Genomic DNA, 54,863 nt, shown 5'->3' with positions numbered 1-54,863 from the left:
TGCCGTTCGCGTCCGGGACCGATTCTTCGCCCAGGTCTTGATGCATCAGACCGGCTTTGCTGCCCTTCGGGAATGGGCAGAACACAGTGTTCTCGCCCCACACCACCAGGTAGATGGAACAGTTGTTGGTGCCGGTACCGCCGGCGTCCAGGATGTTAGCGCCGTTTACCGCGCCCAGCGAGCTGTAACGGGTCTGCAAGCCCAGGAACTGGCGGGGGTCGGTTGCTGGGTTGCCATAGAACAGCGCGCCGGCCATGGTCTGGTTCATCGCCTCGATGAACGCCTGGTCCTCGGACAGGCGGAAGTCGGCGGTGTTGCCGTTCAGCTTGGCCAGCTCGACGTCAATATGGCTGCGGGCTTCCAGGATGCCGCACGACTCGTCCACCTGGGCAGTGACCGACTTGGAGGTCGGCACGCCCTGGTTGATCATGCGGTAGTAGACGACGGGCAGGCCGGTGCGGATGGTCAAACGGTGGCCGGTTGGCAGGTTTCCTTCGAGGAAGACGGCGTCCTCCAAAATTTCATTGGTCTGCGAAAGCAGTTCGGCCACCTTCGGCACTTGGCCGTTCGGGTCGAGGCGCTTAGCCCAGTCTGCCAGCGTCAACGCGCCAGTTGCGAGTAAAGCCATGATGGTTATCCTTTAGCTTGATTTGGGTAGAGTGTTGCGGCCGTGTTGCCCATGGAAGGGGAACCCCCGCCGGTGACGAAACTGGAGCCGCTGATTTTTTGCCCGGCCTTGTAGAGCATGCGGATCACCTCGGGGTGGTTGCCGAGACCGGAATCGTTGAGCAGTTGCGTCAGCGCCGGCGTGCCGAAGGCGTCCAACGCTTTCTTGGCGACTGACAGGTTCTCGGCAAATTTCTCGCCGCCGAATTCCTTGTCCGTCTTCGCGCTGTCGGCCCATTGCGTTTTCGCCTGTTCGATGCGGGCCAGTTGCGCCTTGGCGATCTGCGGCCCCATCTTGTCGAGGACGTTCTGCGCTGCATCCTGCGACAGGCCGAGTTCCTTGGCGACGCCTTCGAATTCACCCAGCACGGCCGGATCAAACTCGGCGCCATCAACGGCCTTGAATTCGTATTTCTCTGGCGCGGTGGGCTTGTCGGCGGCCTTCGGGGCTGCGTCTTCGGCCGGCTTGTCTGCGGGCGCGTCGGTTGGCGCGTCGGCAGGGGCGTGCTGCTCAGGTGCTGCAACTGCCGGCGGCGTAGCGGCAACGGTAGCCGCAGCGTCGGTAGTTGGTGTGTTCCCGGCGGTCAGCAATTCGGTTGTCATGTTTTTGCTTCCTGTAAGAGTTCGGCGTAGCGGTCGGTGCAATGCTCAGTGACCAGCGCAAACAGCGCGTTTCCCATGTTGCGGTTCCCTTCGTTGAAGGCCATTTGCAACGCGTTGGTGTGAAACGACAGGCGGAACACACCCGACTGCGACAGCAGCCGGTGCACGACGCGCCGGCCGCGCTTGCTAGCCATCAGCCACTTCATGTCCTCCACCTCGACGGCCAGCGCCAGCCGGTTACGCGCTTGCGATTCGTCGCGGGTACGGTCGTGCGCCTGGGTATCTGTGGGGTCGGTATTGCTCATAAGCCACGACTTTAGGGGCGAGGGTGAAAGTCACGCGCACCCTCGAACTCAACCGCCGTATAGCAGCGTGGCCGCGCTCGGGCCGTCATCAGCGCTGGCCACCTCCAGATCGGTGATCTGGAACGACAGGCACACGTCAACGCCGCCCTTGCCTTCCACTTCCGCCTCTTGCGCCACGCGGGTAACGACAGCCTGCGCGTGCAGCATCACTTTGGCGCCGGCTGCTGGGGGATTGGCGCGCAGCCCCAGCGCGTCCACTTGCGCCTCGGTCAGGCTTATTGACAGGCCGTAGCCGTACTGGTTCGGGCTATACGGCTCGCAGTTATTGCCGTCGGTTTTCATGTTGGTCATGGCCATGGCATTAATCCGCGTTAATGATGAAAAAATCGACCGAGGTGTTTACGGTGGTCGCGTTGTACACGTTTATGGTGAAACTACCCGCAGCCGGGATTACGTTTTTCAGGTAGCACGAAGGATCACTACTCGAAATAACCGCAAATACATGGGCCGCCGCAGTGCAATACGAATTTGTTACCGTGACAGTCGTGGCCCCCGCCGCGATATTTACACGCCCTGCGGCCTTATTGATGGTCACCGCCCCCACGGTGGCGGTATTCGTGTAGTCCACATACAGCTTCGTGAAGCCGACGTTGGCGTCGCCCAGGCCGCACGAGCCGTTCGTATACGGCCGCAAGTTGGCGCCCACGAATCCGGCGCGGCGGTTTGCGATGGCGCCGAACCCGCCGGTGCCGAACCAGATAGCATTGCTCGACCCGGTGCTGTCCGTGGCAATAACCATATCACCCGTTTTGCCTGCGCCGCTGGGCGCCGACCCGAACAGGTACGCCTCGTTGGGGCCGGTGATCGCATACGCCGCCTGGGCAAACGCGCTGGACGTGATACCGATGTCCACGAACCCGGTGAGGTCGCTGGCGGTGACGTTGTCGGGGTAGCAGATGTGGTCGGCGCTGGCGTTGGCCGTAGCCGACTTGTTTTGGGTACTTACCTGCGTGTAGTCGTTGACCGAGTGGGTCGTCTGTACGATAGGATTGGTCAGCGTGGCCGGCGCGCCGCCAAGGGTAACTGTCAATGCGCCCGCGATATTCGTGGCGCCCGCGGTGATTTGCATGGTCCCCTGCAATCCGGCGCTGTTCATCACCGCAAACGGCAACGCGTATTCGCGGCCGTCGCGGCCCAAGAGTCCCACCAGCGCGCCGGTGACGGGGTCGACAAGTGCGGGGATGACGGCGAGTGCGTATTTGCTCATTACATTTTCCTTATTGCGAGAACATGGACATAACGTCCGACGCGGCATTTCCGCCGGATGTCGGGGTGGCGCCGAGTTTTTGCGCCGTGTCGGCCGCGACGTTGTTTTGCTGCTGCTGCGCGGCCTGCGCCTGCGCCTGCGCGCGCCGCTGACGGATTGCCTGCACCTGGTCGTCGGGTACGATCAGGTCGGGCGAGACGCCCAGCATGTCGCTGTACTGGTCGGCCCATTTGTCGGCGTTGAATTTGTCGAGCACCTCGGGCTTGAACTGGGCGATGGAACCCAGGTTGCCGACGAAGCGGTCGACGCCGTTGGTGGCGATCGCGCGCTGCGCCTGCGCCAGCATGCTCACCAGTTGCACGCTCAGTTCCTGGCCCTGCAACTGGGGCGGTGGTGGCGGCACAATGCGCGATTCCAGCATGCGCTCGAACGTAATTTCGATCAGCGGGTCAAGCAGTTCATCCTGCAAGCGCTCCAGCACCGGCCCGAGCATCAGCATCTTTTCCTCATGGCGCTCGGCTACTTCGGTGGCCGTCATGCGCCCGTCGGTGCCGCTGGAAATCATCAGGAACAGATCGGCGTAGAAGCTGCCGCGCACGCGCTGGCGCACGTCCTGGATATCGTCAAGCAGGTAGGACAGGTTCAGGTTCACTTCGAAGGCCGACTTGATGCCTTGGCCCCCGCCGGCGTCGACGAAGGTGATACCGCCCGGCATGGTCTCCACGTCGCGGTTCTTCATGCTTGTCGGCACCTGCAGGGGCGGCTTGGTCATGTAGTCGATGCCTTGGGCCTTGCGCAACTGCTCGTGCTGCAACTGCTTGATGTCGCCCAGCGCCTCCATGCCCGGGCTGTTGCCGTAGATGTCGCCGCCCTCAACGTCCCATCGGGGGCACATGGCCGGGAAGCGCTTGAACCCGCTCTCGCGTAGCAGCTTGTCGTCGTTCCCGCCGATCTCGAAGTACACATCCTTCCACGCCATGTTTAGCGCGTCGAGCATACTGGCGTCGCGGTCGGCGCGTGGCTCGATGCAATGCGCGATCGTGATCCACTGGTCCAGCGCACCCCGGTCGTAGAGGTTCTGCACCGACGGACTGCACTTGTTGCGGCCGAACTCCTTCACCATCTGGCTCACCGTGAGCTGGAACTCGCGGTACATCGTGCAAACCTTGCCCTGGAAATCCGTGGCAATGCAGAATTCGCCGGTCGTCAGCGGGTGGCTGTGGATGATGTTGTCGAACGACGGCATGACGATATTGGCTGCCGTGCCGAACACCCCCAGCTCCTTGTAGACCTGGTGCAGCGCGCGGTAGGTGTTCGAGCGCTGGAACACGGTCAGCATGGTGTTGGTGCAGTCGTTCAGCCATTCCTTGACGGCAGGGTGTTTGTTCAACTCTTCGTCGGCGGTGGCCAGGCGGAACCACGGCCGGGCCGGCGAGGTCAATCCACCCATCAGCCCGGCGGCCAACGAGCCGAGCGCGCGCGTGCCGGTGTTGTCGTAGATGTTGTTGTGGCGCCGCCCGCCCTGGTTGCGGTCGGTGACGAAATACCGGCCCTGGCGCGGCGATAGGTAGTTCGACAGCTCTTGCCAATGCGCCATCCAACTGGCCCGCTCGGTTTTGAGCTGGCCCAACCGGTTGAACATCAATTGCCGTTGCGATAACTCGGCCATTTACCCGCCTAAAAGTGTGTTTTTGCCGAGTTGCAGCAGCGACGGGTCGACGCCGCTGGCGCCGGTGAGAAAGGTTTGTGCCGCCCCGGGCGCACCGCCGGCCTGGCCGGCGCCGGCTTGCGCGCCTTGCACGCTTGCCACCTGGGGTGCCTGCGACGCTTGCGGTTTGTTCGCCAGCGCGGTTTCGGACGCGTCCTTTTGCGCTTGCAGCGCTTTGCTGGCGCTGGATGATTGCTTGTTCGCGCTGTACGCGGCGGCGCCGCCGGCGATCAGCGCCGACCCGATCATTGCCAATCCCATGCTTAAAGCTCCTTCGTGTAGATAATTTCCTGAACCCGGCAACCGATGCGCGGCAGAATTTTGGACAGGTTGGTGTCCTCCTTGGCGTGCCACAACATGAGGCGGGCGCCGCGCGCTTTGCATGCGCGCTCGGTCTCGCGGATCAGCTTCAGCCCGAGCGGCGTGTCGCGGTATTTGGAGGCGACGAACAGCACATCGTTGTGCGCGCACATCAAGTCAGCGTAGTGAAGGTGGGGGGTGATGATGTTGACCGAGTAGCCGACCATGGCGTCACCGTCGTAGGCCACCAAGCCGACCAACACGCCCGCGGCTTCCAGGGCCTGGTACTGCGCCAGGTCCGGCTTGAGCACCATCAGGTGCTTATTGCGGGCGGACTCGTGCCAATGCTCGCCCAGCAGCGTGGCGGCTTGCTCGATCTTGTCGGCAATGGTGGTTTCGATGATGTGCATGGGCCGAATCGTAGGAGGGGGCCGCTACATCACGCGCACCCTAGTCTAGCGCGTAGGGGTCGTAATCGCGGTTCCGTTCGCGCTGGGCGCTGCGCAGCATGGCGCGTTTCGGCGTGTCGATCAGCGCCAGGCAGTAGGCGCTGGCCCAGTCCGGGCTGCGGCCGATGCGGTCAATGATCGCTTCACGGCCCTCCACCTGGACGGTGGCGCCGGACAGCTTCCACGTTGGCGCGCACAGATCGGCCAGCAACTGGCGGTCTGGTGGCAGCGCGATGCCGGTGTTGTTTGCCGGGTCCAGCGCCTCGCGCATCATCCACCACAGCTCCGAGCGCTGGTTGAAGAAGCGCAGCCGGCCCGACCTGTCGGTGGCCAGCGACTTCTCGCTGACGTTGACGCCCATCACCTGCTGGTTGTTCGAGTTGAGGAAATCGTAGGGCGACGCGCCCACGCCGATGACGTCGATGTGGATCGGTGCGTTGTCGCGCATCGCGGCCATGGTCAGGCCGGCCACGGTCGGGCCGTCCGGGGTCTGCGCCCCGGTGTAGGTCAGCGCCGTGTCGAACCACATGCCGTGGCGCCGCGCGATGATCGTGTTGTCGCGCCCGCCCCGCGCCACGTCCACACCCAGGCTGTCCATCGGCGCCAGCTTGGCCGGCCGGACCCAGCGCGCTTGCGCCGCCTCGACCCATGCTGTGGGGATGACCTGGAACGCGCTGTCTTCGGTGCCGGCCATGAAATCGCCGCGCAGCATTTGCGAGCGCAGCGGCTCGGGCAGGGATTGCAAGGTGGTCATGTAGCCTGTCCCGTAGAGGTGGGGGTTGTCCGTGATGCGCGAGGGGATGAACGTGCGCGACTTCGGGATGATGATCTCGTCGGGCGGGTAGTCGGACGCCGTGAACTCGTATTGGGGCGCGCCAGCGGCAAGCACGAATGGGCGCTGGTCGGCCACTTCCACGTCCTTGCCGCCGATGCCGGCGAAGTAGCGCAGCTCGCCTGGCTCGGCCGGGCGCGGATACTTCGGGTCGAGCCAAGGCGCGAAAAATTCGATGATCCAACGGCCTTCCGCGCTGGTCGGCGGGTTGAACGCGAGCAGCGCCTGGCAGTGCTGGCGTGGGTCCACGGACCGGAGCCAGCCGAGCAGGAACCGCACCTGCGATTCAAGGAAATTGCTGGCCTCGTCGAACACGAGCAGATCGTGCGGCCGGCCCTGGTATTTCGTCTCGTCGCCCAGGTGGGGCGTGCTGCCGAACTCGATTTGCAGCGGCAGGCCGTCGTGCTTGCGTGTGGTGCGCCAGATGCCCTTGGTTGAGTTGAACCCGTCATCCGATCCGATCAGCTCCACGAAACGGTCGGTGATGCCGGTCAGTTGGGTACCCTCGCGGCGCAGGATCATCACCTTGCGGTGCTGGGTCAGCGTCTTGCCGCAGGCCAGATCGGTCTTGCCGCCGCCGGCGGCGCCGCCGTAGCCGATGATGTCGGCCAGGCTGGTGTAGGCCGTGGTTTGCGGGCCTGGTAGCGGTTCCCAGATCGGGGCGCGCCGCTTGCGCTCGCGCAGCAGCAACAGCAGCCGTTCCTTGTCGGCGCGGGTGGGCATGGTCAAAAGCTAATAGCGGGCCGTGGTGGCGTTTTCACACCAGGTCGCTACCGTCGGGTGGAATTTCCGATTGGAGGGTGCCAGTAGTCGCTACGGCCCCCAGTTGGGCCAGTTCTTCGTCGATCTCTTCATCGGATAACTTGCGCAGCTCGAGCGAGCCGGACAGCTCCAGCTTGTTGCGCTCGCTGTAGTCGTCGGGGAACCGGGCCGACATGGACCGGGACCACAGCTGCGGGTTCAGCTTGACGCCTTCCGGGGATTGCCACATGCCGGCCTGCCCTTGGTCTTCCCACCAGGCCAGCGCCAAGTCTCTTGCGCACGCAATCGCGTCCCGAAACTCAGGGCGCTCGGTGCACCAAACGTCCAAGGTGTTGCGCGCAACGCCGATTGCAGCTGCAATCTGCGCTTTGCTTTTTCCCTCGGCGCCCATCGCCAGTGCGATGTCGCAATGCTCAGGTCTGTATTTTGTTGGTCGGCTCATGCACCGCATATTGCCGCCACGTCACCCGGTCACGCGCACTTCACCGCCGGTGGTCCGCACCAGCGGCGAAAAACGATTAGCGGGCCTTGGCGGCGTTCTAACCCTCGCTAAGCTACCCACCGTCGGAATTTCATTTTAAAGGGCGCCACCGCCCGCTAAAGCCATTTGCTGCGCCCTTCCACCACCAATCCCAGCGCCAGAACGCACTTCATCGCCGGCGGCCCGCGCAGATGTCGCGCACAGTGCGCTTGGCCACCTCGAACGTGTCCGCCAGCTTTTGCCACGTTGCACCCTCGTCGCGCATCTGGCGCAGTTGCTCAACCTCGTGGTCCGTGAGAACCGCGAACTGGTGATTTTCACCCAGTCGTCTTCCTTTTGCTATTTTTTGCATGTAGCCCTCTATTTGCTATTTATTACCTGTTGCGCCGCTCTGGGTTTGCCACTCATACCACTCCACCCACTCCCCCTAAAGGGGGAAGTGGTAAAAGTGGTAAAGGGTTGGTCGGTCCACAAAAGCCACAAGTGGGACGAAAGTGGTAAAAGTGGGATGCGACATGTTTGTTTTTGCAAGTTGCAAATAATTGCAATGTGCGCTGTAATTGGTGTTTATCTAACTGGCCGCCAATATGCGCATCTCTTTCTTCACAACCGCAGCACTCGTCATGGGGCTTTCGGGCTGCCAGGCGATGGTCTACGGCACCGCAACAGACTTCGAGAAGCTGTCGCTCGGCATGGACAAGGCACAGGTTATTCAGGCTCTTGGTTCCCCCGTTTCGGTGGCTGCCGACGGCGACAAAGGCGAGGAATACCTTGTCTACAAGCGCATGAAGCATGCCATCTCGGAGTGGCCCCGCACCTACCTGGTGACGCTGAAGGGAGGCATGGTGGTGCGCTACGGGGAACAGTACGAAGAGCAGAACGTCAACCGCTACTGACGGCCCCCGGGTGCGGCGGGTCATACCAGCCGCACCGTACCGTTGGTGAACACCAGGCGGCCGCTCTCGCGTAGTTTCTCCAGCGCGCGGGCCGCCATTTCGCGGCGGCGGTCGCGCTTGCCCGGATCTAGGATCATCTGGTTGACGCAGGCTTCGATCAGCACTTTGGCGGGAGTGTCCCCGCCGTCCAGGTCGGCCATATCCATCACGACCCGCAGCACCAGCTTTTCAACCGTGCCCGTCGGCTCCTTCTTGCGGTCGGCCTTTGGCACAGCTGTGGTGTGTTCTAGCACGCAACTGGTGATGTCTTCGCCGTCCTCGTCCTCGCCGATCGTCACGGTGTTCAGCTTGAAACCGAACTCGGCCCCTTCCTCGCCGTCCTTCATCTTGGTGACGGTGGCCGCGCGGTGGTCTTGTGCTCGCTCGACGGTGATCTCAACATCGGCCGCCGCGCGCAGGCCCGACCAGCCACGGGCGCCGCGCGCCGAGTCCTTGCCGACGTGGTGCACTAGCAACACGATGGCGCCGGTCAGCTTGTGGATGAGCTGGCAATGTTTGATCACCTTGCCGCCGTCGACACCGCCATTCTCGTCACCGCCCGGCATCACCTGGGCGTAGGTGTCGACCACTACCACGTCCAGCTTGCCGAAGGCGCGCAGGGCCGCGACGACGTCCTTGATATCCTCGGCTATCAGGAAGTTCGGCGCGTCCGGGATCACCCCCACGTCAAACGTGGCGCGGTCAATTCCATAGTGCTCGGTGTATGCCTCGACGCGGTTGCGGAAGCCCCCGGCGCCCTCGGCGCAGATATAGGCCACGCGGCCCTTGGCCACCTTGCGGCCGCGCCACTCGCCACCTTGGGCGATCGAACCGACCAGGTCCAGCGTCAGGAACGTCTTGCCGGAGCCGGACGCGCCGACCAGCAGCGCCAGCCCAGCGCGCGGCAGTACGCCCTTGATGATCCAGGATGCCGGCCGGCGCTGCAAGAACTCGTCGGCACGCTGCACCTTGAACCGCGCCTCTTTCACCGGGGCCAGGTTGCCGGCGCCCGGCGCCTCAACCGCCAGCACGTCGAAGTCGTCGGTGGACAGGGTGCGCAGCTCGGCGGCCCGGGCCTTGCCCTTGCAGCAGTGCTCACGCCAGACGTAGAGCAGGGCGCGGTCGTGATCCTGGCGCCGGTGGTCGAGCGCGATTTCCATCACATGTTCGTTGGTGGCCAGGATGGTGAACGCCTCGTCGTCGGCCAGGCCGGCGTTGTACAGCGCCACCGCCGCGGCGAACACGGCGCGCGAGCGGTCGCCGCTGTGCAGTCCCTCGGCCAGGAAGTCGCGCACTTGGTGCGGCACGTCCAGGTCGGCCACGCCGGGCAGCAGCAGGTCGTCGACCAGCTCGGGCATGTTCAAATCGATCACGTCGGCCTTACGCCGCTCCTTGGCGTAGCGCGTCTCCAGCGCCCTAAGCACGCCGTCGCGCGGCGCGCGCACGTCAACGGGCGAGCCGGGCAGGTGTTCGCCTGTAACCGTCAAGAAGCGTGCCTCGTTGCCGCCGTAGATTTCGATACCGACGTCGTGGTTCACCCAGTCCGTGGGATGATCGCCCGACGACAGCACGCGCAGCCCGGTGCCGGACGGGCTGATCTCGGTGTAGCTGTCGAGCTTGGCGATCACTTCGGCGGCCCAAGGCGCGATCTCGCCGCCATCGGTGACGCAGTGATCCAGGTCGACGCCAACGACGCCATGCGCGCCGGTCATCACGTAGCCGACGCCGGCCAGCATCTGCGGGTGCTTGCGGAAAGCTGTCAGCGCGGTGTCGTAGCTGAACCACTGGTCCGGCTTGGCGGTGGACAGGCCGTATTCGGGCCGGTCGGCGCGCATCGGGATTTTGTCGAACTTGTGCTTCTTCTTGTTCCATACCGCGCGCCACGGCGCCCAGCGCTTTTGATCCTTCAACACCTGGGGGATGCCGGCGCCGTCGAACGGGCGCAGAGCGGGGGAATGTTCAGCCATCATATTTTCCTTGTGTTTTTCTTTTAGATCAGGTCGGCGTAGCAGGGGCTGGTAACCCCCGCCGCCCTCGCAACCTCACGCTCGTGCGTGAAGTTGGCGCGAATCAGCGCTTCCGACAGCGGAGGGCAAACGGAATTTCCGCACATGCGCACCTGGGCCGACTTGGTCAGCGGCACGCGCGGCAGTGACAGTGGGTCCATCGTGGTCTGCTGGCCATCGACGAACAGCAGCGCCGGGTCCGGGATTTCGTTGATGATGTAGTCGCCCGGGAAGCCCTGGGCGCGGTACAGCTCGGCCGGCGCCAGCATGCGCAGGCCGATGTCCACGATCTGGTAGTCCTGGCCATGGATGGTGACCAGGCCGAAGCGATCGCGGCTGGTCACGGTGGCCAGCGGCCCGCCGATGCGAGGATCTTGATCGCTTCCGTAGTAGCTGAGCAGGAACGCGCGCACCTCTCCATGGTGCTGACCCTGCGCGCTGATCGTGCGCAGCGGCTCGTCCGCCGGCATCACGCGCTGGTTGCTCGCGTTGGCGTGCTCGTTTAGGAACGCGGTGACCAGCGCCGAGTTGCCGCCAGACGCGGTCACGGTTGGCAGTGGCGCTTCGATATCCCTGTGTCCTTTGCCCCATCGCTTGACGCCGGTCGGCGACACTTCGCCGTGGGCCGCATCAACCAGGGTGGCGATGGCCAGCGCCTTCTCGCCGCGGTGGGCGCCGGTGATGGTCCGGAATGGCTCGTTGATCGACTCGCTGCGGTCGCCGCCCTGATGCGTGACTGGGACGATACTAGGCACGCAAACATAGCCATCATTCCGCGTCACCAGCGTGTTCATCGGCGATGTCGTCGCGCGCGGCTCGCCAGCGCGGGCCGGGCCGCCGGCGCCGACGATGAATGGCGCGGCGGAATCGACCACGTAGCGCATGATGCCCTTGGCGATGCGGCGCATCGTGGCGTCTGCCAGTGGGCGCTTGCGCTCGAAGATTGACGGGCACGGAATCGAAAAATCAATGCACTCGGCGGCCGTCCGGTGCGGCAGCAGTTTGCCGGCCAGGACGCCCACGGACGTCGGCGCGCCGTGGGTTGCTGCCGGCCAGCAGATCGGCAAACCGTCGCGGCGCGCCACGAGAAAGAAGCGCTTGCGGATCGTCGGCGTGGCGTGGTCGCTGGCGCGCATTTCCTTGTAGTCGACGGTATAGCCGTGCGCGCGCAACTGGCGAATGAAGCTGTCGAAGGTCTTGCCCTTCTTGACCGGGTCCGGCTTGGCCGTGCCGTCGGCCGCGATCAGCAGCGGTCCCCACGTTTTGAACTCCTCCACGTTTTCGAGCATGATCACGCGCGGCTTGCACTTCGCCGCCCAGCGCAGCGTGACCCAGGCCAGGCCGCGAATCTTCTTCTCGACCGGCTTGCCGCCCTTGGCCTTGCTGAAATGCTTGCAGTCCGGCGACAGCCAGACCAGGCCCACCGGCTGGTTGTTCGTGACCTTGATCGGGTCGACGTCCCACACGCTTTCGCACAGGTGCTTCGTGTGCGGGTGGTTGATGGCGTGCATCGCCAGCGCTTCGGGGTCGTGGTTGATGGCGATGTCGACTGGACGGCCGAAAGCGCGCTCCAGGCCCGTCGACGTGCCGCCGCCACCGGCGAAGTTGTCGATGATAAGCTCGTTGCCCAGGTCGAGCTGCAGGGTGAAGACGCCGGCGGCCTTCACGAAGCCACCCGTACTTGGATCTCGCGTACGGCCAGTGGGTCGTAGCGAGTGACGGCTATGCCCTGGGACGAGCGCGTCAGGTGCCAGCCACCGCACACCGGGCAGATGTAGACGTACAGCGCGCCCAGGTTCCCGCGCGACAGTACCCGCTGCGCGGCGGCCCGCGCCGTCAGTTCGTCGGGGTGCCGGTGTTTGCCGGCACAGCACGCCTTATGGCCTTTCAGCGGCGGGGCGCTCACGGTGCGACATCCTGCGAGCCAAGCTTAGAAAAATGATCCGCCAACGCTTGAATCTTTGCGATGCCAGGGTCGGGGATGTAGCCGCTAGCGATTTTGCGCAGCGTCGAGATAGGCACGCCGGACGCTGCTGAAACGGCGGGCCAGCGGCCCCGCGTGGCGGCCAAATGGCGCTTTACGTACGAAAAAAGAGGCTCGGTGCTTGAGTTCATGGGAAGTTCCTTTATGGTCATTTTCAGAGTATAGCCATATAAGGTCTGTATGACAATCCGCAAATGGTCTTTAGATAGACCGCAAAAGACTTTTCAAATAATCCATAATTGGATAATGATGAAGCCAAGCACAAAAGAAATAGTCGGGCGGCAGCTCGACGCCCTGATGCGGGCAAGTCCCGCGCTAGGGACGCAGGAAAAACTGGCCAAGAGGACCGGCATAGGGCAGACCACGATTGGGCGAATCCGGCGAGGCGAGGTCAACGCGACGGCCGACAACCTGCGCGCGATCGCCGAGGCCTTCCACGTCTCCGTGGGCTACCTGTACGGGGAAGAGGAATCCCGAACACGCCGCGCGGCGGATGCCGAAGATTTCACGGCTCTGCGCAAGAGCGGCGCAGAACAGGCGAACACGGTGTCTGTCCCGACCAGAGGGAAATTGCCTCTCATATCCTGGGTGCAGGCCGGCGCCTGGGGCGACATCGTCAACAACTTTGCCCCGGGTGACGCGGAGGAGTGGATACCGTGTCCGTTCAACCACGGCCCCGGCGCTTTTATCCTGCGTGTTGTTGGTCACAGCATGTATAACCCCGGCGGGGACAAGAGCTATGCACCAGGCGAGTACATCGCGGTAGACCCCAGCGCCGAGCCTCTGAACAAGCGCATGGTCGTCGCACGCCTCGACCACGAAGAGAAAGCCACCTTCAAGCAGTTGGTCGTCGACCATGAAGGGACGATGATGTTGCAAGCGCTGAACCCAGGCTACGTGCCGCGCATCATGACAATGCCGCCCGGCTCGGTCATCGCCGGTGTCGTCATAGGGAAGTGGGTGCCCGAGTGAAAATCGAGAATGAAAAATACGAGAATCAGATCATCCAGATCGACGGGGTGAGCTACGTGAACTGCGTGTTCGCGCATTGCACCCTTGAATATTCCGGCGGCGCCCTGCCGTCCTTTGTGGAATGCACTCTGGTGGCTTCCAACTTCGCCTTTACAGATCAAGCGGCCAACACCGTGCAGCTACTCCAGTCCTTATATCACGGGGGGTTCAAGCCGGTTGTCGAAGCGACGTTCGTTAACATTAGGCGCAATCCGAAATCCGCCAAAGGGGAAGCATGAGCACACTCAGGATTGTAACCAGCGCCCTCGACGTGGACAGAGGAACTAGCACCCCGGTTGCGGACAGGGGAGAACCGCCGTATGATGGGGGTATGGAAGCACGCGTAGCCAAGCTGGAAGCAGACCTCACCGCCATCAAGATCGATGTTGCAGTGATCAAGGCCAATGGCGCGACGAAGTCGGACATCGCCGAGCTAAAGGGCGCAACCAAGGCTGACATATCGGATGCGAAGGCGTCGATAATCATGTGGGTGGTCGGCGCGATCTTCCTGGCACAGCTGCTGCCCGGACTCCTCAAGAAATTCGGCATGTAGCCGCGCACTACCCAACACAGCCCGCCACTGAGCGGGCTTTTTAACGCCCGCACAAACCCGCCCCGAGCGGGTATTTTTTCGCCTACCTGAAAAATAAGCCGTAAATGGCTTGACGTATTATCCATATATGGACTAAAGTGATAGCCATATTAGGTCTGAACAGCCTGATAGCAGCTCCCTTAGCCCACCTGGAGAAATACAAAATGTCACTTGAAAACGCAATCCTCGAACACGCTGCGGCGATCCGCGAACTGGCCGCTGCGATGCTGGGCCGTCCGGCCGCCGCACCGATCGGTAACGTCGGCGTGCAGGCAACCACCCCCGAGCGCACCGCCAAGGCTGACGATGTCGAACTCGAAGCCGCCGTCGACAAGGTCGTCGTTGACGCAAAAAAACAGAGCGACGCGAAGCCCGCCGCAGCCCCGGCGGAAGGTGCCACCAGCAAGGGCGAAGCCGAAGAACAGCCGGCGATCACCTACGAAGACGTGAAGAAATACATCATCGCATTGTCCAGAAAATCCCGCGAATCCGCCACCGGCATGCTGGCCAAGTTCGGCGCCGCCAAGGGTCCAGAACTCAAGCCGGAGCAGTTCGCCGAGTTCGTTACCGCAGCGCAATCTGAGCTGGGGGCCTGATCATGCAAATCACCAAAGAGATTCTTAAGGAATGGGACGATTGCAGCGCCGTCTACGCCTGGTTCATCGAGAAATTCCCCCAGGGCGCCGACGTGCGGGTGGTCGGCACCGCGCTGCGTGACGATAAGCGCTACGACGACGCCCGCTGGCTCACCAGCCACGTGTTCGATTCTTTCATCAAGGCGCCTGAACAGATCGCTGCCTACGTTGATGCCGACGTGGCCGGCACCCTGAAAGAGGTGGAGGGTTCCCCTAATTCATCGTCCGGCTATTCCAGCACGGCGGCATCGTCCGGCGATTCCAGCACGGCGGCATCGTCCGGCGATTCCAGCAAGGCGGCATCGTCCGGCGATTCCAGCAAGGCGGCATCGTCCGGCTATTCCAGCAAGGCGGCATCGTCCGGCAATTCCAGCACGGCGGCATCGTCCGGCGATTCCAGCACGGCGGCATCGTCCGGCAATTACAGCACGGCGGCATCGTCCGGCGATTCCAGCACGGCGGAAGCGAAGGGTGAAAAGACCATCGCTATGGTGGCGGGCTGCAACGGCCGCGCCCGGGCCGGTGAGAAAGGCGCGTTTGCCCTTGCCTGGCTGGACGGCGAGCAAATGCGCATCGCCGTCGGCGTGGTGGGCGAGAACGATATCAAAGCCGACATCTGGTATCGCGTCGATGCCGGCCATCTGGTGGAGGCCTGATCATGGCGGAGCATGCAAAACTATCACCATCCAGCGCGCACCGCTGGATGGTCTGCGCCGGCTCGGTAGCGCAGGAAGCCAACCTGCCAGATACGTCCAGCGCGTTTGCCGCCGAGGGCACCCTCGCCCACGCATTTGCCGCCATGCTGCTGGAAACAGGCAATAACCCCGACCATTTCGCATTCGGCTATGTGTTCGAATACCTGGACCACGGCGTCGACAAGTCCGCGCACGTCGACGACGACATGCGCGCGCACGTAAAGACCTACATCGACGCGATCCGCCAGTACGCCCAAGGCGGCGATCTGCTAGTCGAGCAGCGATTGCCGTTTTTCAGCGACGAGATCGACACCCCTGGGGAAACGTTCGTGGAGCCGCAGTTCGGCACCAGCGATGCGGTGATTCTACTAGGCGACGAAATTCAGGTGCATGACCTGAAGTACGGCCGGGGCGTCAAGGTTGATGCCGACAACAACAAGCAGATGATGTTGTACGCCCTTGGCGCACTGCGCGCCTTCGACATGCTGGGCGAGTTCAAGCGCGTGCGCCTGGTGATCCACCAGCCCCGCCTCGGCCATCTGTCGGAGTGGGATTGCCCGGTCGAGGATCTGTTGGCCTTCGAGCAGGAAGCACTGGCCGCTGCACGGCGCGCGTTGGCCATCGTCGACAACTGCGGCGGCACGACTTTCCTCACGCCGGGCGAAGAACAATGCCGGTTCTGTAAGGCGAAGGCAACCTGTCCCGCGCTGCGCACCAAGGTGCTGGCCACCGTGGCCGAAGGCTTCGATGCGCTGGACCCGGACACCGGTGAGATTGCCGCGCTGGACTTGAAGAAAGGCGAGATCGCGGTGTCCGAAGTGGACATCGAAAAGATCGTCGCGTTGGCCTACGGCGTTAAGCCGGCAGCCGTCACTGGGCCGGGCGGGGTGTTCGTTGTGAAGAAGCCGAGCCTGGCCCCGCAGCTGGCCGGCGCCGAGCCGCGCGTCGCATCGAGCGACGACGAGGACCTGGCGACGCTGGCCGACTCGGTCGACCTGATCGAGTCGTGGTGCAAGGCCGTGCGCGCCGAGATCGAACGCCGCCTGTTGGCCGGCGCCTTCACCGACCCGCGATACAAGCTGGTGCAAGGCCGCGCCGGCGCCCGCGCCTGGACGGACGACGCGGCGGCGGAAGCCTTGTTCAAGTCGTTCCGCTGCAAGCAGGAAGAAATGTACGACTTCAGCCTGATCAGCCCGACGTCGGCCGAGAAACTGCTCAAGGACGCTTCGCCGAAACGTTGGGCGAAGACCCAGGCGCTGATCGGACAGTCCAGCGGCAAGCCGTCCGTGGCGCCGGTGAGCGACAAGCGCCCGGCACTGGTCATCAAGCCGACGGCGGACGAGTTCGACGTGGTGGCCGAGTCGGAAGCGGCCCCCGCTGTTTTGAAGCCTGAAATTGCGTGGCCGTTTCCCACAAAAACCGAAACCGTGGACGACTTGGTATGACCGCGCCCGGAACCAGCGTGTTGCCACACGACGCAAGGGAGGCGCTGCAGCGGGCGGCAGCGACGCCCGCGATAGGAAACGCCCGCACCATCGCAATCGAAAAGGCCATGCGCGACGCACGGCTGAAGCACCCCCAATTTTTTAAACAGGAACCCCAATCATGAAAATCAAACTCTCCAACGTTCGCCTGGCGTTCCCTGCTCTGTTCGAAGCGCAAACCGTCAACGGTGAAGGTAAACCCGCGTTTTCGGCATCCTTCCTGATCGACCCAAAAGACCCCCAGGTGAAGGCTATCAACGCCGCCATCGAGCAGGTGGCCAAGGACAAGTGGGGCGCCAAGGCCGACGTGATCCTGAAAGCGGCGCGCGCCGGCGACAAGGTGGCGCTGCACGACGGCGACCTGAAAGCGCAGTACGGCGGCTTCGAAGGAATGCTCTACGTTTCGTCGCGTTCGGCCACCCGCCCGCTGGTAATCGACCGCGACAAAACACCGCTGCTCGAAGCTGACGGCAAGCCGTACGCCGGCTGCTACGTCAACGCCAGCATCGAACTGTGGGCGCAGGACAACAACTACGGCAAGCGCATCAACGCGAGCCTGGGCGGCGTCCAGTTCTTCAAGGACGGTGATGCGTTCGCCGGCGGCGGCGCGGCCAGCGAAGACGAGTTCGACGACGTCACCAGCGGCGCCGACGCGGAAAGCCTGGTGTAACCGTGGCGCTGATCGTTATCACCATCCAGGACACCTCCGGCGGCGCCGTTGTCAGCCTGGCCGCTGAGCCCGTGTTTGACGTGTCGGCCACGCAGGAAACCGAAGCGCAGCAGCTGGCCGTGGCCATGTTGAACGCGCTGCCGGTGAATGCCCCTTGCGCGGGTATCAGCCAAGCCGAGTAAGCCCGTCACCCCGCCTGCGGGCGGGGCTTTCACTAAAAAGGAGAACACCTTGCAAACGATTGAAGCCCTGCAAGCCGAGCTAGCGCACTGGAAATCAAACCACGCGAACCTAGCGCAGCGCTGCCAGTACCTAGCACAGCGCCTGGATTTGCCGGTCGACCGCATTCCGGCATATCTGGCGCACGTCGAGGAAATAAAAACGTTGGCCCTGGCGCTGCGGTTCAGCGACGCACTGCGCGCCAAGCTTCAAGCCGAGAACGCCGCGCTGCGCGCCGAGCCGTCGCCTTTGTTCACCCCGAAATCGCTATGGGAAGCGAACATCGCGTACGAGCGCCAGGCATTCGCACAGGGCTTGCACCTGGCCGCGCGGGGCGCTATTCCTATATTCACGGAGATCGGAAAACAGGCATGAGTTATTTCGACGACAACGAAGACCGGATTGTGTACGGCATCCGCCGCAAGCCGGCGCAGTGGCAGGCCGTCTGCAAGCGATGCGGTACGGGCGGGTTGAAGTGGCGCGATGACCGCTTTTACGAGGACGAGCGCGCCGAGCACAACCGGCTGAAGGAGCACCACTGCGCCGGCGCCCTTGACGACTTCGACGAGGTTCCAACGTGATGGCCGTCATGCGGAATACCCCGGCGACCGAGAACGAAATCGCGCGCTTGAAAATGTTACAGGCGTCGGGGAAATCCCCCGGCAATCCGAAATGGTACAAGCCGAACACGATCAGCAAGCCCGTGCACACGCTGTTGCCATGCCAGGGCGGCCCTTACGACGGCGAGGCGCTGGACGTGTCGCTGAACGGCGCCGGCAAGGGCGGCGGCATGACGCTGGTGTTTGCGCACAGCGACACCTTCGGGCGGTACGTGCTGGGCGTCTCGTGCCTGAACTGGGAGCGGGTATGACCTGCCTCTACCTCGATGACGAAACATACTGCGAGACGCCGATCACCGCCGGCACGCACCGCTACGCCGAGGGCGCCGAGGTGATGCTGCGTGCCTGGGCCATCGACGACGGGCCAGTGTCGGTCTGGGACGTGACGACGGGCGACGCTGCGCCGCGCGCGCTAGTCGCCGCGATCAACGATCCCGACGTCGAGGTGTGGGCGCACAATTCGCACTTCGACCGCACGGTCGAGCGCCACGCCGGCTACACGATCGAGCTACCGCGCTGGCGCGACACCATGGTCCAGGCGCTGGCTCACGGCCTGCCCGGTGCGCTGGGCCAGCTGTGCGACATCTTGGGCGTACCGACCGACAAGGCGAAGGACAAGGCCGGCAAGGCGCTGATCCAGCTCTTTTGCAAGCCGCGCCCGGCAACCGCGAAAATACGACGGGCCACCCGCGAGACGCACCCGGCAGACTGGCAACGCTTTATCGAATATGCGGCGTTGGATATCGACGCCATGCGCGAGGTGCGACGTCGGTTGCCAACGTGGAACTACCAGGGCGCCGAGCTGGCGTTGTGGCACCTGGATCAGCGCATCAACGACCGGGGCGTCGCCATCGACCTGGAGCTGGCCGAGTGCGCCGTGCGCGCCGTCGACGGCGCCCAGGTCGATCTGGCCGCGCGCACGGTAGAAGCGACCAACGGCGAGGTGCAAACGGCCACCCAGCGCGACGCCATGCTGCTGCATGTCCTGCAAGAGTACGGCGTCGATTTGCCAAACCTGCAAATGGCCACCCTGGAGCGGCGCATCGCCGACCCCGATCTGCCGGGCGGCCTGCGCGAGCTGCTGCAGATCCGCCTGCAAGCATCGACCACCAGCACCAGCAAGTACAAGACGCTGATGAAGGGCACCAGCAGCGACGGCCGGTTGCGCGGGCTGTTGCAGTTCTGCGGCGCGAGCCGCACCGGGCGCTGGGCCGGCCGCCTGTTCCAGCCGCAGAACCTGCCGCGCCCGACGCTCAAGCAAGAGCAGATCGATCAAGGCATCGACGCGCTAAAAGCCGGCTGCGCCGACCTGCTTTTCCCGAACGTCATGCAGTTGACCAGCTCAAGCATCCGCGGCTGCATCGTGGCACCCGCCGACAAGAAGCTGGTGGTGGCCGACCTGTCGAACATCGAAGGCCGAGTGCAGGCGTGGCTGGCGACCGAGCGCTGGAAGCTGAAAGCGTTCCGCGACTTCGACGCCGGTACCGGCCCCGATCTGTACAAGCTAGCCTATGGTAAGTCGTTCGGCATCAAGCCCGAGGATGTCACCAAGGACCAGCGCCAGGTCGGCAAGGTGCAAGAGCTGGCGCTGGGCTACGAAGGCGGTGTCGGGGCGTTCGTCACGTTCGCGGCCGCCTACGGCATCGACCTTGAGCAGCTCGCCATGCAGGCCGCCGGCGCGATCCCGGGCAACGTGTGGGGGCAAGCCCACATCATGCTCGAATGGCACCGTAAGAAGGGCCGCGATCCGGCCGCCGGCTTTGGCCTGTCCGAACGCGCCTGGCTAACCTGCGAGTCGTTCAAGCTGGCCTGGCGGGACGCCCACCAGAACATCGCCGCGCTGTGGAAGGAACTCGACGAGACGGTGCGCACGGCGGTCGACTGCCCAGGGCGCACATTCCCATGCCAGATGCTCAAGATCCGCCGCGACGGAAACTGGCTACGCATCGGCCTGCCGTCCGGCCGCGCCATCTGCTACCCGTCGCCGCAGATCGAAGACGGCAAGATCACCTACGTGGGCGTGAACCAGTACTCGCGCAAATGGTGCCGCCTGCAAACCTACGGGGGCAAGATTTTCGAGAACATTTGTCAAGCCGTGGCCCGCGACGTAATGGCCGTGAACATGCAACCGATCGAGGACGCCGGCTACGCCATTGTGCTGTCCGTACACGACGAGCTACTTACCGAAGTGCCGGACAGCGCGGACTTTAACGCCGAGCACCTGAGCAACCTGCTGGCGACCAACCCGCCTTGGGCGCCTGACATGCCGCTGGCCGCCGCCGGCTTTGAAACCACGAGATATAAAAAGGACTGATCATGATTTTTAAATTGAAAAACTATATGCGCCGGCGCCAGATGGCCAACCTGCAACGCGAACTGGAACGCGTGCGCATGATGCGCATGTTCCTGACGCAAAAAGAATTCAACCTGCGCGGGCGGATGGCCGTGTTGGAGGCCGCGTGATGTTCTGGATAATTCTCGGGGGTATAGCAGTAACCGGCCTGGCGGTCTACCTGATCGCCGAATTGAAAAACGACATGGAGGGGTGCTAGATGAGAGAGTCGACCATCGAAAAGCGCCTCGTCGCGCGCGTCAAGCAGATGGGTGGCGAAGTGCGCAAGGTGTCCTGGATCGGCCGGCGCGGCGCGCCGGATCGACTGGTGATGCTGCCGGCTCGCCGGCTGACCGACGCGCTGGACTGCGCCTGGTGCAACCCGGCCGGCGTCGCCATCTGGATAGAGCTGAAGGCGACCGGCAAGACGGCCGAGCCGCACCAGGCCCGTGAGCACGCCCGCATGCGCGCGATGGGCCAGCGCGTCGAGGTGGTCGACTCATTTGAACGAGTAGACGAGGTGCTGTCATGAGCGCCGCGACGATCGTGCTGCTGGTGCTGGCCTGGCTGATCGTGCTCACCGCGGCGCTGTGCTTCTTCGGCGGCGGCCAATCGTGTGGGGGTGACTGCGACCAAGGCCGCCGCCGCTGCGACTGCCGCACCAAGGGGCCGGACAATGGCTAGAGACTTCACCGCGCGCCCTTATGGCGGCCTGATCACCGACCACATCCTGGACGTGCCGCGCTGCGCCGTCTGGGCCGGCATGGGCTTGGGCAAGACCGTATCCACCCTGAACGCGCTGAACACACTGCAGCTGATCGACGACGCCCCGGTGCTGGTGCTGGCCCCGTTGCGGGTGGCGCGCAGTACCTGGCCAGACGAGGCGCGCAAGTGGGCGCACCTGCGCCATCTGTCCGTCATGCCGATTGTCGGCGGCGAGGCCGAGAGGCGCATGGCGCTGCGCCACGACGCCAACATCTACACCACGAACTACGAAAACCTGCCCTGGTTGGTTGAGCACTTCGGCGAGCGCTGGCCATTCCGCACCGTGGTGTCGGACGAGAGCACCAAACTGAAAGGGTTTCGGCTGCGACAGGGCACCCAACGCGCCAAGGCCCTGGGCCGGGTGGCGCACACCAAGATCGACCGCTTCATCGAGCTGACCGGCACGCCGTCGCCGAATGGGTTGATGGATTTGTGGGGGCAAGCGTGGTTCCTCGACGCCGGCGCCCGGCTGGGCCGCACGTTCGACGGTTTCAAGACGCGCTGGTTCCGCCCGTCGCATGACGGCTACGGCAGCCTGCCGATGGATCACGCCCAGCGCGAGATACAGGACAAGCTGCGCGATCTGTGCATCACCATTGACGCTAAGGACTGGTTCGACCTGCGCGAGCCGATTGTGAACAACCTCTATGTCGATCTACCGATCAAGGCTCGCCAGTTGTACCAGGACATGGAAAAGCAAATGTTCATGCAGCTGGAAGAACACGAAGTAGAGGCGTTCGGCGCCGCGGCGCGCACGGTGAAGTGCCTGCAGATCGCCAACGGCGCGGCCTACGTCGGCGAGAACTCGGCGGAGTGGAAGGAGATCCACGACGCCAAACTGCAGGCGCTCGAGGACATCGCCGAGGAAGCCGGCGGCATGCCGATCCTGGTGGCCTACAACTTCAAGTCCGATCTGGCGCGGCTGCGCGCGGCATTCCCGAAGGGCAGGCATCTGGACGCCAACCCGCAGACCATCGTGGACTGGAACGCAGGGTGTATCCCGATGCTGTTCGCGCACCCGGCCAGCGCCGGCCACGGTTTGAACTTGCAGGACGGCGGCAACATTCTGGTGTTCTTCGCCCATGACTGGAACCTGGAGAACAGGCTGCAGATCATCGAGCGCATCGGGCCGACCCGCCAGATGCAAGCAGGCCACGACCGCCCGATGTTTATTCACAACATCATTGCCCGCGACACTGTGGACGAGATGGTCATCGAGCGCGTCGAGACGAAGCGCGAGGTGCAAGACATTTTGCTGTCGGCTATGAAATTGAAAGGCTACAAATGAGCAGCCCAAGCGTGTTCCTGTCCGCCGAAGACGTTGCCACCTTGACCGGGCGCAAGGTACGAGCGAAGCAGATCGAGACGTTGCGCAGCATGGGCGTACCCTTCTACGTCAATGCCGTGGGGTGCCCAGTAGTACCCGCCGCCGCCGTGGAAGGCCGCAAGGCGCCGGCCCCGAAGCCTAAATCTAACTGGCGCACTAGCTGATCATGGGCCGCAAACCGAGCGCGAACGCCAACCTACCGCCGCTGATGCGCAAGCGCGCGCAGCGCAGCGGCAAGGTGTTCTACTACCTGGACACCCGGGGCCGGCCGCGTCGTGAAATTCCCTTGGGCGACGACTACATTCTGGCGCTGCGCAAGTACGCGGAGCTTCACGAGACGGCAGCCCCGGTGACGACGGCCTCGTTCGACGCGCTGGTCAGCCGCTACCTAAAAGAAATGGAAGACGGCACGCTGAAGCTTTCCCGAAACACAACCAAGACCCACACGTCGGATATGAAGCACTTGGTTGCCTTCTTCAATTGCGCGCCGCTGGAAGATATCCGGCCGATGGACATTAAGAAGTTCCTCGATAAGCACAAGGGCATCCCGACCACTGCGAACCGCTGCAAGCGCCTGTTTTCCACCCTTTGGAACCACGCGCGCGGCTGGGGGTACACCGATCTGGAAAATCCTTGCACCGGCATCCGGGGCCATTCACTTGAAAAACGCACGGTGTATGTCACCGACCAGGTGTTTGCCGCCGTGTACGCGCACGCGAGCGAGCCGCTGCGCGATGCGCTGGACATGGCCTATCTCACCGGCCAACGGCCAGGCGACGCGGTCAAAATGCGGGTGGACGATATCGAGGACGGCCGGCTGCGGATCACCCAGGGGAAGACGGGCAAGCGCCTTCGGGTGTCGATCACCGGCGAGCTGGCCGAGCTGTTGGCCCGGATCGCCGCGCGCAAGGCACAGCACACGACGCTAAGCGGGAGTCTGTTGGTCGGCAGCACCGGCAAGCCGTTGACCCTCCCGGCGCTGCGCTACCAGTTCGACCAAGCCCGCGCGAAGGCGGCAGCCGGCAACCCTGATCTGGACGAAGCGATCAAAGCCATGTGGTTCTACGACTTGCGCGCGAAGGCGGCGGATGACACGAGCGACGAGCGCGGGGAGCAGGCCGCTAGTGATTTGCTGGGGCATGACAACGTGAAAACAACGCAGCGTCATTACTTGCGGCGAGGTAAAATAGTCGTGCCAACCAAGTGATTTGCGGAGCGCCGCCATACTTTGCGGAGCAAGCTGATTGCGCTGATGGTAGTTTATCTTGTAGAATCAATACCTTGCGGGTGTAGCTCAATGGTAGAGCAGAAGCTTCCCAAGCTTACGACGAGGGTTCGATTCCCTTCACCCGCTCCATAGCGAGATTGCGTTCACAATTAGGCAATTCGTGCTCCACAAACTGCGAGCCGCTCCACAAAAACCTGCTAAATCATCGCCATGGGGCGTGGCCGCGAATCCTGACGTGGACTTGACGGCGCGTCTAAAAAAACGCTGCGCCTCCGAAAAATTTGCGCTATACTGACGCAAATGGATTGGGCGTACCCGGTCGGCGTCTAGCCTCGATGAACTCATCGGGGCTTTTCGCTTTCTACGGCCGGATAAATTTTTAGGCCCCAATTCTCGAATCCTTTCCCGACGTTCGCTCTGCCACCACTGCAGTAAAACTTAGAGCGCAGGACATCGAAGGCCCGGTTGTATTGGCCTCTCTGGACCAAGCTCAAGCCTACAGGCCGGGCAACTAGGTCTGCAAGCTGCAGCCCGGTCGAGTTCACTTTTTTGTCGCCGAAGATGATATCGAACGGCAACCTCTGTCCTAGCTTATTCGCACCATCGCACATGCGCCGGAACTCCAATTCAAGCTCATTGTCTTCTTTGTTCCCGCGGCGTTCAACAATGACATGAGTCGTGAGTTCTTCCTGACCTTTTTCGACGAGAAACTCGTAGAGAGTCTCCAGGCAGAACCCTAGCGCTATATGGTAAGGGTTCGAAGGGTTGACTTGTCTGGACTTGAGTTGTGCCTTGTCGATGATGCAGCTTATCAGTACGAAGTTGCTCGACTCGATGATGTCGGTCAGGTCAGACAAGAACTGCCCCTTCAGCTTGTGGTTCCTAAAACGTTTGAAGTCGCCCTTTGCCTTCCGAATCTCATGTTCGTGCAAGACGACTAGGTCATGTCCGAAATATTTAAACTTTAGATCTTCGATATCGGCGACAACTTTCTTCGTGTAGTGACGCTTGTAAAACACGCAGAATGCCAATACGAACACCGGGTACGCGGCATCAAGACTTTGCAGGCCGTGGTCCCCACTTTCGTCTACATACACGACAAACTTGCTGTATTTGCTTTCCGGCGCGCTTGCATCAGCGCTAGTTGCTGGCAATGGCTCTGCACTTGCCGAGGGCAAATCGGCAATTTCCTCGGCGCTGATTTCCGGACATGGGTTGTTCGCGATAAGTTCAGCCGGCTCGAATAGTGGGATTTGCTTCTGCATGATGCGGGGCGCCCGGCAAAGGGCCTTATTGACTGGAAGGGACGATTCTAGCCTGATTTATGGTCAACGCTACAATTCGCGAATCGATAAAATATGACTATTTCGTTGGATCTACAATCTTGCCTCGACGAAGATAGTGCCGCTGTGTGGTCTTCACACTGTCGTGCCCCAGTAGATCGCTTGCCGCCTGGTCGCCGCGTTCGTCACTCGTATCATCTGCTGCCTTCGCCCGAAGATCGTAGAACCAGAAGGCGCGGATTGCTTCCGCCAATTTCGGCATCTCCTTCGCGGCCTTTGTACGTGCATCGCGGGTGAAAACTTCTTTCCAAGTACGGCGAACAAGGCTTTGAAAAGTGCCTCAAGCGGTTCCGACGACGAAAATCGGAAGGTGCAGTTCAAAAAGTTGGTAATCGCCGCGTTGGATGCGAATTAGATACGCAAAGGTAGACAAGCAAAGGGAAGGGTACGTCACCGCCAGAGGGGAGGGCGAGGAAGACCTCGCCGGTCTCTGGATCGGCCACTGTCCATAACTTTCCCCCCGTATTACCAGACGGGGGGCTCGGCGCTCCAGCCTCCGGCGCGCCCGCTGGCGCGGTCGCACCGCATGCTTGCGCACCGAGTGCGTCGTCGGGAACGGGTTGAATTGTGCAAGGGGTATCCATAGCCCCTATGGTAGGGGTATTGGAAATCCCTTGTCAAGGGTATTTAATACCCCTTACCGAGATCCGTCGGGACTTGTTAGCTCGCGCCGATCCTCGATAGGCACATCGCCGCTGACTGCTTTCCAAAAATTGCCAAGGTCCTTAGCAACGCTGTAGCCCAGCGACCGCAAGGCGATAGGGCCTTCTTCGACGAAGAATTCGCGGATCGAAATGCCGAGGATTTCTTCATACTTTCGCACTGTACGCTTGTTGTGGATTAGAACCAACACTTTCCAACCCACGTAGTCGCCGAACATCAACATACCCATTGCTTTTTCTAACTCGTCGGCGCTTCCTGAGAATCTGTTTAACGCATCGTTTACAACAGCCGCGAGCTCAGCAACACGTTCGGGCGGGTGAACTTGGTGAACGGGCGGAGTAGGGTATTTATCTTTTCGTGCCATCGGGCTCTCCTCAATGGGTAGAGGATAGTCGAATAAGGGGTGACCAACAACCCTTTTTGTTGAAGGAGGCGGCCAGGTTACCCACCGCGTCGCACGCTCTTGCCCTGTTCATGCAATCCACCCAAGTTAGGGATTTTCCAACCTTTTAACATGGTTTTTGGATCATGTGCTTGTGCGGCTTCGGCCTGGTTTTGCGTGTTTTGGATAGATTTTCCCGATGGATGTGTGTCCGTTTCGCAATCAGGCGCAGCACCTCGCGCAGTAACTTCGCCACCTTTTTTCCGAGCAGAAGGGCCGGCAACAATGGTTTGAGGGCGGTATGCGCATAGGCGTGGTTGATGCGCTCGGCTGCGCGCAGGTCGGCGCTGTCGTGGGCTGTCAAGGCCGCCAGGGTTTGCAAGTTATCGCACATGATTTTGGCGGCGACGTCCTGCACCACGGCTTGCTGGGACAGGCCAGACACATGCTCCAAATTGAGNCGATGCTTGAGCCGCTTGAAGGCTTCCTCGATACGCCAGCGCTTGTGGTAGAGGTCGCCGAAGCCGTCGGCGGGAAAGCGCGCGCTGTCGAACAAATTGGTCATCAACACCCGCACCTTGCCGTTCGGCGCGACATGGCGGACGAGGCGCACCTGCTGGGGTTCTCGGGGGCATTCATAATCGTCGGCGTCGCGCCGGTCGGGCGCGCGCAGCATGACGAGCTGCTCGCTCAGACCGGAGCGCAGGAAGTCGCGCACGCAGGGAAAGCCGCCGTTGCCGGCCTTCTCGACGCGCATGCAGAACGCAATGTGACGATGTTTGAGCAGCGATACCAGCCATCGGGACGGGTAGCCCCGGTCGAGCAGCAGAAGATCGGTGCCGGAAAGCCGGTCCAGGTGTTCGACCAGCATTTGCCGCTCGCCGCAGTCCTCGATGCCGTGCAGCGAGGCCGCAAGCATCAACTCCGCGCCGGGAAGGAACAGGCCGAACAGGATTTGATCGGCCAGCGCGGCGCGCTTGACGTGGCTGGCGCGCAAGCCGAATCGCATGGTCGAAGCATCAGCGGCGACCAAACGCAGGCCGCGCCAGCGCGGCACAAATCCGTGGTGCTCGGCGCGTGCGACCAGCCAGTCGTTGAGCAGGGGAATGGCCGTCAGAGACAGCTTGGCGCGCGCCTGGGCGAACGCCTGCTCAGACACCTTGCGCACCAATTGCGCACGTTGCTGCAGATGGGCGAAGAATACGTCGAGCTCGGCTTGGACGCTCATGCGCATACCGGTAAGCATCAACGCGACCAGCGCCGGCAACGGCAATTTTCGCTGGCGGGAAAATGCGGCGGGGNGTTCAATATGTCGGGCCGTCAGAAGGAATTCGACGGACTGCAAATGCGCGGCAAGATCGTTGAACAGTGCGGCAAGGGACATAGCGGCCAATGAGGTAAAAAATCTCACTGACCGCGCCCTACCTCACTGGCATGTCAAGCTTTTTATTGTATTTCGCTCTACTTTTAAAGAAAAATTCTTAACTTGGGTGGATTGCCTGTTCATGGGGCGGCGAGCGACGCCGTGGATAACCGAAAGCAAGCTTGCTCATATTCAGCTACCCAACCTATAGTCTAATTTGGGCGGTTTAAAGAATCATGTCATCTGGAGGCCCGTCTGGATTGGCCTGAAGAAATTCACGAGAGTCAGCCGCGAAGTCATAGAGAAGGCCCCAGTGCCTTTTCGATGTGTCTATTCCTGCTGCGAAGTTCCGACCGGTCAGAGCACACGTAGCATAATAACCGAACATATAATGCGCCACGTCTTTGTTTATTTGACCGGATTTGACTAATAAGGCTATCTCTTCGAAGAACGTCAAAAACTTCCGCTTTTTGTCCGGCATTTCGTTGCCTGTGGCAAGCAAGACACTGTCATCATCGATTAAGCATAAAACAGAATACAGATCAACATTGTCGAACAGCCGGCGGTGTTGGTTCAGAAAAAATTCAGTACGTTTAAGCTTCGCTGCGTTTTCCTTATCGTAATTGTCCTTCTCGCGCTGGTCAACGAGGCGTTCGAGCTCTCGATAGACTTTATATAATCCGATTACACCAACAATGATCGTAAAGACGGTGGTCAAGGCTTGCCAATAGACCGCCCACTCAGCCATCGTGCGACACATAGTCGATCCGAATGCGCAATATAGATCAGGTGCGTTTGTCTTCAAGAATAAGCTCTACAATAGTTAGTCGTTTTAGATTCCCCAGAGAATTTCTTACAGCGTAAGCGCCGATTCGACGCCTTCCCCCAAGCTCATTTATTTGATCATCCATCGAAGCACTTGCAGCGCGTTGCGCGGAGATATTCTGCTTGAATCGATCAATCTTGAACGGAATAGTTTCGCCAATTTCTTCCAGATACGCCCTGCCATAACCCGAAAGGGAATTGTATTTTGTTACGTTTCCGTACCAATAGGTCAATTCAGGTTCTTGAGCCATCACGCTAACATACGCAAGGGTTTTTTTATCGAGGGTGACAGCATCATCTGATTTAGGCCGTGCAAACGTTATCGTTTTAGCCCCTTTGGACTTTATCGGCCGCTGCAATTTTTGTAGAGCATTTTCGAGCTCTTCCGCGACCTCTTCAAAATACGTTTCGTTCTTACCGACAATTTTTCTTACCATTGGCGTGCTTGGATCGTAAGGGTGACCTACAGCCGCAGAAACACTCGCAGTAAGAAAATCCCAGAAGTTATTGACGATGACGCTCGGTTTGATTTTTGCGACTGTATCGGCGTCAAAGACAACAGTAACAACTTCTTCAAAGCATCCTTTTTTTGCCGCCGAGAGGTACGTTTCCGCGCCTTCTGGCGCTGTTAAACGCTCGCGAATTTGCCCGTCGTTGGCGAAAGCATGCACGATAACGTTCACCACCCGAGCGATCCCGTCCAACGACTCTGCAGCTTGGTACAAGTTGAGCTGACCGGAGTCGGCGGTATTTCCGTCATACCTGATCACAATGTCGAGGTTTTTTTTGTCGCTCACGCGGACTCCAATGATAAGAAAGATCCATTATCTTACTATCATTTTTTCTTTTGAGCAATTTTTGGCGTTGGAACGTCGATTGTGGCGCTAGCAGGGACACTGCAGGAGAGAAAACTGTCATTTGCGTCACAGATCCGAAATATTTAAATCGGTGTTCCCCGTCATGTCCAAACGCCCGTCTATAGCAAGGTCTCGCCACGGATCGACGAACTGGCCCTCGTGCCAAAAGAACATCGGTGAAAAGAAGCATCGCTCATCTAATATAGGAAGCACCGCCCTTGGCGTAGCCGGCACAGTTGGCCCACAGTAGCGGAAGAGGCAAACGTTCGTTAGCCAATTTTCGAACTCTTCCAGGTACTTGTCCGGGTCTGACGGAATCGCGTGCTTCTCTTCTCCTTCTGCCTCATCGTCACCGCGGCGATACCAAGCCAGGATATCCTTTTCACAAAAATGAAGAGCTCTCCAATTGTCGACAAAGGAGTCGTCAGGAACCCAGTCGTCCATTGCATTTTTGACGTCGTATGCCACGAGTAGACCTGATCGATACGCTGTTTCGGTAGTCCGGTTTAGCTTCGCCTCACCGACCACCTGATGCCAGTTTTCGAATCTTTTTGATTTGGCGACTTGTTCAAGTGCCTGATGGTGAAGGAGATTAGTGGAACGCTTCAACGCCCGCGCTTCTTGCTTCCACCTACCGAACGCGAGTGAAGAAAATAGATACTGAGTCTGCATGAGATACTCCATTCATGCGGTATGTCCAGCGCCTACTACCGAATCCCGCAGTGAAGAGGAATCTCAGGAGATATTTGAATTGATCGTCCCGTCCGGGTGCGCAAGGTGGGCTGCCAGGCCTCGATCCGGCCAGTTGCTGATGTTACCTATTCGTGCCCGGTTGAGCAAGCGTGTGGTAGTCCGAAAAATTTCTTGGGTACGAAAAGCCGCTCCACAATTTCGTTTTTTCCAGCATGCGCAAGGGCTCGTGTCACTCGCGGATTTGCCTCATTTGTGGAGCGGTATTTACTGGTCGGATCGCACAGTTGCTGGATTTTCAAGATAGCTTCCCAAGCTTACGACGAGGGTTCGATTCCCTTCACCCGCTCCAATGAAAAACGGCGGAAACCTTCTTTCGCCGGCTCCACAAAACAAAACTCCACAAAGCGCTGAAATAGTTTTTCATGGTCGCGCATTTTTATTTTTTGCCAATAAATTTCCCACATTTCAATTGCCGAATCGGAAATTTATCCGAGAAACGCAGCGTTGTTTTTGTCTTTCGTCACATGAAAAACTTGCACTGCAAGCCCTCTACCCGACGGAAGTGTAGATAGCTCGACTTGTAATTTTGGGTTATTACACATGTGGCAGTCTAATAGCGGTCGTAAGTATATGATTTTAAGGTGTATTATCTTAAAAATTCAACTTAATACTTGACGCCATTTAAGAAGGGCAGGATCGCTGTGCCAGACTTCCGCCACTTTGACCTGAAGCTTTTAAATCCCTCGTTCGATTCGCCGCTTGTCGATGTTCTAACGGAACTAGAACACTTGCGGCGCCTGAAACTTGGCGGGACAACGCCCGCATCAACTTTCTTCCAGCTAAAGCATATTTTTCACATGCTGGAAAGTCTGGGCTCTGCACGAATCGAGGGCAACCATACGACTCTTGCCGACTATGTGGAGACTTCGGTGAAAGGGGGCACAAATGATAGCGACCAGGTACGCGAGATTTCCAACATCGAAAAGGCGATGCAATACGTCGAGGATGTGGTGACTGCGTATTCATCAGTCTCGGAACACTTCGTCCGAGAGCTGCACGCGCTGGCAGTGCATGACCTGGAAAGGGAGGGCGACCGCACGCCCGGAGCATATCGAACGGGAGCGGTCCGTATTGCCAAGTCAGACCATCTTCCGCCAGACCCTGTCCTTGTACCTGGCTACATGGAAGAGCTGATCGGATTCATCAATCGGGATGATGCTCCCAAGTATGCCTTGATCAAGGTTGCATTGGCACATCATCGCTTTGGCTGGATTCACCCGTTTAGCAACGGGAATGGGCGCGTCGTGCGTTTGATGACCTATGCCCTTCTGATCAAGTATGGTTTCCATGTCAAGACAGGCGGGCGGGTGTTGAATCCGATTGCTGTCTTTTGCATGGGTTTTAACGATATTGTCGACCGCGTCGCAGCAGACGTACGTATATCTGGTGGAGCAACTGCGCGAACTCAAGCTCGCCTACCTGCCCGTGGCCCTGTTCGGCACCAGCACCGGTTATCACGCGCTAATGCGGCCGCGTTTCGCCGGCGCCTTCCTTGCCAACCCGGACTTGCCCGAGCGCTTACGCCAAGGCGCGCCGCTCAATGCGCCGAACAAGGCTACGTTTTACTCCCCGGCGGCAACCGGCTATACCGACTACCCGGCCTTAAGCGCAAGCTAGGTTTTGGGATGGTTGTGGCGGCCTACAACGGGCCTGCAGCCGGCGCCTGCAGCGTCGCCGCCTTCAGCCAGCTGCGAAACGCCTGCAGCGGCGGATAGCTGGCGCGGCTGGACGGCCACGCCAGGTAGTAGCGCTCGGCGCTTTCGACCGGGCCGTTGATCGCTTCAACCAGGTCGCCGCGCGCCAGTTCGCTTTCGATGAGGAACCGCGGCAACAGCGCGATGCCCAAGCCCGAAATCGCCGCCTGCGTCGCCATGGCAAACTGGTCGACCAGCATGCCATGCACGTCGTCGGCCTCCACGCCCATGGCGCCCAGCCAGCGCCGCCAGGCGTCCGGACGGCTGACCATGTGCAGCAACGGCACTTTGACCAGGTCGGAGGCGGACGTGAATCGGTGGGTGGCCAGCAGTGCGCGGCTGCACGCCGGCACCACCGTCTCGTTCATCAGGAAGTCGAGTTCGGCGCCCGGCCATTCCGGCGGGCCGAAATGAATCGCCGCGTCCACCGATTCGAGGTTGAAATCGAATGGCGCCAGCCGCGTCGTCAGGTTGATGGTGATGCCGGGATTGTCGGCGAGGAATTGCGGCAGGCGCGGCGCCAGCCAGCGCGTGCCGAAGGTCGGCAAGATGGCCAGGTTCAAGGTGCCGCCCTGCGGATTGGCGCGAAAGCCCAGCGTCGCCGTCGAGATGCGCTTGAGCGCGCCGCGGATTTCCTCCGCGTAGGCTTCGCCGGCCTGCGTCAGCCGCACGGTCTGGCGCTCGCGCACGAATAAATCCGAGCCCAGCAACTCTTCCAGCGCGCGGATTTGGCGGCTGATCGCGCTTTGCGTGAGGTTGAGTTCGCTGGCCGCAGCGGTGAAGCTGTGGTGCCGCGCCGCCGCTTCGAAGGCGCACAGGACTGCCATTTGCGGAAGGAATCGACGGGGGATAGCCATACGGGTCATTCTACAATGGAATGATGTCAGGCGGCATTATCGTTTGACGCTGTCCAGCGTTGGCAACGATAATTTGGCTTGCCCCTAACGCCTTAGTAATGCTTCTTCAGCATGATGGCAGCGCTGCCGGCTTGATTGCGTGGCGGACTCAACCTCGGAAAAACACCATGTTCATGCACACACCACCATTCGTATCCACCGACGAGATCCGCTCTCGCTTTTCCAAGGCCATGTCCGATATGTACCGGCAGGAGGTGCCGCAATACGGCACCTTGCTGGAGCTGGTGACCGACGTCAACGCCGCGGTCATGCAGGGCAATCCCGGCCTCGCCGGGCAATTGGCGCAGAGCGGTGAGCTGGAGCGCCTGGACGTCGAGCGGCATGGCGCGATCCGCCTCGGCACGCCCGCCGAGCTGGCCAATATGCGGCGCATCTTCGGCGTGATGGGCATGTTGCCGGTCGGTTACTACGACTTGTCGGTGGCCGGCGTGCCGGTGCACTCGACGGCGTTCCGGCCGATCAGCGACGCCGCGCTGACGCGCAATCCCTTCCGTGTCTTCACCTCGCTGTTGCGCCTGGAATTGATCGACAACGCGGCGGTGCGCGCCGAAATCGAGGCGATCCTGAGCCGCCGCAACATCTTCACCGAGCGCGCGCTGGAATTGACGCGCCAGTTCGAAGCGACCGGCGGCTTGCTGTCGAGCGAGGCCGACGAGTTCGTCGCCGAGGTGCGCGAGACGTTCCGCTGGCACAGCGAGGCCACCGTCGGCGAGGATACTTACCACCGGCTGCACCAGGCGCATCGCTTGATCGCCGATGTCGCCTGCTTCAAGGGACCGCACATCAACCACCTGACGCCCAGGACGCTGGATATCGACGCCGCGCAGGCGGAAATGCTCAAGCGCGGCGTCGGCGCCAAGGACGTGATCGAAGGCCCGCCGACGCGCAAATGCCCGATCCTGCTGCGCCAGACCAGCTTTAAGGCATTGGAAGAGCGGGTCGCCTTCGTCGGCGCCGACAGTTCGGCGCAGGGCACCCACACCGCCCGTTTCGGCGAAATCGAACAGCGCGGCATGGCGCTGACCGGCAAGGGCAGGGCGCTGTACGACGAACTGCTGGCCGGCGTGCGCAACGCCGACCAGGCCGGCAGCGCCGGCGGCGACTACGCCCAGCGCCTGGCCGCGGCCTTCCTCGCCTTCCCGGATGAGCCGGAGGCGATCCGCCGCGCCGGCCTGGCTTTCTTCAGCTACGCGCTGACCGACGCCGGCAGCGCCGCCATCGGCAGCGGCAAGGACGCGGCCGCGCTCGACGAGCTCGTCGCCGGCGGCTACGTGCAGGCGCGGCCGATCACCTACGAAGACTTCCTGCCCGTCAGCGCGGCCGGTATTTTCCAGTCGAACCTGGGCGGCGCCGAGCAAAAAAGTTACGCGGCGAACGAGGCGAAAACCGCTTTCGAGGCGGCCTTGGGCGCCAGCGTGTACGACGAAATCGCGCTGTACCAGGCGCTCCAATCGCAGTCCATCGAGGCGGTCCGCTCGCAGCTGCGCGGAGACGCGAACCATGCATAAGCATACCGGCGTGGAGGGATTGGCCGGCGGCGCCGTCGTGCTGGCCGAGTTGAGCGCGATCGTCGGCGAGCGCGGCCTGCTGCGCGGCGACGACTGCCAGCCGTACGCGCAGGGCGCGCGTTACGGCAACGGCGTCGCGCTGTGCGTGGTGCGCCCCGCCACCACCGAGGAGGTCAGCGCGGTGGTAAAAGTGTGCGTCGCGCACCGGGTGCAGGTGGTCGTGCAGGGTGGGAATACCGGGCTGGTCGGCTCCAGCACGCCGGATAGCTCGGGCTTGCAGATCGTCTTGTCGCTCGGCCGCCTGCGCGGCGAGTGCGCGGTCGACGTCGCCAACCGCAGCGTGCGGCTCGACGCCGGCGTGACCTTGCAGGAGCTGAACGACAAGCTGGAGCCGCACGGCCTGTGGTTCCCGGTGGACCTGGGCGCCAACCCGATGATCGGCGGCATGATCGCCGCCAACACCGGCGGCACCCGGCTGATCCGCTACGGCGACGTGCGCCACAACCTGCTTGCCTTAGAGGTGGTGCTGTTCCACCCGGCCGGCGAAATCGTCCGCCTCGGCAGCGCGCTGCGCAAGGACAACACCGGCTACGACCTCAAGCAACTGTTCGTTGGCACCTCGGGCGTGGCCGGCGTGATCACCAAGGCGACGCTGGAAATCCACCCGCGGCCGAAACAGTCGGCCACCGCCCTGGTGGTGCCGGTGTCGGACGACGCCGTCGCCGAGCTGCTTGCCTCGCTGGAAGCCGAACTCGGCGATTTTTTCTCCGCGTTCGAGGGCATGTCGGCCAACGCCATGCGCGCCGCCATCGACCACGTGCCGAATTTGCGCAACCCCTTCGCCCCGGAGCCGATTCCCGACCTGGCCATCTTGATTGAACTGGAATCGAACGCCTCGCCGGCCTACACCGGCCTGGATCTGCAGGAAACGCTGAACCGCTTCCTGCAGGATAAATTCGAATCGTTGATATCCAACGCCGTCATCGGCAACGGCAAGGAACTCTGGCATTTGCGCCACGGCATCAGCGAAGGCGCGCGCAGCATCGGCAAGCCGATCGCCTTCGACGTCTCGGTGCCGCGTTCGCGCGTGATGGCGTTCCGCCAGGCGGCCAGCGCGCACGTGCAGGCCAATTTTCCGCATTTGCTGGTCGTCGATTTCGGCCACATCGCCGACGGCGGCGTGCACTTCAACGTCATCTGGCCGCACGCGGCCGCGTTGGCCTACGACCCGGCCATCGTGCAGCAGCTGCGCGACGACATTTACGCCATGGTGGTGGAGCGTTTCGACGGCAGTTACAGCGCCGAGCACGGCATCGGCCCGCACAACCTGGCGTATTACCGCAAATACGCCGGCGCCCGGGCCATGGCCATGGCCGGCGGCATCAAGCGGATGTTGGACCCGCTGGCGCTGTGCGGCACGGTCGACTTCGGCCAAGCCGAGTAAAAGCGCCGCCAGCGCTCAAAAGAACCAGCGGCCGGGCCGCCGGGGTCGGGCCCCGGGGTCCGCCCCCGGGCGTACGCTTTGGCTTTGATCATTTCAACGACAAGCCCGCCCGGCTCCCTCGCCGGCGCCCCGGCCTGTTAAAATATCGCCTTTGCGGAATCGCATTTACGCGCAAGTCGCCAGCGCCGTCGCGGTTCTCCCGCAGTTCTTTTACCCGTTACCCACTATTCCCATGTCCTCAGATACGCCCCAAAACAGCCCAGCGCGGCCAATGATGTACGATCCGACCGAACACCGCATCCGCAGTTTCGTCACCCGCGCCGGCCGCCTGTCGATCGCCCAGGCGCGCGCGCTGGAAACGCTGGGACCGCAATTTCTGCTTGAATTCAACAAGGCGCCGCTCGATTTCGCGCAGACCTTCGGCCGCGGCGCGCCGACGGTGCTGGAAATCGGTTTCGGCATGGGCGACACCACCTCGCACATCGCCAAGGGCATGCCGGAGAAGGATTTCATCGGCGTCGAAGTGCACACGCCCGGCGTCGGCAGTCTGCTCAAGCAGATCGGCGAGCAGGAGCTGGGCAATCTGCGGCTGATCCAGCACGACGCGGTGGAAGTGCTGAACCATATGATTCCGGCCAACTCGCTGGCCGGCGTGCACGTGTTCTTCCCGGACCCGTGGCACAAGGCGCGCCACAACAAGCGCCGCCTGATCCAGGCGCCGTTCGTCAAGCTGCTGACCGAGCGCCTGGCGCCGGGCGGCTATCTGCATTGCGCCACCGACTGGCAGGAATACGCCGAGCAGATGCTGGCAGTGCTGGGCGCCGAAAGCGGCCTGGCCAACACCGCCGAAGGCTACGCGCCGCAGCCGGCCTACCGACCGCTGACCAAGTTTGAGAACCGCGGTTTGCGGCTTGGGCACGGCGTATGGGATCTGGTGTTCGTCAAATCGTAGGTCGGATTAGCGCAACGCGTCATCCGACAATGTTGGCGCAAGCGTTTCGTGCCGGCTCGGCGCCAACATTGTCGGGTTAGGCCCCTTGGGCCAACCCGACCTAGCAAATTACGGGTACAGGCCGCGCACTTCGCGCGCTTCCAGCACGCGGGTGCACGCCAGGATGAAGGTGGCGGTGCGCATCGACACTTTCTTTTCCTGCGACACTTGCCAGATCGTGTCGAAGGCGTCGCGCATGATGCGCGTCAGGCGCGAGTTGATTTCCTCTTCGGTCCAGAAGAAGCTGGAGAAGTTCTGCGCCCACTCGAAGTAGCTGACGGTGACGCCGCCGGCGTTGGCCAGCACGTCGGGAATGATCAAGACGCCCTTGTCGGTCAGGATGTCGTCGGCCGCCGGCGTGGTCGGGCCGTTGGCGCCTTCCAGGATGATCTTGGCGCGGATCCGCCCGGCGTTGTCGGCCGTGATCTGCTGTTCCAGCGCGGCCGGAATCAGGATGTCGCAGTCGATGCCCCAGAACTGCTCGCGCGGCACGAAGCTGTCGGCGCCGGGGAAGCCTTCCACGGTGCCGGCTTCGGCCACGTGGGCCAGCAGGCGGGGAATGTCCAGGCCGCCCGGATGGACGACGGTGGTGTTCTGGTCCTGCACGGCCACCACTTTGGCGCCCGCTTCGGCGAACATGCGCGCGGCCACGCCGCCGACGTTGCCGAAGCCCTGCACGATGATCTTGGCGCCGGCGATCGGCATGCCGATCTTGGCGGCGGCGTCGCAGCCGACCACGTAGACGCCGCGGCCGGTGGCGTCGCGGCGGCCCAGGCTGCCGCCCAGCGAGATCGGTTTGCCGGTCACGACGCCGGTCGACATGTTGCCGCCGATCATGGCGTAACTGTCCATCATCCACGCCATCACTTGTTCGTTGGTGTTGACGTCGGGCGCCGGGATGTCTTTGTTCGGTCCGATGATGATGCTGATTTCACTGGTGTAGCGGCGGGTCAGGCGTTGCAGCTCGCCTTTCGACAGCGTTTTCGGATCGACGCGGATGCCGCCCTTGGCTCCGCCGTATGGCACGTTGACGGCCGCGTTCTTGACCGTCATCCAGGCCGACAGCGCCATCACTTCGGACAGGGTCACGTCCTGGTGGAAGCGCACGCCGCCCTTGCCGGGACCGCGCGACATATTGTGCTGCACGCGGTAGCCTTCGTAGTGGGCGATGGTGCCGTTGTCGCGCTCGATCGGCACGTCGACGGTCAGGATGCGCTTCGGACGCTTCAGCGTTTCGACCCAGCGCGACAGGCTGCCCAGGTAGGGCGTAACGCGGTCGATTTGTTCAAGGTAGTTGCCCCAAGGTCCCAGATCTTCTGGATTGAGATAGGAAGGCAGTTCGTGTTGACGAGTCATGCTTGATGCTCCTGACGATACGTTGGATGGCGCCGCGAAAAGGCGAAGCGCGGCGAGATCCGAATCGTAGGGGAAGCCGCCCGGGGGCGGCCAATGCTTTGTGCGCATTTAACTATGCGTAACTTGCATAGTTTTATTTTTTACGTTTTCGACGCCCGGGGACGGCGTTTTCCGGCGCGCGTTTTGCCCGCCTGGGCCAGGTATTGCCACAGCCTCTCAACCACCGCCTTGCCCGGCCGCTGCGGCGACGGCCGCTCGCGGTAGAGGCGGATTTCCATGTCGATTTCCCATTCCGGGGTGCCGTTGTCGGCGCGCGCCAGCAGCTTTTGCTTGAGTTCGCGCGCCACCGCCGACTCCGGCAGGAAGGCCACGCCGCGGCCCTCCAGCGCCATCATTTTCAAGCCCTCGGCCATGTCGGTTTCGTAGCAGGTTTCCAGGTGCAGCGGCTGCTTGGCGTCGGTCAGCATCAGTTCGACCATGCGCCCCAGGTAGGCGTTGTTGGTGTAGGACAGGAACGGCAGCGGCGCCTCGGGGCTGCCGGGCAGCGTGAACTCGGGCGTGCGCGCCTTGTCGCAGCGGGCGTAGGCGCGCACCGCCTCGTGGCCCAGCACCAGCATGTCGTAATTGCCCGGGTCCAGCTGCACCGGCAGGCGCGGGTGGTAGTAGCACAGCAGCAGGTCGCAGCCGCCGTCGACCAGTTGCAGCACCGCGTCGTGGACGTTGAGGGCCATCAGGCGGCAGTTGATCGGCGCGAAGCCCTGCCCCAGCGCCGTCAGCCATTTCGGCATGAAGGTCAGCGACAGGTTGTGCGGCACGGCGAAGTCGACGCTGGTTTGCACCGCCGCGCGCTTGCCGCGCAACAGCGCGCGCACGCCGTTGATCTGGCCCAGCATTTCCAGCGCCTGCTCGTAAAACACTGCGCCGGCCGGGGTCAGGCTGGTCGGGTAGGAGGTGCGGTCGACCAGGTCGGTGCCGAGCCAGTTTTCCAGCGATTGGATGCGCCGCGAGAAGGCCGGCTGGGTCACGTGGCGCAGCGCCGCCGAGCGGCTAAAGTTGTTGGTCTCGGCGAGCGAGATGAAGTCTTCAAGCCATTTGGTTTCCATGCGAGATCGTAACCGCCTTTGGCGGCAAATGCAAAACCGCTTTCAAACATTATGCAAATCCGGCATAGATCCATGCAGACAAGGCATTTGCCAGCGGAGGGCGAGGCGGCGTAGAGTCGCCGGATAAAAAATACAGGGGACATCATGCCGCATCATCGAACGCCACGGCTGCCGCGCATTGCGCTGCTGGCCACCGGCGGCACCATCGCCGGCACCGCCGCCAGCAGCACCGCGACGGTCGGCTACACCGCCGCCACCGTCGGCGTCGGGCAGTTGCTCGACGCCGTGCCGGAACTGAAGGCGGTGGCCCACGTCAGCGGCGAGCAGCTGTTCCAGATCGCCAGCGAGAACATCGGCGACGCCGAGTGGCTGGTGCTGGCGCGCCGCGTCAACGCGTTGCTGGCCAGCGCCGACGTCGACGGCGTGGTGATTTCGCACGGCACCGACACCATCGAGGAAACCGCCTATTTCCTGAACCTGGTGGTGCGCAGCGCCAAGCCGCTGGTGCTGGTGGGCGCGATGCGGCCGTCGACGGCGATGTCGGCCGACGGCCCCGGCAATCTGTACCACGCGGTGGTGCTGGCGGCCAGCCCGGAGGCGGCCGGCAAGGGCGCGCTGGTGGCGCTGAACGGCCAGATCAACGCCGCGCGCGACGTCACCAAGACCAACACCTCGACGCCGGACGCGTTCAAGACGCCGGAGCTGGGCGTGCTCGGGTATATGCACGACAACCGGCCGGTGTTTTATCGCCAGTGCACCCGCCGCCATACGCTGGAGAGCGAGTTCGACGTCGGCGCGCTGGCGGCGCTGCCGCAGGTGGAGATCGTCTACGGCCACGCGAATATGAACCGGATCGGGATCGACGCCTTCGTCGGCGCCGGCGCGCGCGGCGTGGTCCACGCCGGCGTCGGCGATGGCAGCATCGCCGCCCGCGTCATGCCGGCGCTGGTGGACGCGCGCCGCCAGGGTTGCGTGGTGGTGCGCGCCAGCCGCGTCGGCCAGGGTATCGTGGCGCGCAACGGCGTGGCCAGGGACGACGAGTTGGACTTCGTGGTGGCCGACACGCTGAGCCCGCAGAAGGCGCGCATCTTGCTGATGCTGGCGCTCAGCGTCACCGACGACACGCGCCAGATCCAGCGCATGTTTTACACCTATTAGGCGCGTCGCTTTGGTGCGGAGAAAGCCGCTTTGGCGCGGGTTTGCTTCTTTTTGAGGCGTTTGGGCCGATCTTGGGCGGGCGCCGATAGCGTCCAGCTTGGCGCGCGTCATGGCACGCGTCTTGCGGATAACTAAGCGGGGGCGCGGCAACGCCGCTGCCGGTCCAGATCGTTTAGTGTATTCACGGGGGTTCGTATGAAGACCAGCGCCAGATCCATCACCCCGCCAGGGGTTCCGTCCAACGCGCCGCACGGCGGCCGCGATGCCGCCATGGCGCTGCCGCCGCCGCGGGTGCGCGCCGCGGCCTCGGCCTACCACCAGCAAAACCACGGCAGCTCGCTCGAACCGTTGCGCCAGCGCCGCGGTTTCTAGCTGCTTTCGCCGGACCTTCCGCTTTGTCGTGGGGCGGCTGGGCGGCACGCGTAATCCGACGCCGGGCCGCGGCCGGCGCCGGTCGGGTTACGCCCTGGCGGGCTAACCCGACCGGCGAAAATCCTTCGCTGGCGGACCTAGATCATGTCGCCGATCATGGCGACGATCTCGTCGCCGTAGGAGGCTAGCTTCTTCTCGCCGACGCCGCTGACGCCGCGCAGCTGTTCCAGCGAGGTCGGTTGCGCCTTGGCAATTTCGCGCAGCGTGGCGTCGACGAAGATCACGTAGGCCGGCACGTTGTGGGTGCGCGCGGTTTCGACGCGCCACCAGCGCAGCTTGTCGAAGATCGCCTGTTCGCGCGTCGACAGGTCGGTTTCGACGTAGCCCTTGGAGGACGCGCCGGAGCTGCGTTTGGCCGCCTTCACCGGTTTCTGGTACTGGCGCAGCTGGACCTTCTGGCCGCCCTTGAGCACGGGGCGGGCGGCGTCGGTCAGCTTCAGCGAGCTGTATTGTTCGTGGTCGACCGTGACCAGGCCCAGCGCGATGGCCTGGCGCAGGATCGCCTTCCATTCCTGTTCGCTGCGCTCGGCGCCGATGCCGAACACCGACAGCGAGTCGTGGTGCCAGGTCTTGATGCGCTCCGATTCGACGCCGCGCAGCACGTCGATGACGTGGCCGCCGGCGAAGCGCTGGTCGACCCGGTAGATCGCCGACAGCAGCTTTTGCACCGGCACCGTGCCGTCGAAGGAGACCGGCGGCATCAGGCAGTTGTCGCAGTTGCCGCACGGCGTGGCCGGCTCGCCGAAGTATTCAAGCAGGCGCATGCGCCGGCAGCTCAGCGTTTCGCACAGGCCCAGCATGGCGTCGAGTTTGACGCCGAGCACGCGCTTGAAGGTGTCGTCGGCCTCGGACTCGTCGATCATGCGCCGCTGCAGCACCACGTCCTGCAGGCCGTAGGCCATCCAGGCGTTGGCCGGCATGCCGTCGCGCCCGGCGCGCCCGGTTTCCTGGTAATAGCCCTCGATGCTCTTGGGCAGGTCGAGATGGGCGACGAAGCGCACGTCGGGCTTGTCGATGCCCATGCCGAAGGCGATCGTCGCGGTCATGACGATGTTCTCCTCGCGCAGGAAGCGGGCCTGGTTGGCGCTGCGCTTGGCGTAGTCCATGCCGGCGTGGTAGGGCAGCGCGCGGATGCCGTTTTCGTTCAAAAACTCGGCGGTCTCCTCGACCTTCTTGCGCGACAGGCAGTAGACGATGCCGCAGTCGCCGCCGTGTTCGGTGGTGATGAAGTCGAGCAGCTGCTTGCGGCCGGTGCCCTTCTCGACGATCTGGTAGCGGATGTTGGGGCGGTCGAACGAGGAGACGAACTGGCGCGCGTCGCCCAGTTGCAGGCGCATGGCGATTTCGGCGCGCGTCTGCGGGTCGGCGGTGGCCGTCAGGGCGATGCGCGGCACGTCCGGGAACTGCTCGTGCAGCACCGACAGCTTGATGTACTCGGGGCGGAAGTCGTGGCCCCACTGCGATACGCAATGCGCCTCGTCGATGGCGAACAGGGCGATCTTCGAGGCCTGGAACAGGTCCAGGCAGCGCTGCGTCATCAGGCGCTCCGGCGCCACGTAGACCAGGTCGATCTGTCCGGTGCGCACCAGCCGCTCGATGCGGCTGGCTTCCTCGTAGGTCTGGGTCGAGTTCAGGAAGGCGGCGCGCACGCCGACCTCGGCGAGCGCGTCGACCTGGTCCTGCATCAGCGCGATCAGCGGCGAGACGACGACGCCGACGCCGTCGCGCAGCAGCGCCGGGATCTGGTAGCACAGCGACTTGCCGCCGCCGGTCGGCATCAGGACCAGCGCGTCGCCGCCGCCGGCGACGTGTTCGACGATGTCGCCCTGCTGGCCGCGGAAGGCCGGGTAGCCGAAGACGGTTTGCAGCTGGTGCAGCGCCTGCGCCTGGAGGTCCTGGTTGCTCATGTTAGTGCGCCCACACGACCCAGCCGAAATGCGCGCTGGCGATGACGACCAGGCCGAACACGATGCGGTACCAGGCGAAGAAGGTGAAGTCGTGCGAACTGATGTAGCGCAGCAGCCAGCGCACGCACAGGAAGGCCGAGGCGAAGGCGGCCACTGTGCCCAGGCTGAATAAGGGCACGTCGGAGGGCGAGAGCAGCGCGCGCGCCTTGTACAGCTCGTAGGCGGTGGCGCACAGCAGCGTCGGTATCGCCAGGAAGAAGGAAAACTCGGTGGCGGCCTTGCGCGACAGGCCGCTCAGCATGCCGCCGATGATGGTGGCGCCGGAACGGCTGGTGCCGGGAATCAGCGCGCAAGCCTGGGCGCAGCCGACCTTGAAGGCGTCGAGCAGGCTCATGTCGTCGACCGACTCGACCCGCACGGCGATCGGGTTGCTGTGGGCGCGCCGCTCCACCAGCAAAATGATGACGCCGCCGACGATGAAGGCCAGCGCCACCGGCACCGGTTTGAACAGCGCCGCCTTGATGAGCTTGCCCAGCGCCAGGCCGAGCAGCGCCAGCGGCAGGAAGGCCACCAGCAGTTTGAGCAGGAACATCTGCGCCTTGCGCTCGCTGAACAGGCCGCTGGCGACGCTGGCGATGCGCGCGCGGTATTCCCAGCAGACGGCGAGGATGGCGCCGGCCTGGACGACGATCTCGAACACCTCCATGACGTCGCGCGGCACATCGCCGCTGAAGTCCAGCAGGCTGCCGGCCAAAATCAGGTGGCCGGTCGAGGAGATCGGCAAAAATTCGGTGAAACCTTCAACCAGCCCCATGACGATGGCTTTTAGCGCAAGAATAAGATCCATATGTATTGTTCTGCTACGTACAAATAAGGTGAGTGGGGGAAATGGCGGCGCCGCTTGACGCCCGCGCGGGGTCGAAGCTTACCACGATAGCGGCGCCGCTTCTGATTCGGGCGCAAGCGCGGGCCGCGCGGCGCGCCGTTTGCCGGCGCCGCCCGGCGTTGGTATTCGTTGCGCACGCCTTGGGTATTCGCTTAGCCTGGTTGACCACGGCGCGGCGGCGCGATAGCATCATCGATGCCGTGCTTTGGGGCAATGACTTTCGTCCCGATATCGACCCCGCGTCCGGCCAACACACGCTGAAAGGAAGTACCGATGAGATTCAACGCAACCCTGCTGGCGCTGGCGCTGGCCGCCGCCTGCTGCGCCGCGCAGGCCGCCGACAAACACCCGCATTGGGCGTACACCGGACACGGCGGCCCGACCCATTGGAGCGAGCTCGACGAGGGATTCTCCGGTTGCAAGCTGGGCAAGGAGCAGTCGCCGATCGACATCCGCGGCGCCACCAAGGCCAGCCTGCAGCCGATCGCCTTCAATTACACCGCCGGCGCCGCCACCGTCGTCAACACCGGCCACACGGTGCAGGTCAACCTGGCCGCCGGCGGCTCGATCACGCTGCCGGACGGCGAATACAAACTGCTGCAATTCCACTTCCACACGCCGAGCGAGGAGAAGATCAACGGCATCGGCTTCCCGCTGGTGGCCCACTTCGTCCACAAGAACGAGGACGGCAAGCTGGCGGTGGTGGCGGTGCTGTTTGAAAAGGGCGCGGCCAACGCGGCGCTGAAGGACGTGTTCGGCGGCCTGCCGGCCAAGGAAAGGGACAGCCGCGAACTGGCCTCCTTCGACCCGGCGGCGGTGCTGCCGGAGCAGCGCGGCTATTACGCCTATATTGGCTCCTTGACCACGCCGCCGTGCAGCGAGGGCGTGCACTGGCAGGTGCTGAAACAACCGGTCGGCCTGTCGCTGGCGCAGTTGAAGGCGTTCCAGAAGCTGTATCCGATGAACGCGCGTCCGATCCAGGCCTTGAACGGGCGCACGCTGGAAGTGAGCGAATAGCGCTCGCCGGATGCGACGCGAGCGGGGGCGTGGTTGCGCAACGCCATCGCGCTGTCGTGTCACCCCGGCGGCGTGCGCGCGCTAGGAAATATGTCACGCAAGCGCGGCGCAATCAAGTAGAGTGGGGTATCCGGGGGCCGAGCCCGGCCCCGACCGCGCGCGAGGTATCCGATACCCATCATGGCTGAACTGGACCAACAGCGGCAACGCCTGACCGTCAAACTGGTCTATTACGGCCCGGCCTTGTCGGGCAAGACCACCAACCTGACGCGCCTGCACGACCTGCTGGCGGCCGAACTCAAGGGCGACATGATGACGCTCGAAACCGAGGGCGACCGCACCCTGTTCTTCGACCTGCTGCCGCTGGGCTTTACCGCGCCGTCCGGCCTGCTGATCAAATTCAAACTGTTTACCGTTCCCGGCCAGGTCGCGCACGACGGCACCCGCAAGGCGGTGCTGTCGCGCGCCGACGGCGTGGTCTTCGTCGCCGACTCGCAGCGCCACCAGGCCAGCAACAACGGCAGCTCGTTCGAGAACTTGATGGCCAACCTGGCCATCCTCGGCTTCGACGTCGGCGCGCTGCCGCTGGTGGTGCAGTTCAACAAGCGCGACCTGGCCGATATCCTCGGCGAGGACGAGATCCGGGCGCGCTGGTCGCAGGCGCCGTGGCCGCTGCTGTTCGCCAGCGCGCTGCAGGGCGGCGGCGTGTTGGCGACCTTCGCCGCGCTGCTCGACGGCCTGTACGACAGCCTGGACCGCCAATACGCACTGGGCGCCGCGCACGGCCTGAGCCGCGCCGCCTTCGGCGCGGCGCTGGGGGCGCCGGCGTGAGCGCGCCCGACCGCTTTGACCGCGACGCCACGCTCGACGAGCTGCTGCGCGCGCTGCCGCGCGGCCAACTGCCGGCCGCGCTGGGGCGCAGCCTGGGGCCGCACTGGGACCTGCTCGACGTGGACGGCGCGCCGCTGCTGGGGCCGGGCTTGGACGGCGCCGCCGCCGCGCCGCTGGAGGCGCCGCTGCGGCTGGGTATCGACACGCTGGGCCGGCTGCGCGCCGCCGGCGTCGACGCCGCGCAACTGGCCGGCGCCGCCGGCTGGGTCGAGCTGGCGCTGGCCGGCGCCGAGCGCTACCGCATGGCCTCGGAGCTGCACCTGGAGTCGGTGCACGCCGACTACCAGGCGCTGCACGTCCAGCACGCCGCGCTGCAGCAGTCGGAGGCGCGCTACCGCGTCCTGGCGGCCCAGCTCGAGCAGCGCGTGGCGGCCCAGGCGCGCGCCATCGAGCACGCCCAGCGGCAGTTCTTCCACACCGAAAAAATGGCCTCGGTCGGCACGCTGGCGGCCGGCATGGCGCACGAGATCAACAACCCGATCGGCTTCATTCGTAGCAACCTGAGCAGCGCCGCGCTGTACGTCGACAACCTGGCCGAGGCGTTGCTGGCCTACCGCGGCGGCGACGCGGCGGCGGCGCAACTGGCCTGGCAGCGGCACGACATCGACGCCCTGCTGCAAGACTTTCCCGGGCTGCTGGCCGAATCGGCGGCCGGCGCCGACCGCGTCGCCGACATCGTCCACAAGCTCAAGGCCTACGCCAGCGTCGACTGCGCCGTGGCTGTGCCGGCCGACGTCGCCGCGGCGGTGCGCGCGGTGGCCGCGCTGGTGGCCGAGCAACTGCCGGCCAACGCGCGCCTGCAGCTGGACCTGGCGCCGCTGCCGGCGCTGGTCTGCGACCCCGTGCGCATCCAGCAGATGCTGCTGGCGCTGCTGGACAACGCGCGCCAGGCGCTGGGCGGCGACGGCGGCCTGATCCGCGTGTGCGCCCAGGTCGCCGGCGGCGCCATCCAGCTGTCGGTCGAGGACGACGGCTGCGGCGTGGCGGCGGCCGTCGCCGCGCGCGTGTTCGACCCCTTCTTCACCACGCGCGACGTCGGCGGTGGTATGGGCTTGGGCCTGGCGGTGGCGCGCGACATCGCCAGCGCGCACGGCGGCAGCATCGCCCTCGACAGCGGCGGCGCCGGCGCCGGCGCCCGCGTCACGGTGGCGCTGCCGCTGCCGCTGCCGCTGCCGCTGGCCGGCCTGGCCGGGGCGCCGTGAGCGGCGGCTACGCCCACCTGTTTACCGGCGCGCCGGCGCCGCGGCCGGCGTCGGCGGACGAGGCGGCGCCGGCGCGCCACCGCATCCTGCTGGTCGACGACGAGCCGAGCGTGCTGGCGGCGCTGCGCCGCGTGTTCCGCCAGGAAAACTACGACGTGGTGCTGTGCAACGAGCCGAAGGAGGCGCTGGCGCGCCTGGCCGCCGAGTCCTTCCACCTCTTGATCAGCGACTACATGATGCCCGGCATGACCGGCGGCGAGCTGCTCAAGCAGGCCCGCGCGCTGCACCCGGACATGATCCGTATCATGCTCACCGGCCACGCCGACGTCAACGCGGTGGTCGGCGCGATGAAGAGCGGCGCGGTCTACAAGTTCATCCTCAAGCCGTGGGACGACGACGACCTGCGCGTCACCGTCGCGCTGGCGCTGGAGCAGCACCAGCTGATCCAGAAGAATAAGAGCCTGAAGCGCGACAACCAGGCCAAGAGCCACGAGATCGAGCAGCTGGCCAAGTTCGGCGTGTCCAACCGCAGCCAGTTGGCGGTGATGCTGAACAAGCGCGGCATGCTCAACAACGCCCAGGTGCAGGAGTTGATGCGCATCCAGCAGCAGCGCAAGGCGCCGATGATCAAGCTCATCGTCGAGCGCGGCTGGCTGACGGAAAAGGCGATGCACGACGTGATCGGCAAGCAATTGCTGATCCAGCAAGTCACGCTCGACGAGTACAGCGTCGACGCCGGCGTCGCCGCGCTGGTGCCGAGCGCGCTGTGCCAGCGCCAGCACGTGGTGCCGCTGGCCATCGACAGCCGCCGTCTGACGCTGGCGATGGCCGACCCGCTCGACGTCGGCCTGCTCGACGATTTGCGCTTCGTCACCGGGCTGGAGATCGCGCCGGTGCTGGCCTCGATGACGGCGATCCAGCGCAAGGTCGCCGAGGTCTACGAGTGCGGCGCCGAGCTGTCCGACGTGGCCGCCGAGTTCGGCTCGGCCGACCCGTACGAGGGCATCGAGATCCTGATCGAGGACGACGACGAGCAAAGCCTGGAGGAGTTGTTGCAGGGCACCGACGAGCCGCCGGCGATCCGCCTGGTGAACTCGATCCTGGTCGAGGCGATCCGCCTGGGCGCCTCCGACGTCCACATCCAGCCGCGCGCCAAGAACGTGATGGTGCGCCTGCGCATCGACGGCGTGCTCAGCGACAAGATCCAGATTCCGCACAATATGCACCAGTCCATCGTCTCGCGCATCAAGGTTATGGCCGAGCTCGACATCTCCGAGCGGCGCCGGCCGCAGGACGGCCGCCTGGCCGTGAAGACGCCCAAGCGCGTGGTCGACCTGCGCGTGTCGACGCTGCCGACCATCAACGGCGAAAAAATCGTCATGCGCATCCTCGACCGCAACGCCGCCGTGGTGCGGCTCGACGGGCTCGGCTTCGGCCCGGCCGACCTGGCCGGCATCAACCACGCCTGCGCCAAGCCGCAGGGCATCATCCTGGCCACCGGACCGACCGGCAGCGGCAAGACCACCACCTTGTACAGCCTGCTGCAAAGCAACGCCACGCCGGAAAAGAACTATCTGACCATCGAAGACCCGGTCGAGTACTACCTCGACACGGCCGGCCAGGTGTTGGTGCGCGAGAAGATCGGCATGACCTTCCCGTTGATCCTGCGCGCCATATTGCGGCAAGACCCGGACGTGCTGCTGATCGGCGAAATCCGCGACTTCGAGACCGCCGAGGTGGCCTTCCACGCGGCGCTGACCGGCCACCAGGTGTTTTCCACGCTGCACACCAACTCGGCGCTGGCGTCGATATCGCGGCTGTTCGACCTGGGACTCAAACCCTTCGTTATCGCCACCGCGCTGGAGGCGGTGATCGCGCAGCGCTTGGTGCGGCGCAGCTGCGAAGGCTGCCGCGCCGAGGTCGAGCCGGACGGGCACCTGCTGACCTTGCTGGGCGGGCGCTTCGCCAGCGGCATCACCAAGGCCTACAAGGGCGCCGGCTGCGCCGCCTGCCACGGCAGCGGCTACAAGGGCCGGCTCGGCCTGTACGAATTGCTGGTGCCGGACAACCACCTGCGCCACCTGATCGCCACCGTCGCGCCGGTCACCGAAATGGCCGACTACGCTGCCGGCCAGGGCTTCTCGACGCTGCGCGACGACGCCTTCAACAAGGTGCAAAGCGGCGTCACGACGCTGGAGGAAGTGCTGCGCGTGCTCGGCCCGGGCTAGCGCCGTCCGGGGCGGACGCTCGGGGTCTGGGCGCGGCTCTTTGCCGTGGCTTGATTTCCGCTATCGCCGGCCCGCTAACGGGTTTTGGCCGGGGCGCCGATGCGCGCGCTGGCCGCCACCAGCAGCAGCGCGCAGCCGAGTCCGGCAAACGCGACGTTCAGGCTGGTGGCGTGGGCGACGAAGCCGATCAGCGCCGGCCCGGCCAGGATGCCGGCGTAGCCCAGCGTGGTGATGGCCGACACGGCCAGGCTGGCCGGCATGGCGCGCTGGTTGCCGGCGGCGGTAAACAGGATCGGCACGATATTCGCGGCGCCTAGCCCGATCAGCACGAAGCCGAGCAGGCTGCCGTTGACCGACGGCGCCAGCACCGTCAGGAAAAACCCTGCGGCCGCGCACAGCCCGCCCAGCAGCAGCACGCGGCGGCCGCCGAAGCGGCGCACGATGTAGTCGCCGCTGAAGCGCCCGGCCGTCATGGCGATGGCGAAGGCGGCGTAACCGAGGCCGCCGCGGGTGGCGTCGACGCCGCGGCTGCCGGTCAGCAGCAGCGCGCTCCAGTCGAGGATAGAACCCTCGGCCAGGAAGACGATAAAGCACAGCAGGCCGAGTACGATCACCGAGCCGTGCGGCATGACGAACAGCGGCCCGTCGCGCGCTTCCTGCTCGGCGCCGCGCAGCAATTGCGGGCCGGCCGCCAGCAGCAACGCCACCAGCAGCGCGACGATCGCCACGCAGGCCCAGCCGGGCGCCACGCCCAGCCACAGCAGCAGCGCCACGCAGCCGGCGCCGGCGAAGCCGCCGACGCTGAACAGCGCGTGGAAGCCCGACATCAACGCGCCGCCGCTGGCCTTTTCAATGATCACCGCCTGGATGTTGATGCAAACGTCGAAGGTGCCGATGGCCGCGCCGAACAGCAGTAACACCAGGGCCAATTGCAGCGGGGTGGCGGCCAGGGCCAGGCCGGGCAGCGCCAGGCACAACAGCGCGCCGGAGGCCAGGATCACGCGGCGGCAGCCGAAGCGGGCCGCCAGCGCGCCGGTCAGCGGCATCGCCAGCAGCGAGCCGGCGCCCAGGCACAGCAGTAGCAGGCCGAGCGCGCCCTCGCTCAGGCCGAGGCGCACCTTGGCGTAGGGCACCAGCGGGGCCCAGGCGGCCATCGCCAGGCCGGCGGTGAAGAAGACCAGGCGGGTCGCGCGTCGTTGCAGGGGGCCGATGCTGTTCATAGTGTGTCTTGGTGGCTTGGCAAAATGGTGGCGGAGGCGGTTCAGGCGGCGTGGGCGCGCAGGATGTGCACGCCCAGCAGGGCGAAGGCGCCGAGCCGGGCCGGGTCGGCGTCGTGTTCGACGACCAGGTGGCCCAGGTGGGCGGCCGGCAGCACCGTGAACGGCGCGGCGGTGCCGAGCTTGGCGCTGGTGGCGGCCACCAGCACCGCCTTGCTCATGCCGGCGACGGCGCGCTTGAATTCGGCGTCCTCGTAGCTGAAGGCGGTGATGCCGGCGTCGGCGTCGACGCCGCAGGCGCCCAGGAAGCACAGGTCGGAGCGGATCTGCTCGGCGTCGCGCAGCGCCTTGACGCCCAGGCTGGCGCCGGCGCTGCGGTCGAGCCGGCCGCCGATCAGGATGACTTCGATGTTGGGCCGGTCGAGCAGGGCCACCGCGATGCCCGGCGCGTTCGTCGCCACGGTCAGCGGCAGGTCCGGCAGCGCCTCGGCGATCGCCATATTGGTCGAGCCGGCGTCGAAAAACAGCACGCTGTTGGCGCGCACCAGCGTCACGGCGGCCTGGGCCAGGCGCCACTTGCGGTCGGGCGCCTCGGCGCGGCGTTCGCTCAGCGTGCCGCCGGCGGCCGGCGCCAGCGGCAGCGCGCCGCCGTAGACGCGGGTGCACAACCCGGCGGCGGCCAGGTCGCGTAGATCGCGCCGGATCGTATCTTCCGAGACATTCAATTGCGTCGCCAGGTCCAGCGCCAGCACCCGTCCCTCGGCCAGCAAGCGTTGTTGAATCAGGGCGTGGCGTTCTTTCAGCAGCAGGTTCGGCGTGGGCATAGGTGGGGTAATCGTGCAGGAATGCGTACAAATATACGCAAACGTGCAAAAACAGTCAACCGATTCCCGCAAAAACATCTTTGTCCGCAGTCCGGCACTGCTAAAAACCAAGCAGAGGCAAACAGCCGCGGTGAAACCCTGGCGGTCTGACCCTGCGAACCGGTGCTGCGCAGCTTCCGGCCGCGTTGAGCGACGGGCTAGGGTCGAATTGACGCGTCCGGTGTCGGCGCGGTGGCGCGCTCCAGCGCATCCAGCCACTGCATCGCGTGTTCGCGGCTGGTGCCGCACATCTCGTCCGACGGCTGCAGTCCGGCGCAAAACGCGGGCCGTTCCGGCTTGCCGAAAATGCGGCAGCGGTTGTCGTCGCCCAGCTGGATACATCGCGTCCCTGCGGCCTTGCCATTGGGCATGCCAGGAATCGGACTGGTAATGGAAGGGGCGGTGCAGCACGCGCCGCAGTTGTCACGGCAATTCATGCAGCCCCTTGGGCGACGGCCGCAGGGTTTTCTTTGTGGCGCATTGGCAATTCCTGAAGCGGCGCCGCTTCCACATCGGAAGCCGGCCAGCCGCCAAGTATACACGCCTGCGTCAGCCGCCTGCTTTGCGGTTGTCGCGGCTGTATGCGCCGGCGCCGAAGGCGACCGTTGGCTCGCTTGGGTTGCCGCGAAGTAATGGAAAGCAAGGGTGTGACCCCGGCTCCTTGTCTTTGCTCGATTCCAGCGTTACCCGCGCGCCGGCTCACGGCGCGGCGCGGGCGGCGGAGCGCCGCGCCGTCCAGGTGAAGCCGACGCCGGCCGACCAGCCGCTGTGTTGCCGGAAAAGCGGGCTGGCGCGGTTGGCGGCGCCGGCGTAGTTGTCGTAGCGCAGCAGGCCGAACACGCGCCAGTCCGCATCCAGCCGGCGCCAGCCGCTGACGCCGGCGCGCGCCAGCAGCAGGCCGGCGTCCGCCTGGTAGGCCGGGCGCTGCGGCGTCGCGTACGCCGGATCCACCTGGTAAAAATAGGCGTGCAACTGGCGGTCGGCGGCCATCACGCCCAGGTTGCCGTCCAGCCCCCACACGCCGGCCCGGCCGGTTTCATAGACCAGCCGGGCTTCCAGCGACAAGCCCTGGCGGCGCGGACCGCGCGGCGCGAACACGGCGCGCAGCGGCAGTTCCAGCCGCAGGCCGCTGTCGGCGTCGACGCGGGCCAGTTCGAACTTCAGGCGCGGCCCGAATTCCAGCAGCCAGTCCAGGTCCGGCATGCCGCGCCGCGCCGGGATGCCGGCCGACGGCGCCGGCAGCGACAGCGCGAAGCCGATGTCGAGTTCGGTGTTGCCGGCGCGCAGCAGGCGGGCGTCGACGCCGGAGCGGTCGACGCGCAGCACCGGGCCGCGGTAAATAAGGAACGGCGCCATCAGCGCGCGGCCGGCGCGCCGGTTCGAACCGGGATAGGCCGGCGTCGACAGGGCGCCGCCCAGCAGCCCCACTTCCCACAAGGGCGGCGCGCCGGCGTCGGCCGCGTTGGCGCCGGCGGCGCCTGCCAGCAGCAGCATGGCAATCCCCGACAGATGGCGTAGTGGCGTCATGGGCAACCCGATCCGGTAAAGGTAGGGCAAGCGCCGGCGCCTTGCCTGATACAGTTGGACGCCATGGCGCCGAACTGGTTCATGGGTAGGCGGCGAGAGCATCCAGCGTCGCCTTCGTCTGTGCGGTTGCGCACATGGAGAGAAAATTTTGTCTGAAGAACCAACGAATTATGGTCTTTCTTATATTATGTCGACCGGTGCACTATCTTTATGACTGCAATCCATGACCACAGACACGCAAGACCACCCTTTTGCCGGCTTGAGTTCGCTCGGTTTGATGACCGACGCGCAACGCGGTTTGGCATTGGCGCATCCGCGCTACGACGAGGTCGCCTTCGATGATGACCTGGTCCGTCATCTGGTGTGGCTGGTATCGGTGGGCATCTTGTCGGAGCGGGCGCTGGCCGAAAAGGCGGCCGAGCGCCTGCTTGCCAGGCGCCAGGGCGAAGCGTTTGAGGAACGCAAGGCGGTGTTGGAGCAGACCATGAAGACCTTGCTGGCGCTGCGCCGCGAGGCCAACCGGCAGGCCATCGCGACACTGTGCGCCGAGGGCTTGATCAGCGTTGCCGAGCGCAGCGCCGCGACGCGGCGGGCGCCGTCGGAACGGGCGTTCGGCTCGCCGGCGGCGGCGCTGGCCTGGATGGTCATGAGCGGCTTGCTCGAACGCGCCCAGTTCGACCAGTTGCGCGCCCGCGTGCGCGCCGAACGCTCGGGCGCCGCCCGCGCCAGGTCGAAGATCGTCGAACAGGCGCGCGTTACGTTGCGCCAGGCGCGCCGCGCGCTGCTGGCGGCGTTCTGGCGCCAGGTCCTGCCCGGCTCGCCCTGGCTGTGGCTGGGCGGCGTGGCGCTGGTGTTGGGCGGCCCGCTCTGGTACCTGTTGATGCCGGTCGCCGTGCCCGCGTGCGACGCCGCGCTGACCGTCAACACGGTCAGAAACATGTTATTCCTGGCGCACGTCTCGGCGCGCCAGGACGCGCGCCTGGTCGAGGCGCCGGCCGGCGCGCCGTCGTTGGGCGAGGTGAGGGAGGTCGGTTACGCCAGCGGCCCGCGGCTGCGCGGCTGCGCCGCCAAGCTCGACGACCACGGCATTCGCACGCCGTACGCCTACACGATCGGGCCGGCGGCCGACGACAGCGCGCAGTTCGACATCACCGGCGCCGAGCCGGCCCTGGTGGCGGCGCGCTTCGGCCGGATCGACCCGGACGGCGGCTTCGGCAACAAAGCCGAGCCGGTCGGGCGCGACCAGCTGGAGCGCGCCTTCCGCGCCGGCGTCGACACGCTGCGGCACGACGCCACCAGCGCGCGCCACGCGCTGATGCTGGAACAGATGCGGCGCGCCTCGGCGGTGTCGCGTAGCGCCCGCGAGCGCCTGCGCGAAATCGCCGAACTCGAGCCGCTGGGCGCCTGCCGGGTGCTCAAGCCGGGCACCCAGTACGCCTGCCGCCTAATGTTCGAGCGCAACGACCCGCTGCTCGCCGCCATCGGCGTCGGCTCCTCCACCGTCTTGCAGGCCGACTTCACGTTTGAGCGCAGCGCCGGTGGCCAGACGTGGCGGGTGGCGCCGACGTTTGCCGAGGAATTCAGCAGGGCCGTCGGCGGCCAGCGCGGCGAGCCGCTGAAGATGGGCATGTCGCAGAGCGCCGCGCTGCCGCCGCAGCAGTAAGCCTGCGCATCAGAGCGCACAACGCCGCCGCACAGGTCCCGTCGGAATCGCGCTTAGCCGCGCCGGGCGCGTACCTTCTCGCATGAATTATTAATTAGATTTTTACTGTGATCAGAACGTGCGTTCGCATCGTCCTTTGTACGCTTTACCTGAGGTCTATACGAGTTTCCCGTATGTTCGCTGGCCTTTCCTTCGGCCCAAAGAATTTCTTCTATGCGCTTTGTTGGCCAGCTGGTTCATAAGCGGTGCGGTGTATGGGATATCTCCGGGGAATCTCCCAAAACACGAACTGACCTTTCGCCCTCGGCTTTTGTGATGTGTATGAAATTTTCACTTCTTGAATAGGAGTTCTACCATCACCGCGGCAGGTCGGGCCGGAAGGCACCTATACAAGATTCTTCCTCAAGCCTCATAATCGTCCAGTACCTTCTCAATTCCATCGAAGATGACTTTGAACTAGCTGAGATCGACCGTACTACCGCCACGACCCGGAAATATGATTCCACGAAGCTATGTACAAACTGTACGTACAGGGAGCTAGACATCGTTTTGGAACTCTTGGTCCGCGAGCTCAATTGATAGCTGCAACAAGGTGATGACGCGGTCCATCTTCTGGTCAATCCACCCAAGTTAAGAATTTTTCTTTAAAAGTAGAGCGAAATACAATAAAAAGCTTGACATGCCAGTGAGGTAGGGCGCGGTCAGTGAGATTTTTTACCTCATTGGCCGCTATGTCCCTTGCCGCACTGTTCAACGATCTTGCCGCGCATTTGCAGTCCGTCGAATTCCTTCTGACG

Annotated in this window: 60 protein-coding genes, 1 tRNA gene and 1 pseudogene (1 of these 62 running past the window's edge); 31 read left to right on the top strand and 31 right to left on the bottom strand. The window is 63.7% G+C overall.

All coding sequences use genetic code 11. The features are described 5' to 3' along the window. The 11 genes from JANGC3_RS0126380 to JANGC3_RS0126330 form a co-directional block, all read right to left on the bottom strand. On the bottom strand, nt 1-628 hold the 5' portion of the coding sequence (locus JANGC3_RS0126380) for a major capsid protein (RefSeq protein WP_017879497.1). 392 nt of this gene lie to the left of the window's left edge; only the first 628 of its 1,020 coding nucleotides appear in the window; it begins with the start codon at nt 626-628; its stop codon lies beyond the left edge, outside the window. Nucleotides 629-633: 5 nt separating this feature from the next. Beyond that, complete coding sequence (locus JANGC3_RS33065) at nt 634-1,269, bottom strand: hypothetical protein (RefSeq protein ID WP_157407040.1); 636 nt, start codon at nt 1,267-1,269, stop codon at nt 634-636. After that, nucleotides 1,266-1,574, bottom strand: a complete 309-nt coding sequence (locus JANGC3_RS0126370) for a Bbp19 family protein (RefSeq protein ID WP_026133553.1) — start codon at nt 1,572-1,574, stop codon at nt 1,266-1,268. Before JANGC3_RS0126370 ends, JANGC3_RS33065 begins: the two co-directional genes overlap by 4 nt. 48 nt (nt 1,575-1,622) lie before the next feature. Next, nucleotides 1,623-1,931: a capsid staple protein gene (gp10, locus tag JANGC3_RS0126365; protein ID WP_017879495.1), complete on the bottom strand. Its 309-nt coding sequence runs from the start codon at nt 1,929-1,931 to the stop codon at nt 1,623-1,625. A 4-nt stretch (nt 1,932-1,935) separates the two neighbouring features. Next, a complete protein-coding gene (locus JANGC3_RS0126360) occupies nt 1,936-2,841 on the bottom strand; it encodes a hypothetical protein (RefSeq protein ID WP_017879494.1) in 906 nt (301 codons plus the stop codon). A gap of 10 nt (nt 2,842-2,851) precedes the next feature. Then, complete coding sequence (locus tag JANGC3_RS0126355) at nt 2,852-4,510, bottom strand: portal protein (RefSeq protein WP_017879493.1); 1,659 nt, start codon at nt 4,508-4,510, stop codon at nt 2,852-2,854. Then, nucleotides 4,511-4,810, bottom strand: a complete 300-nt coding sequence (locus JANGC3_RS30260; protein ID WP_157407038.1) for a hypothetical protein — start codon at nt 4,808-4,810, stop codon at nt 4,511-4,513. It abuts the gene before it with no gap. A 2-nt stretch (nt 4,811-4,812) separates the two neighbouring features. Further along, complete coding sequence (locus JANGC3_RS31025; protein ID WP_017879491.1) at nt 4,813-5,259, bottom strand: GNAT family N-acetyltransferase; 447 nt, start codon at nt 5,257-5,259, stop codon at nt 4,813-4,815. A gap of 40 nt (nt 5,260-5,299) precedes the next feature. Continuing rightward, nucleotides 5,300-6,853, bottom strand: a complete 1,554-nt coding sequence (locus tag JANGC3_RS0126340; protein WP_017879490.1) for a terminase family protein — start codon at nt 6,851-6,853, stop codon at nt 5,300-5,302. A 34-nt stretch (nt 6,854-6,887) separates the two neighbouring features. Then, on the bottom strand, nt 6,888-7,334 hold the full coding sequence (locus tag JANGC3_RS30250) for a hypothetical protein (RefSeq protein WP_157407036.1): 447 nt from the start codon (nt 7,332-7,334) through the stop codon (nt 6,888-6,890). Between the two features lie 208 nt (nt 7,335-7,542). Beyond that, nucleotides 7,543-7,725, bottom strand: coding sequence for a hypothetical protein (locus JANGC3_RS0126330; RefSeq protein WP_017879488.1), 183 nt, complete (start codon nt 7,723-7,725; stop codon nt 7,543-7,545). Between the two features lie 235 nt (nt 7,726-7,960). Here JANGC3_RS0126330 and bamE point away from each other — a divergent pair, with 235 nt between their 5' ends. Beyond that, complete coding sequence (bamE, locus tag JANGC3_RS0126325) at nt 7,961-8,269, top strand: outer membrane protein assembly factor BamE domain-containing protein (protein ID WP_017879487.1); 309 nt, start codon at nt 7,961-7,963, stop codon at nt 8,267-8,269. 20 nt (nt 8,270-8,289) lie between these two features. Here bamE and JANGC3_RS31020 read toward each other — a convergent pair whose 3' ends face one another. From JANGC3_RS31020 to JANGC3_RS0126305, 4 genes are read right to left on the bottom strand one after another with little or no spacing between them, the layout of a single operon-like run. Continuing rightward, nucleotides 8,290-10,278 carry an AAA family ATPase gene (locus JANGC3_RS31020; RefSeq protein WP_017879486.1) on the bottom strand — a complete coding sequence of 663 codons (1,989 nt, stop codon included), beginning with the start codon at nt 10,276-10,278 and terminating at the stop codon, nt 8,290-8,292. 20 nt (nt 10,279-10,298) lie between these two features. After that, nucleotides 10,299-11,981: a DNA cytosine methyltransferase gene (locus JANGC3_RS0126315; protein WP_017879485.1), complete on the bottom strand. Its 1,683-nt coding sequence runs from the start codon at nt 11,979-11,981 to the stop codon at nt 10,299-10,301. Continuing rightward, on the bottom strand, nt 11,978-12,220 hold the full coding sequence (locus JANGC3_RS30240) for a hypothetical protein (RefSeq protein WP_017879484.1): 243 nt from the start codon (nt 12,218-12,220) through the stop codon (nt 11,978-11,980). Before JANGC3_RS30240 ends, JANGC3_RS0126315 begins: the two co-directional genes overlap by 4 nt. After that, nucleotides 12,217-12,429 carry a hypothetical protein gene (locus JANGC3_RS0126305; protein ID WP_157407034.1) on the bottom strand — a complete coding sequence of 71 codons (213 nt, stop codon included), beginning with the start codon at nt 12,427-12,429 and terminating at the stop codon, nt 12,217-12,219. Before JANGC3_RS0126305 ends, JANGC3_RS30240 begins: the two co-directional genes overlap by 4 nt. 115 nt (nt 12,430-12,544) lie before the next feature. On the opposite strand from JANGC3_RS0126305, the gene JANGC3_RS0126300 reads away from it, so the two are divergent. The 19 genes from JANGC3_RS0126300 (at nt 12,545) to JANGC3_RS0126200 (ending at nt 24,005) form a co-directional block, all read left to right on the top strand. Next, the gene (locus JANGC3_RS0126300) at nt 12,545-13,270 is read left to right on the top strand and encodes a LexA family protein (RefSeq protein ID WP_017879482.1); all 726 of its coding nucleotides are present in this window, start codon (nt 12,545-12,547) and stop codon (nt 13,268-13,270) included. Then, on the top strand, nt 13,267-13,548 hold the full coding sequence (locus JANGC3_RS0126295) for a hypothetical protein (RefSeq protein WP_017879481.1): 282 nt from the start codon (nt 13,267-13,269) through the stop codon (nt 13,546-13,548). The genes JANGC3_RS0126300 and JANGC3_RS0126295 overlap by 4 nt, the downstream gene beginning before the upstream one ends. Nucleotides 13,549-13,640: 92 nt before the next feature. Beyond that, nucleotides 13,641-13,862: a hypothetical protein gene (locus JANGC3_RS30235; RefSeq protein ID WP_157407032.1), complete on the top strand. Its 222-nt coding sequence runs from the start codon at nt 13,641-13,643 to the stop codon at nt 13,860-13,862. A 203-nt stretch (nt 13,863-14,065) separates the two neighbouring features. Then, on the top strand, nt 14,066-14,497 hold the full coding sequence (locus JANGC3_RS0126285) for a hypothetical protein (protein WP_017879479.1): 432 nt from the start codon (nt 14,066-14,068) through the stop codon (nt 14,495-14,497). Nucleotides 14,498-14,499: 2 nt separating this feature from the next. Next, on the top strand, nt 14,500-15,192 hold the full coding sequence (locus JANGC3_RS31015; RefSeq protein WP_051068423.1) for a hypothetical protein: 693 nt from the start codon (nt 14,500-14,502) through the stop codon (nt 15,190-15,192). 2 nt (nt 15,193-15,194) lie between these two features. Next, nucleotides 15,195-16,676 (top strand): DUF2800 domain-containing protein, encoded by a 1,482-nt coding sequence (locus JANGC3_RS33990; protein ID WP_017879478.1) that lies wholly within the window; start codon nt 15,195-15,197, stop codon nt 16,674-16,676. A 160-nt stretch (nt 16,677-16,836) separates the two neighbouring features. Next, nucleotides 16,837-17,385: a DUF2815 family protein gene (locus JANGC3_RS0126265; RefSeq protein WP_017879477.1), complete on the top strand. Its 549-nt coding sequence runs from the start codon at nt 16,837-16,839 to the stop codon at nt 17,383-17,385. A 2-nt stretch (nt 17,386-17,387) separates the two neighbouring features. Then, complete coding sequence (locus tag JANGC3_RS0126260; RefSeq protein ID WP_017879476.1) at nt 17,388-17,567, top strand: hypothetical protein; 180 nt, start codon at nt 17,388-17,390, stop codon at nt 17,565-17,567. A 49-nt stretch (nt 17,568-17,616) separates the two neighbouring features. Then, on the top strand, nt 17,617-17,979 hold the full coding sequence (locus JANGC3_RS0126255; protein WP_017879475.1) for a hypothetical protein: 363 nt from the start codon (nt 17,617-17,619) through the stop codon (nt 17,977-17,979). Continuing rightward, entirely contained in the window at nt 17,976-18,185 is a 210-nt protein-coding gene (locus tag JANGC3_RS0126250) for a hypothetical protein (RefSeq protein WP_017879474.1), read from the top strand. Before JANGC3_RS0126255 ends, JANGC3_RS0126250 begins: the two co-directional genes overlap by 4 nt. Nucleotides 18,186-18,232: 47 nt before the next feature. Next, nucleotides 18,233-18,475: a hypothetical protein gene (locus JANGC3_RS0126245; RefSeq protein WP_198292111.1), complete on the top strand. Its 243-nt coding sequence runs from the start codon at nt 18,233-18,235 to the stop codon at nt 18,473-18,475. After that, nucleotides 18,472-20,538: a DNA polymerase gene (locus tag JANGC3_RS0126240; RefSeq protein ID WP_017879472.1), complete on the top strand. Its 2,067-nt coding sequence runs from the start codon at nt 18,472-18,474 to the stop codon at nt 20,536-20,538. Before JANGC3_RS0126245 ends, JANGC3_RS0126240 begins: the two co-directional genes overlap by 4 nt. 2 nt (nt 20,539-20,540) lie before the next feature. Then, entirely contained in the window at nt 20,541-20,687 is a 147-nt protein-coding gene (locus JANGC3_RS33060; protein WP_017879471.1) for a hypothetical protein, read from the top strand. Between the two features lie 89 nt (nt 20,688-20,776). Continuing rightward, nucleotides 20,777-21,088: a VRR-NUC domain-containing protein gene (locus tag JANGC3_RS0126225; protein ID WP_017879469.1), complete on the top strand. Its 312-nt coding sequence runs from the start codon at nt 20,777-20,779 to the stop codon at nt 21,086-21,088. After that, nucleotides 21,085-21,240: a hypothetical protein gene (locus tag JANGC3_RS33055; RefSeq protein ID WP_017879468.1), complete on the top strand. Its 156-nt coding sequence runs from the start codon at nt 21,085-21,087 to the stop codon at nt 21,238-21,240. The genes JANGC3_RS0126225 and JANGC3_RS33055 overlap by 4 nt, the downstream gene beginning before the upstream one ends. Beyond that, entirely contained in the window at nt 21,233-22,609 is a 1,377-nt protein-coding gene (locus tag JANGC3_RS0126215; RefSeq protein ID WP_017879467.1) for a DEAD/DEAH box helicase, read from the top strand. The genes JANGC3_RS33055 and JANGC3_RS0126215 overlap by 8 nt, the downstream gene beginning before the upstream one ends. Continuing rightward, a complete protein-coding gene (locus JANGC3_RS34375; protein ID WP_017879466.1) occupies nt 22,606-22,812 on the top strand; it encodes a DUF4224 domain-containing protein in 207 nt (68 codons plus the stop codon). The genes JANGC3_RS0126215 and JANGC3_RS34375 overlap by 4 nt, the downstream gene beginning before the upstream one ends. A gap of 2 nt (nt 22,813-22,814) precedes the next feature. Continuing rightward, complete coding sequence (locus JANGC3_RS0126205) at nt 22,815-23,855, top strand: tyrosine-type recombinase/integrase (protein WP_017879465.1); 1,041 nt, start codon at nt 22,815-22,817, stop codon at nt 23,853-23,855. Between the two features lie 76 nt (nt 23,856-23,931). Beyond that, nucleotides 23,932-24,005, top strand: a tRNA-Gly gene (locus JANGC3_RS0126200). Nucleotides 24,006-24,217: 212 nt separating this feature from the next. Here JANGC3_RS0126200 and JANGC3_RS0126195 read toward each other — a convergent pair. From JANGC3_RS0126195 to JANGC3_RS33040, 7 genes are all read right to left on the bottom strand, one after another. Next, nucleotides 24,218-25,141 carry a DUF3800 domain-containing protein gene (locus tag JANGC3_RS0126195; RefSeq protein WP_017879464.1) on the bottom strand — a complete coding sequence of 308 codons (924 nt, stop codon included), beginning with the start codon at nt 25,139-25,141 and terminating at the stop codon, nt 24,218-24,220. A gap of 715 nt (nt 25,142-25,856) precedes the next feature. Continuing rightward, nucleotides 25,857-26,246: a hypothetical protein gene (locus JANGC3_RS30220; protein WP_157407028.1), complete on the bottom strand. Its 390-nt coding sequence runs from the start codon at nt 26,244-26,246 to the stop codon at nt 25,857-25,859. Between the two features lie 145 nt (nt 26,247-26,391). Then, entirely contained in the window at nt 26,392-27,648 is a 1,257-nt protein-coding gene (locus JANGC3_RS0126185; protein ID WP_051068421.1) for an IS4 family transposase, read from the bottom strand. 205 nt (nt 27,649-27,853) lie between these two features. Then, nucleotides 27,854-28,387 carry a hypothetical protein gene (locus tag JANGC3_RS0126175; protein WP_157407026.1) on the bottom strand — a complete coding sequence of 178 codons (534 nt, stop codon included), beginning with the start codon at nt 28,385-28,387 and terminating at the stop codon, nt 27,854-27,856. A 25-nt stretch (nt 28,388-28,412) separates the two neighbouring features. Continuing rightward, nucleotides 28,413-29,249: a DUF7946 domain-containing protein gene (locus JANGC3_RS33050; RefSeq protein WP_157407024.1), complete on the bottom strand. Its 837-nt coding sequence runs from the start codon at nt 29,247-29,249 to the stop codon at nt 28,413-28,415. A gap of 126 nt (nt 29,250-29,375) precedes the next feature. Further along, nucleotides 29,376-29,981 (bottom strand): hypothetical protein, encoded by a 606-nt coding sequence (locus tag JANGC3_RS33045; RefSeq protein WP_157407022.1) that lies wholly within the window; start codon nt 29,979-29,981, stop codon nt 29,376-29,378. 335 nt (nt 29,982-30,316) lie between these two features. Next, the gene (locus JANGC3_RS33040) at nt 30,317-30,466 is read right to left on the bottom strand and encodes a hypothetical protein (protein WP_017879459.1); all 150 of its coding nucleotides are present in this window, start codon (nt 30,464-30,466) and stop codon (nt 30,317-30,319) included. A gap of 237 nt (nt 30,467-30,703) precedes the next feature. Here JANGC3_RS33040 and JANGC3_RS33985 point away from each other — a divergent pair. After that, a pseudogene (locus JANGC3_RS33985) lies at nt 30,704-31,679 on the top strand (Fic family protein). Nucleotides 31,680-31,701: 22 nt separating this feature from the next. Here JANGC3_RS33985 and JANGC3_RS0126150 read toward each other — a convergent pair. Further along, nucleotides 31,702-32,613, bottom strand: a complete 912-nt coding sequence (locus JANGC3_RS0126150) for a LysR family transcriptional regulator (protein WP_026133551.1) — start codon at nt 32,611-32,613, stop codon at nt 31,702-31,704. A gap of 173 nt (nt 32,614-32,786) precedes the next feature. Here JANGC3_RS0126150 and hglS point away from each other — a divergent pair, with 173 nt between their 5' ends. The 3 genes from hglS (at nt 32,787) to trmB (ending at nt 36,577) form a co-directional block, all read left to right on the top strand. Further along, nucleotides 32,787-34,181, top strand: coding sequence for a 2-oxoadipate dioxygenase/decarboxylase HglS (gene hglS, locus JANGC3_RS0126145; protein ID WP_026133550.1), 1,395 nt, complete (start codon nt 32,787-32,789; stop codon nt 34,179-34,181). After that, nucleotides 34,174-35,625, top strand: a complete 1,452-nt coding sequence (locus tag JANGC3_RS0126140) for an FAD-binding oxidoreductase (protein WP_081612040.1) — start codon at nt 34,174-34,176, stop codon at nt 35,623-35,625. Before hglS ends, JANGC3_RS0126140 begins: the two co-directional genes overlap by 8 nt. Before the next feature lie 271 nt (nt 35,626-35,896). Next, the gene (trmB, locus tag JANGC3_RS0126135; protein WP_017879453.1) at nt 35,897-36,577 is read left to right on the top strand and encodes a tRNA (guanosine(46)-N7)-methyltransferase TrmB; all 681 of its coding nucleotides are present in this window, start codon (nt 35,897-35,899) and stop codon (nt 36,575-36,577) included. A gap of 108 nt (nt 36,578-36,685) precedes the next feature. Here trmB and JANGC3_RS0126130 read toward each other — a convergent pair whose 3' ends face one another. Together JANGC3_RS0126130 and JANGC3_RS0126125 are read right to left on the bottom strand one after the other, a co-directional pair. Further along, nucleotides 36,686-37,972 carry a Glu/Leu/Phe/Val family dehydrogenase gene (locus JANGC3_RS0126130; RefSeq protein WP_017879452.1) on the bottom strand — a complete coding sequence of 429 codons (1,287 nt, stop codon included), beginning with the start codon at nt 37,970-37,972 and terminating at the stop codon, nt 36,686-36,688. Between the two features lie 140 nt (nt 37,973-38,112). After that, the gene (locus JANGC3_RS0126125; RefSeq protein WP_017879451.1) at nt 38,113-39,075 is read right to left on the bottom strand and encodes a LysR family transcriptional regulator; all 963 of its coding nucleotides are present in this window, start codon (nt 39,073-39,075) and stop codon (nt 38,113-38,115) included. 144 nt (nt 39,076-39,219) lie between these two features. Here JANGC3_RS0126125 and JANGC3_RS0126120 point away from each other — a divergent pair, with 144 nt between their 5' ends. Both JANGC3_RS0126120 and JANGC3_RS33035 read left to right on the top strand, forming a co-directional pair. Continuing rightward, on the top strand, nt 39,220-40,233 hold the full coding sequence (locus JANGC3_RS0126120; RefSeq protein ID WP_017879450.1) for a type II asparaginase: 1,014 nt from the start codon (nt 39,220-39,222) through the stop codon (nt 40,231-40,233). A gap of 195 nt (nt 40,234-40,428) precedes the next feature. Beyond that, on the top strand, nt 40,429-40,605 hold the full coding sequence (locus tag JANGC3_RS33035; RefSeq protein ID WP_017879449.1) for a hypothetical protein: 177 nt from the start codon (nt 40,429-40,431) through the stop codon (nt 40,603-40,605). 137 nt (nt 40,606-40,742) lie between these two features. Here JANGC3_RS33035 and recQ read toward each other — a convergent pair whose 3' ends face one another. Next, nucleotides 40,743-42,572, bottom strand: a complete 1,830-nt coding sequence (gene recQ, locus JANGC3_RS0126110) for a DNA helicase RecQ (RefSeq protein WP_017879448.1) — start codon at nt 42,570-42,572, stop codon at nt 40,743-40,745. Between the two features lies 1 nt (nt 42,573). Then, a complete protein-coding gene (locus tag JANGC3_RS0126105) occupies nt 42,574-43,419 on the bottom strand; it encodes an undecaprenyl-diphosphate phosphatase (RefSeq protein ID WP_026133549.1) in 846 nt (281 codons plus the stop codon). A gap of 312 nt (nt 43,420-43,731) precedes the next feature. On the opposite strand from JANGC3_RS0126105, the gene JANGC3_RS0126100 reads away from it, so the two are divergent. The 4 genes from JANGC3_RS0126100 to JANGC3_RS0126085 all read left to right on the top strand — a co-directional run bounded on the left by JANGC3_RS0126100 (nt 43,732) and on the right by JANGC3_RS0126085 (nt 48,796). Next, a complete protein-coding gene (locus tag JANGC3_RS0126100; RefSeq protein ID WP_017879446.1) occupies nt 43,732-44,475 on the top strand; it encodes a carbonic anhydrase in 744 nt (247 codons plus the stop codon). A 180-nt stretch (nt 44,476-44,655) separates the two neighbouring features. Next, nucleotides 44,656-45,306 (top strand): GTP-binding protein, encoded by a 651-nt coding sequence (locus JANGC3_RS0126095; protein WP_017879445.1) that lies wholly within the window; start codon nt 44,656-44,658, stop codon nt 45,304-45,306. Then, a complete protein-coding gene (locus tag JANGC3_RS30215) occupies nt 45,303-46,568 on the top strand; it encodes a sensor histidine kinase (protein WP_017879444.1) in 1,266 nt (421 codons plus the stop codon). Before JANGC3_RS0126095 ends, JANGC3_RS30215 begins: the two co-directional genes overlap by 4 nt. Continuing rightward, nucleotides 46,565-48,796, top strand: a complete 2,232-nt coding sequence (locus JANGC3_RS0126085; RefSeq protein ID WP_017879443.1) for an ATPase, T2SS/T4P/T4SS family — start codon at nt 46,565-46,567, stop codon at nt 48,794-48,796. Before JANGC3_RS30215 ends, JANGC3_RS0126085 begins: the two co-directional genes overlap by 4 nt. Before the next feature lie 74 nt (nt 48,797-48,870). On the opposite strand, the gene JANGC3_RS0126080 is transcribed toward JANGC3_RS0126085, so the two are convergent. The 4 genes from JANGC3_RS0126080 to JANGC3_RS0126065 all read right to left on the bottom strand — a co-directional run bounded on the left by JANGC3_RS0126080 (nt 48,871) and on the right by JANGC3_RS0126065 (nt 52,403). After that, nucleotides 48,871-50,016, bottom strand: a complete 1,146-nt coding sequence (locus JANGC3_RS0126080; protein ID WP_017879442.1) for an MFS transporter — start codon at nt 50,014-50,016, stop codon at nt 48,871-48,873. Nucleotides 50,017-50,057: 41 nt separating this feature from the next. Further along, entirely contained in the window at nt 50,058-50,837 is a 780-nt protein-coding gene (locus JANGC3_RS0126075; protein WP_017879441.1) for a DeoR/GlpR family DNA-binding transcription regulator, read from the bottom strand. A 197-nt stretch (nt 50,838-51,034) separates the two neighbouring features. Beyond that, a complete protein-coding gene (locus JANGC3_RS30210) occupies nt 51,035-51,313 on the bottom strand; it encodes a YkgJ family cysteine cluster protein (protein ID WP_026133548.1) in 279 nt (92 codons plus the stop codon). Nucleotides 51,314-51,575: 262 nt separating this feature from the next. Next, complete coding sequence (locus tag JANGC3_RS0126065; RefSeq protein ID WP_026133547.1) at nt 51,576-52,403, bottom strand: MipA/OmpV family protein; 828 nt, start codon at nt 52,401-52,403, stop codon at nt 51,576-51,578. Nucleotides 52,404-52,626: 223 nt separating this feature from the next. Between JANGC3_RS0126065 and JANGC3_RS0126060 the strand changes: the two genes are divergently transcribed. Next, nucleotides 52,627-54,066 (top strand): hypothetical protein, encoded by a 1,440-nt coding sequence (locus JANGC3_RS0126060; RefSeq protein ID WP_017879438.1) that lies wholly within the window; start codon nt 52,627-52,629, stop codon nt 54,064-54,066. The last annotated feature ends 797 nt before the right edge of the window (nt 54,067-54,863 follow it).

Origin of the sequence: Janthinobacterium sp. CG3 (assembly GCF_000344615.1) — a bacterium.
Taxonomy (GTDB): domain Bacteria; phylum Pseudomonadota; class Gammaproteobacteria; order Burkholderiales; family Burkholderiaceae_D; genus Janthinobacterium.
Note: the sequence above shows the minus strand (reverse complement) of the source record. Positions and strands in the feature narration are given on the sequence as shown.

Excerpts from the sequence above, each read along its gene's own strand:
- JANGC3_RS0126060 (WP_017879438.1), top strand. The coding sequence starts at position 52,627 with ATGACCACAGACACGCAAGACCACCCTTTTGCCGGCTTGAGTTCGCTC.
- JANGC3_RS0126225 (WP_017879469.1), top strand. The coding sequence starts at position 20,777 with ATGAGAGAGTCGACCATCGAAAAGCGCCTCGTCGCGCGCGTCAAGCAG.
- JANGC3_RS33990 (WP_017879478.1), top strand. The coding sequence starts at position 15,195 with ATGGCGGAGCATGCAAAACTATCACCATCCAGCGCGCACCGCTGGATG.
- JANGC3_RS0126240 (WP_017879472.1), top strand. The coding sequence starts at position 18,472 with ATGACCTGCCTCTACCTCGATGACGAAACATACTGCGAGACGCCGATC.
- JANGC3_RS0126140 (WP_081612040.1), top strand. The coding sequence starts at position 34,174 with ATGCATAAGCATACCGGCGTGGAGGGATTGGCCGGCGGCGCCGTCGTG.
- JANGC3_RS33040 (WP_017879459.1), bottom strand. The coding sequence starts at position 30,466 with ATGTGGGAAATTTATTGGCAAAAAATAAAAATGCGCGACCATGAAAAA.
- JANGC3_RS31020 (WP_017879486.1), bottom strand. The coding sequence starts at position 10,278 with ATGATGGCTGAACATTCCCCCGCTCTGCGCCCGTTCGACGGCGCCGGC.
- JANGC3_RS0126130 (WP_017879452.1), bottom strand. The coding sequence starts at position 37,972 with ATGACTCGTCAACACGAACTGCCTTCCTATCTCAATCCAGAAGATCTG.
- JANGC3_RS0126120 (WP_017879450.1), top strand. The coding sequence starts at position 39,220 with ATGCCGCATCATCGAACGCCACGGCTGCCGCGCATTGCGCTGCTGGCC.
- JANGC3_RS0126195 (WP_017879464.1), bottom strand. The coding sequence starts at position 25,141 with ATGCAGAAGCAAATCCCACTATTCGAGCCGGCTGAACTTATCGCGAAC.
- JANGC3_RS0126075 (WP_017879441.1), bottom strand. The coding sequence starts at position 50,837 with ATGCCCACGCCGAACCTGCTGCTGAAAGAACGCCACGCCCTGATTCAA.
- JANGC3_RS33045 (WP_157407022.1), bottom strand. The coding sequence starts at position 29,981 with ATGCAGACTCAGTATCTATTTTCTTCACTCGCGTTCGGTAGGTGGAAG.
- JANGC3_RS0126340 (WP_017879490.1), bottom strand. The coding sequence starts at position 6,853 with ATGCCCACCCGCGCCGACAAGGAACGGCTGCTGTTGCTGCTGCGCGAG.
- JANGC3_RS33035 (WP_017879449.1), top strand. The coding sequence starts at position 40,429 with ATGAAGACCAGCGCCAGATCCATCACCCCGCCAGGGGTTCCGTCCAAC.
- bamE (WP_017879487.1), top strand. The coding sequence starts at position 7,961 with ATGCGCATCTCTTTCTTCACAACCGCAGCACTCGTCATGGGGCTTTCG.
- JANGC3_RS34375 (WP_017879466.1), top strand. The coding sequence starts at position 22,606 with ATGAGCAGCCCAAGCGTGTTCCTGTCCGCCGAAGACGTTGCCACCTTG.
- JANGC3_RS0126150 (WP_026133551.1), bottom strand. The coding sequence starts at position 32,613 with ATGGCTATCCCCCGTCGATTCCTTCCGCAAATGGCAGTCCTGTGCGCC.
- recQ (WP_017879448.1), bottom strand. The coding sequence starts at position 42,572 with ATGAGCAACCAGGACCTCCAGGCGCAGGCGCTGCACCAGCTGCAAACC.
- hglS (WP_026133550.1), top strand. The coding sequence starts at position 32,787 with ATGCACACACCACCATTCGTATCCACCGACGAGATCCGCTCTCGCTTT.
- JANGC3_RS0126095 (WP_017879445.1), top strand. The coding sequence starts at position 44,656 with ATGGCTGAACTGGACCAACAGCGGCAACGCCTGACCGTCAAACTGGTC.
- JANGC3_RS33065 (WP_157407040.1), bottom strand. The coding sequence starts at position 1,269 with ATGACAACCGAATTGCTGACCGCCGGGAACACACCAACTACCGACGCT.
- JANGC3_RS30235 (WP_157407032.1), top strand. The coding sequence starts at position 13,641 with ATGGAAGCACGCGTAGCCAAGCTGGAAGCAGACCTCACCGCCATCAAG.
- JANGC3_RS0126355 (WP_017879493.1), bottom strand. The coding sequence starts at position 4,510 with ATGGCCGAGTTATCGCAACGGCAATTGATGTTCAACCGGTTGGGCCAG.
- JANGC3_RS30210 (WP_026133548.1), bottom strand. The coding sequence starts at position 51,313 with ATGAATTGCCGTGACAACTGCGGCGCGTGCTGCACCGCCCCTTCCATT.
- JANGC3_RS33055 (WP_017879468.1), top strand. The coding sequence starts at position 21,085 with ATGAGCGCCGCGACGATCGTGCTGCTGGTGCTGGCCTGGCTGATCGTG.
- JANGC3_RS0126360 (WP_017879494.1), bottom strand. The coding sequence starts at position 2,841 with ATGAGCAAATACGCACTCGCCGTCATCCCCGCACTTGTCGACCCCGTC.
- gp10 (WP_017879495.1), bottom strand. The coding sequence starts at position 1,931 with ATGGCCATGACCAACATGAAAACCGACGGCAATAACTGCGAGCCGTAT.
- JANGC3_RS0126370 (WP_026133553.1), bottom strand. The coding sequence starts at position 1,574 with ATGAGCAATACCGACCCCACAGATACCCAGGCGCACGACCGTACCCGC.
- JANGC3_RS0126305 (WP_157407034.1), bottom strand. The coding sequence starts at position 12,429 with ATGAACTCAAGCACCGAGCCTCTTTTTTCGTACGTAAAGCGCCATTTG.
- JANGC3_RS30260 (WP_157407038.1), bottom strand. The coding sequence starts at position 4,810 with ATGGGATTGGCAATGATCGGGTCGGCGCTGATCGCCGGCGGCGCCGCC.
- JANGC3_RS30220 (WP_157407028.1), bottom strand. The coding sequence starts at position 26,246 with ATGGCACGAAAAGATAAATACCCTACTCCGCCCGTTCACCAAGTTCAC.
- JANGC3_RS0126175 (WP_157407026.1), bottom strand. The coding sequence starts at position 28,387 with ATGTGTCGCACGATGGCTGAGTGGGCGGTCTATTGGCAAGCCTTGACC.
- JANGC3_RS0126265 (WP_017879477.1), top strand. The coding sequence starts at position 16,837 with ATGAAAATCAAACTCTCCAACGTTCGCCTGGCGTTCCCTGCTCTGTTC.
- JANGC3_RS0126065 (WP_026133547.1), bottom strand. The coding sequence starts at position 52,403 with ATGACGCCACTACGCCATCTGTCGGGGATTGCCATGCTGCTGCTGGCA.
- JANGC3_RS33060 (WP_017879471.1), top strand. The coding sequence starts at position 20,541 with ATGATTTTTAAATTGAAAAACTATATGCGCCGGCGCCAGATGGCCAAC.
- JANGC3_RS31025 (WP_017879491.1), bottom strand. The coding sequence starts at position 5,259 with ATGCACATCATCGAAACCACCATTGCCGACAAGATCGAGCAAGCCGCC.
- JANGC3_RS0126100 (WP_017879446.1), top strand. The coding sequence starts at position 43,732 with ATGAGATTCAACGCAACCCTGCTGGCGCTGGCGCTGGCCGCCGCCTGC.
- JANGC3_RS30250 (WP_157407036.1), bottom strand. The coding sequence starts at position 7,334 with ATGAGCCGACCAACAAAATACAGACCTGAGCATTGCGACATCGCACTG.
- JANGC3_RS0126285 (WP_017879479.1), top strand. The coding sequence starts at position 14,066 with ATGTCACTTGAAAACGCAATCCTCGAACACGCTGCGGCGATCCGCGAA.
- JANGC3_RS0126080 (WP_017879442.1), bottom strand. The coding sequence starts at position 50,016 with ATGAACAGCATCGGCCCCCTGCAACGACGCGCGACCCGCCTGGTCTTC.
- JANGC3_RS0126300 (WP_017879482.1), top strand. The coding sequence starts at position 12,545 with ATGATGAAGCCAAGCACAAAAGAAATAGTCGGGCGGCAGCTCGACGCC.
- trmB (WP_017879453.1), top strand. The coding sequence starts at position 35,897 with ATGATGTACGATCCGACCGAACACCGCATCCGCAGTTTCGTCACCCGC.
- JANGC3_RS0126105 (WP_026133549.1), bottom strand. The coding sequence starts at position 43,419 with ATGGATCTTATTCTTGCGCTAAAAGCCATCGTCATGGGGCTGGTTGAA.
- JANGC3_RS31015 (WP_051068423.1), top strand. The coding sequence starts at position 14,500 with ATGCAAATCACCAAAGAGATTCTTAAGGAATGGGACGATTGCAGCGCC.
- JANGC3_RS0126250 (WP_017879474.1), top strand. The coding sequence starts at position 17,976 with ATGAGTTATTTCGACGACAACGAAGACCGGATTGTGTACGGCATCCGC.
- JANGC3_RS0126125 (WP_017879451.1), bottom strand. The coding sequence starts at position 39,075 with ATGGAAACCAAATGGCTTGAAGACTTCATCTCGCTCGCCGAGACCAAC.
- JANGC3_RS0126205 (WP_017879465.1), top strand. The coding sequence starts at position 22,815 with ATGGGCCGCAAACCGAGCGCGAACGCCAACCTACCGCCGCTGATGCGC.
- JANGC3_RS0126330 (WP_017879488.1), bottom strand. The coding sequence starts at position 7,725 with ATGCAAAAAATAGCAAAAGGAAGACGACTGGGTGAAAATCACCAGTTC.
- JANGC3_RS0126215 (WP_017879467.1), top strand. The coding sequence starts at position 21,233 with ATGGCTAGAGACTTCACCGCGCGCCCTTATGGCGGCCTGATCACCGAC.